Raw genomic sequence first — 57671 nt, forward strand, 5'->3', positions numbered from 1 at the left:
GATCTCAGCATATACTGAGATCTTATATAATAAAATTTTAAATTGAACCTTCTCTGTTCCAAAATCTTTGCTTACTTAGATTTTCAACAAATTTATCTATATCTTTACTATCTTTTGTAACCATAACTCCATCTGCTTTTTCTTGTTTTTTATCTAGAATACCAGAAGTATCTCCAATAATCCATAAAGGTTTGTAATGATTGAAAGTTTCATTTACAAATTCATTTACATTTTTACTAAATTCTTTGGATGGTTTTTTAGGTACAACTACTATTAGTGCATCTTCAAGAACTGGATGAATTGTCGCATATCTGTGACTTACCTTTTGTCCATCTTTTGTATTTTTTAAATCAGCTTGAATAATTTCAGATTTAGCTTTATTCTCTTCGATTTTTTCAACTAAAGATTTAAAATCAAAATCATCATCACTATCAGAATAAATACCTACTTTTAAAGTATCAACCTTAAATATGGTATTTTCTTGAGAAAATTCAGGCATTCTAACTTTTAAAGCTTCTTTTTTTGCTTTTAATCCAGAAGGATCAAATCCACGTTCAGCATCAGGTTTTTCGCATCCTACATTTTCTGCTATCTCTTCTGCCATTTTTTTATCAACATTTGCAAACATATCTACGACATTTTGTCTTATTTCTTCTCTTTTAACTTTAGAAAGTTCAAATGAAAAGGCATTTATAATATGTTCTTGCTCAACTTCACTAATTGATTTATAAAATGCTGTGGCTTGGCTAAAATGATCTCTAAAACTATCATCTCTTGCCTTTATAACTTCTGCATCTATTTTTTCTTGGTAATGTTCGTAGCCGCCATTTTCTGGACTTTCATAGAAAGGTGATTGGTCATCAATAGATGATTTCATATATGAAACCGGTCCCTTATTTATCATATGTTGATGCCATCCATCTCTTTGATTATTGTGAACTTCAGAAATCGGTCTATTGATAGGTATTTGAGCAAAATTTGGTCCACCAAGTCTTAGAAGTTGAGTGTCTGTGTAGGAGAAAAGTCTTCCTTGAAGTAGAGGATCATTTGAAAAATCAATTCCTGGAATTACATTTCCTGGATTGAAAGCCACTTGCTCAGTTTCTGCAAAATAATTATCTACATTTCTATTAAAAATCATTTCTCCAATTTTAATCTTTGGTATATCTTCTTCAGGCCAAACTTTTGTTGGATCTAGAATATCAAAAGTAAAGTCATGTTCTTTTTCTTCTGGTAAAAGTTGAACACAAAAATCCCAAACTGGATAATTTCCTTCATCAATAGCTTCGTATAAATCTTTTCTTTGACTATCAGGATCATTTCCAGAAACTTTAAGTGTTTCATCCCAAACTCTTGAGTGAACACCTAATTGAGGATTCCATTGATATCTTACAAAAGTTGCTTTTCCTTCATCATTTATCCACCTAAAAGTATGAACACCAAAACCATCTATCATACGTAAATTTAGAGGAATTGCTCTATCACTCATTTGCCACATTACCATGTGAGCTGATTCTTGATTACGAGTTACAAAATCCCAAAAAGTATCGTGAGCTGATTGAGCTTGTGGAACTTCTGTGTCAGGCTCAGGCTTTACTGCATGAACAAAATCCGGAAACTTCATCGCATCTTGAATAACAAATACTGGCATATTATTTCCAGCTATATCGTAATTTCCTTCTTCTGTATAAAATTTTATAGCAAAACCACGAACATCACGAGGAGTATCAGTTGAACCTCTTGATCCTGCTACTGTAGATATTCTTGAAAATAAAGGAGTTTCTTTACCTTTTTTAGTAAATAAACAAGCTTTAGTATATTTGCTCATATCTTTTGTACATTTAAAAATACCATGAGCCCCAACACCACGAGCGTGAACTATTCTTTCAGGAATTCTTTCATGATCAAAGTGCATTATTTTTTCTCTTAAATGAAAATCTTCAAGTAAAGTTGGGCCTCTTCTTCCAGCCTTAAGAGAAAACTCTTCTTCAGCCATCTTTAAACCCTTGTTAGTTGTAAATGCCTTTTTCTTATTGTCAACCTTATTTTTTTCTAAATCTTTAATTTTATCATTATCCTTAACAGGGTCAATCTTTTTAACTCCCTTTGGTGTCAATGGAGCCTTAATAAAACTATCTTTGCTTTTATCTTTTTCATTTACCATATTTTCCTCCTGATAAATTTCTGTTTCATTCTATTAATACCCTTTTTAAAATAATTCAAATATTATTAGATTTTTCTAATATAAATAATCCGTCTTTATTTGGAATATCACTTTGATATTTTCTCTTATAGCCCAATTTTAAATAAAAAGATTTTGCAGTAATAGAAGAAGGAACCATAATTTTTTTTGACTTTCTAGCATATTCATCCCTTTCAAGACTTTCAACGATTAACCTTCCTAATCCCTCTCCTTGATATTCTGGTGTAACAAAAATAGTATAAAAACAAGACTCTTCCTTATCTCCATCGTATCCGATAGATCCACATCCAATAATTTTTTCACCAAGACAAACCACATAAAAATGTCTAGTGCAAGCTTTTTCTATTATATTTTTAGCATTTAAAATCCTTACACCTTTTTCAATATAGGCTTTTGAATAATCTTTTATATTAGTAGTTCTTAAAGTTTTTATAATAAGTTTGGAAACTTCTTTAGCATCCTTTTTTTCAAATCTTCTAACAAGCATACTTTCTCCATTTCTAGTTTATATTTTTATTATATAACTTAGCTAATTATATTAACAATTTATAACTCATAGAAATGAATTTTTTTAAATTGTCCTAATCAAATCAATGGTTGGTCTGTCTAAAATTCTCTTTAAGGAGAAGTGATAGATTAGTAAGTTTATACAATATACTATTAAAGAAAATCCCAGAAAAATTTTGTAATCATAATAATTAAGTAAACTTAAAAAAGTTAACCTCGATGAGAATATAGAAATTATAAACATTATACCTATGCTAGTTAATATAACTATAAGCAATGATTTTATCTGTTCATTTAAATATTCTTTTTCATAAACCTTCTTAAGTTCATCCAAATCCATTCCACAAGAATATAGACTGCCTATTTCTTTTTTTCTGCTCATGAGACTTAAATTAATGGATGAGTAGCCATTGATGATATTTAGTACAAAGATGATTGATGCAATTCCTATTGTAATTTTCATTAAACTTTTTAAATCTTTATATCTATTTTCTCTCTGCTCTTCACCTGTCATAATATTAAATCTGTCTTCAGGGGAAAGTTTTCCTCTAATCATTGCTTCTACATATTCTTTTATATCTTCAGTATCAGAATCATTTATTCTCATATCTAATGTAAAAGGATAGTTTTTATATTTTTCATCATCTGCTTTTTGCATTAGATTATAAAATGTATCAAAATCTGTGTAAATTTTTACATCAAATGGCATTGTTCTAGATTTAAGTTCCCCTAAATCTTCTATTGCTTTAGAAATTTTAATACTTGTTTCGTAATCATCTCCAATACTTATATCAAGACTTGTTGGATTTTCAAAATATGGTATCTTCTTCGCTTTAGATATCGGTATAGATGAATCCTCTTGGATCATATTATAAAGTAGAAATTCTCCCTTATTTCCTCCAAGCTCTTTTAAATCATCTTCTTCTAATGCAATTAAAAATCCGTCCATTCCTTCTGAGTTATATTTTTCTATATCTTTCTCAGCTTCTTTATCTAGACCCGCATTTTTAGCTTCTTGTAAAAAGTTTAGATTATTTTTAACTATCACATATTTCTCTTTAAATATATAAGATTTTTCATTAGGTGTCTTCTCTCTAATTTCGCTAAGTGCCATCGGGACTTCATCTTTTTCACTATAATACTCTACAGAAAAGTTATATCCAGTATCATAGTATGAATAATCTCTAAAATAACCTGAAATACCAATAATAATTATAAAAACTGAAATAATGAGTATACCTAATGCAGAAATATATCGTTGAGACTTTATTGAAGCTAGGTTATTAAGTCTAAGTTCCTTCCAAAAATCATTGGCTCTTTTCTTTTTAGATTTTGAAAAATCTATATTTCCTCTTATTCCATCTATAATATTGATTTTAGAAATCTTTTTTGCAGGAGATTTTATAGCCAAGGCAACAATTATAAAAGAAACAAATAGTATAGCTAAACTTAATAATGGATTAAATCTTACTGCTTCAAAGGCACTTACTCTCTCACCTTTTTGTATATTTCTATACAAATAATATATAAAGAAAAAACCAGCTATATGACCTAAAAGTATTGGAATTGCTGATATAATTAAACCTTCCTTTAAAAGCATCAAATAAATTTGACCATTAGTTGACCCTATAGATTTATATATAGACAGCTCTCTAATTTTTCGAAGACCCCAAACCCAAAAGATGTTTTTTATAAAAAACACAAAGATTGCTACACATCCAAGAACTGATAGAACAAGAACAGCCTGGCTCATTATATTTTGTGAGGGTTCGTTTTCCACTCCATAATAGTTTATAAGACCTTTAGAAAATTCTAAATGAACATCTTTACCAAGTATCTTGTTTATTTCATTTTGAATCTTATCTTTATTTTTGTAAGCTTCTTCAAATGAATGAAATTTTATGAAGGTTCTGAAAGTGGTCATTTTATCTTGTCGCCCTAGAGCAAAATTCAGTTTACTATACTTGTTGTAGACATCTCCGTAAACACCGACTAAAGTAAAGCTTTTAGAACCTTTAATCTCAAATTTTTCCCTGTCAGTATTTGCACTTGTGGGACCTACCTTTTCGCCATTTAGAAACCTTTTGCCCAACTCAAGCTCTACCTTGTCGCCTATTTTAAGATTATTTTTCTTTACGAGGCTTTCAGATAGTACAATTTCGTCTTCCTTTGTAGCAAATCTTCCTTCCATAAGTCTTGAATACTCTCTCATCTTATTGATTGCTTGGTCTTGGTAGTTTATAACGACTAAATCGTCAGCAAGTTTTCCATTATCAGGATTAAGAGACATTTTTCCGACCAAATCTATATCTTCAATGGACTTTAACTTTTTAACATCTTCACTTGAGAGTTCTTCTTTAATCTCCCCATGATAAAAGCTTGAAGCCATATAATAACCATAGTTAGCCTTCATATTTGTATATCCGTAATAAAAAACCACAGTAAAAAACAGACTTACAATAAATAAAGAGATGAAAATAGGAAAATTCTTTTTATTCATGTTTCTCATCTCCTACAATTTTTCCATCTACTATTGTAATAATACGATTTGCTTGTAAGGCTATTTCTTCGTCATGGGTGATTAGGATAATCGTCTGTTTCATGGTTCTATTGAAGTATTTAAAGATTTCTATAATTTCCTTAGAATTTTTCCTGTCCAAATTACCTGTTGGTTCATCCGCTAATATGATAGATGGATTATAGATAAGACTTCTGGCTATGGCAACTCTCTGCTGCTGACCTCCTGAAAGCTCACTTGGGAAAGAATCAAGTTTACTTTCTATACCAAGTTTTTTTATTATATCTGAAAATTCATCTTGATTGATTTTCCTTTTATCAAGTTTTAATGGAAGTTCTATATTGTGACGAACTGTTAAGTTGGGAATCAAATTATAAAATTGATAAATTAGTCCGACTTTCCTTCTCCTAAAAAGTGCTAATTCTTTTGATGTATATTTTGAAATGTCATTGCCGTCTATAAATATTTTTCCAGAACTTGGATTGTCAACTCCACCCAACAAGTGAAGTAGAGTTGACTTGCCTGATCCACTTGGTCCAACAATTGCAATAAATTCTCCTTTTTCTATTTTTAAATTAACATCATCAATTGCCCTTACAACATTTTCTCCACTTCCATAAGTTTTTGATAAGTTTTCAGTTCTAACAATTTCCATATGTACCTCCCTCTTTTTGTCTCAATAATAAAGGGTTAAAATGACTTTTAAGTGACATTGTAAAATTTAATTTTAAAAATCGCACCATCTTTTCCATTTTTTACAGATATATCTCCATTGTTTGCCTCAACAATTGATTTTGCCATGGCAAGTCCTATGCCAAAGCCCTTAGAGTCAGGACTTTTGTAAAATCTTACTAATATTCTTACTCATAAGTCCCTCCTAGTCAAATCCTCTTATCAAATCAATGGGATCGATCTTTAAAATATTTTGTAAAGTTGTCTTGTAAATTAAAATATTTATACCATAAATCAAAATTCCAAAAGCAAGGAAATATTTATATTCAAAATAAGACAACAAAATTTTCATATCCAATGTTGGAGATATTTTTGCAATTACAAATAAAGCAGCAAAACTTACTATTAAAACTATTGCCAGTGATTTAATTTCTTCTAATATAAAATCTCTTGTATATATATGTTTTAGTTCTTCCTCATCTATTCCACAAGAAATTAAAGATCCAATTTCTTTTTTCCTTGCCATTAAACTCAAATTAATGGAAGAATATCCATTAGTTATATTTAAAATGAAAATTATACTTGCAATAGAAATTATCATAAGGCCAAAAGTTTTTACATCTTTCATGCGATTTGCCTCTACATCTTTGCTTGTAGTTAAATTATAAGTTTCATTGTAGGCAATGGAAGAATCTAATCTCTCTTTAACTTCATTCTTTATATCGTCTAACTTATTTTCATCAACTTGCATTGATAGTTCATAGGTGTTTCTTCTCAATTCATTGTTGTTTTTTAAATAATATTTATTCCATTCATCTAATAATTTAAAATATGTTTCAAAATCAACGTATAAATTCACATAAAAAGGTAGTCTTCTTTGCCTAAAGTCCTTTGTGTCATCGATTAATTTATCTACTTTGATTGAATAATTGTAATCTTTTTTCTCTTCTGTTATAGAGTAATTTAAACTATTTATGTTTTTAAAATATTTTGTTGTTTCTGATCCATCAATAGGTGCATTTGGATTGACTTGGACCCTATTTAATAGCAAAGCCTCTCCCTTTTTGCCACCTATTTTTTCAAAAGTTTGATCATCTAAGGCCGTAATAATTCCATCGAGATAAAAATCTTCGCCATTATCATAATATTTGCGGATTGTTTCATCTAAATCAAGAGACCTAAACTCATCTGAATAATTTTGATCCTTACTAAGGGAAATATATTTTTCAGTTGAAAGGAAGGCTCTGTGATTTTCTGTAGTCTTCATTATATCCTTTAAGACATTTGGAACTTCAGCTTCATTTGAATGAATTAGTATATTAATATTCGTATTGTAAGTGTAAGTATTCTTCACCCTATTGTACTCTGCCATAGAGAAAACTATCAAAAAAATTGATACAATTATCATTCCAATTGCAGAAATATATCTCTGAGAAGAAATAGTTTTTAAATTATTTATCTTTAATTCCTTCCAAATATCTTTATTCCTTTTTAGTTTTATATTTTTGTCACTAAAGTTGCCCTTTATACCATCAATTATATTTATCTTTGCGATTTTTTTAGCTGGAGCAAATATTGATATGAAAATTATAAAAAAGCAAATTAATAGAACTACAAGTGAAAGGCTTAGCGAAAATTCTATATACTTGTACTTTTCCTCTACCTCTACAATCCTTTGAATTCCAAGATTGAGGAGGTTGATTCCTCCATATCCGAAAATATGTCCCAAAACTATTGGTAAAAATGAAATTTTTAATCCATCTTTTAAAAGCAATTTATAAATTTGATAATCTGTTGAACCAATTGATTTGTACATTGAAATTTCTCTTATCTTTCTTAGACCCCAAACTGTAAAAATATTTTTTACAAAAAATATAAAAATGAGGATTGTAGCAAATATTAAAATAGAGTCTACAATCACCTGCCTATTTTGTTGTAAAAGACTTCCATCAACATTATAGTAATCTTTCATTATCTCGCTAAATGCAAGTTCTACTTTATCTTTATTCAAGGCAGATGCTATTTCTTTTTCTAAATTATCTTTATTACTATAGGCTTTTCTAAAATTATCAAATCTTACAAAGCTATTGGTTTTTTGACCCTTTCCTATGACAGTAGAAGCATAAAAAACCTTCATATTTTCATTGTAAAGATTTCTTGTGAGACCACTTATTACATATTCTTTGCTATCTTTTCTTATAAATTCTTCATCCTTAGTAACACTTGAAACTGCTTTTATTTGTTTTCCATCAACCAATCTATTTCCAAATTCTACTTTTATCTTATCGCCAATTTTTAAATTTTCTTTTTTTGCAAGACTTTTTGGTATGGTAATTTCATTATCTTTTGTAGCAAAACTCCCCTCTTTTAACATACTATCTTCTAACATCTTGTTAAAACCCTGGTCTATGTAATTTACCACTAAGACATTTTGAGATAGCTTGGCAGAATTATTTTCTACTGCAACTTCTCCTACTTCTTTAATATTATTTATTTCTTTTAATTTACTTGATTCACCAAAAACTGTATCAGAAATAATTTTAGCATCATAAATTGATCTATTCCTAAAATGTTCATAATCAAACTTATTATTTACATATCCAAAGTAAACACAAAATGTAAAGAAAATTGCAGTTATAAAAAGTGAAAGTGAGATTGAGAGATTCTTCTTATTCATTATTCTCATCTCCCACTATTTTCCCATCGACAATTGTTATTACCCTTTCTGCCTCTAGGGCTATAGACTCATCATGGGTGATTACTATAATTGTCTGTTTTAAAGTCCTGTTAAAATATTTTAAAATTTCAATTATTTCTCTTGAATTCTCCCTGTCTAGGTTTCCCGTTGGTTCATCAGCGAGTACAAGAAACGGAGAATAGATAAGACTCCTTGCTATGGCAATCCTTTGTTGCTGGCCTCCTGATAGTTCACTTGGAAAAGAGTTAAGTTTACTTTCTATACCCAATTTTTTAACTATATCTGAAAATTCATCTTGATTTGTTTTTCTTTTATCTAGTTTTAGTGGAAGTTCTATGTTATGACGAACTGTTAAGTTGGGAATCAAATTATAAAATTGATAAATTAGTCCGACTTTTCTTCTTCTAAAATAGGCTAGTTCCTTTGAGGAATACTTTGAGATATCGTTACCATCTATATAAACCTTACCATCATCTGGGCTATCTACTCCTCCTATGATATGTAGGAGTGTTGATTTACCAGATCCACTTGGTCCTACAATGGCAACAAATTCTCCTCTTTCAATTTCAAGGCTAACACCGTCTAAGGCAATGACCTTAGAATTACCCTCGCCGTATTCTTTTCTTAAATTTTCAACTTTTAATATTTCCATACTTGCCTCCTTTTTCTTATGTCAAGGTAAGCATATAAAAGTAAAGTGATTTTTAGGTGACATTGTAAAATTTAATTTCAAATCTTGCTCCAGCATCAATATTTGAAACAGAAATTTCTCCCTTGTTTTTTTCGACAATTGTCTTCGCCATAGCAAGACCAATTCCAAAACCATTTGAGTCGGGAGTTTTATAAAAGCGTTTAAAGATTTTTTTCATATTCTCTTTTTCTATTCCTCCGCCATTGTCTTCAATGATTAAGCTTGTATAGAGGGGATTTTTATATGATGAAAGCACAATTTTGTAACAAGTCGGTCTATTATAAGCATTTTTCATAATATTAATCAGAGCTTCTGCCAGCCAATAAAAATCTCCAATGATACTATTTTCTTTTAAATCCGTTCTCTTTTCTACATTTATAGATTTCTTTAAATTCAAACTATCTAAGGAATAATCTACTAATTCATCCAAACGAATTTGTTCTTCTTTCATTAAATCTTTGTTTGCATCAAGGCTTGATAATTTGAGCAAAATATCTGATAGAGAGTTTAATCTTAAGAGTTGTCTTTTTAATATCTCTATATCTTCATTAGCTGGAAAGTCCATCTCCAAATTTTCTATGGAAAAAAGCATAGATGTGATGGGAGTTTTAATTTGGTGGGCGATATCTTCTAGGTATTCGATTTGCTTTTCACTATTTCTAGTACTTGCCTCTTTGGCTTCCACTATTTCTATAAAAAGTTTGTAAATCTTATCTTCTAAAATCGAAAAATCGTCTTGCTTCATAGGAATTTTATAGTCTTGATTCTTCATGTTTTCTATTAAATCTATGAGATCATTTATTCTATTCTTCTTTCTTTTTTCTAAAAAATAATATAGAAGTAAAAGACTTATTATCCAAAATAAATATAGCATCTCAATCCATCCTATAACCAATTCCTCTAACAGTAGTGATAATTTCCTTGTCAAGCTTTTCTCTGATTCTCTTAATAGTTGATGTGAGAGTATTGTCATTTACAAACCTATCCCTATCTTCCCAGAACATTTCTAAAAGTTGGCTTCTTGTGAAAACCCTGTGGGGATTTTTGATAAATAACAGTAATATTTCATATTCAAGTGGAGTTAGGTCTATTTGATTAGCCTTAAAATAAACTTTTGAATCATTAAAATCTATTTTGATATCCTTGTAAGTAATTATTTTGTCTTGACTTAGAGGGATTGTCCTTAAAACCGCATCGATTCTAGCCCTTAATATTGCAAGGGAAAATGGCTTAGTTAAATAGTCGTCTGCTCCTTGATCTAGGGCAGCAATTATAAAATCTTCATCGTTTTTAACTGTTGTTACAATTACTCTTATGTCCTTATCTTTTAATTTTTCTATCAAATGTTGACCTTCTTTATCTGGTAGATTTATATCAAGTAGTGCCACATCCATGTCTACATTCATCATATAGTTTGCTTCGTAAAAAGATGATGCAATCTCTACTTCATAACCATTATTAATTAAATACTTTTCCATTTGTAAAGCAATTTCTTTATTATCCTCTATAATCAAAACACTCTTCATTCTAACCCTCTCATGTATCAACTTTGATATCTATTAAATTATTATCTTTTATAGCTTGCATCCATAAGCAAATTTAGTCTATAGTGAAATAATCATATTTATAGTATACCATTATCACTTATATTAAAAACAGACCCTATACGGATCTGCTTGCTTTTAAATATTTATTTTATTTTCTCAAGAAGAGAAACTGATTCCACATGCATTGTCTTTTGCTTGGGAACATAATTTTTTATCCTCGTTATTCTTGTAGGAGCACAATTTATTAATGTCATTGTCTTTGGCATTTTTTCTTTTATCTTTGAATTTATTAGAATTTTGACTATCTTTAACTCCTGTTTTGAAATAGAATGTTAAGTCATATGGATGAACTGTTCTGTTAAATTCCTCTATAATTTTTTTATTTTCTAATACTTTTTTAAATTGCTTTAATCTTTCTTTATTAGAGTCTTCATTTTTTATTGTTAGTTCCAGTGTTTTCTTTTCATCAAGTAATTCTTCTTTTTGTTGTAGGGTCATAGTCGTATTCAAGGCAAGCTTGAAAACCAATAAGACAAACAATTTCTAGCTTAAAACGGATATTTATAGTATGCATAACTGTTAAGCCTTTTATGAATAAAACTAATATCAATCTGATAGTATTTGGATTAAATGGAGCATTATAAGAAAAAGTAGTCATTATGCAATGCCTGCTTTTTCAAAGTGTTTCTTGAATAGAGCCTTGCCTATATATGCTCCAATTATTGCCTCTAGTAAATAAATTCTTCTGCCATTTTTGTCTTTTCTATTAAGTTCCTATAAACTTTTGATTTTTGTAAAAGCTCTTCATGTTTGCCTTGGCTTTCTACTTTTCCATTTTCAAGAACTACTATCTTGTCAGCATTTTCTATGGATTTCATTCTGTGTGAAATGATTACAACCGTCTTATCTTTAATCAAATTATTTAAAGACTCTTGAATCTTTTTCTCATTGTCAACATCAAGGCTTGCTGCTATTTCATCTAAGATTAGTATTGGTGCATCTTTTAAGAAGGCTCTTGCTATTGATAATCTCTGTCTTTCTCCCCCTGATAGCTCAGCACCGTTCTCACCAATAAGTGTATCGAAACCCTTATCCATTTTTTCTATAAAATCTGTACAATTTGCAAGTTTTGCTGCTCTTTTAACTTCTTCGTCACTTGCATTTTGATTTCCCATTCTAATATTTTCCATAACGCTTTGATTAAAAAGAACTACATCTTGGAAAACTATTGAAACCTTATCAAAAAGAGATTCTGTCGATATTTCTTTTATATCTTTGCCGTCAATTAAGATTTGTCCCTTGTCATAGTCATATAGTCTTGATATGAGTTTCAAGATAGTTGTTTTACCCTACAATGTCAAGCAATTGTTACATAAAATTAGACGATATTTCTATCGCCTAATTTATAAACAAAACTTTTATTTTAACTTTTTTATACGTTCACTTTCTGTTAGAATCCTCATTTGCTCAATAGCAATTGCATTTAATTTTTCTATCCTTTCAGTTGCATCCATTCCCTCATTTATAAAAACAGCATTTAAGTTCTCAAGATTTGATAAACACACTAATTGTGATATATCAGCATAGTCTCTCATATTTCCTTTTAACTCTGGATTATTTTCACGCCATTCTTTTGCTGTCATTCCAAACAAAGCTACATTTAATATATCTGCTTCACTTGCATAGATATAGTTTATTCTTTCCTTTGATAATTTCTCAGGGACAAGTTTATTCTTAATTGCATCTGTTTGAATTTTGTAATTTATCTTAGCTAAATTCCTCTTGATATCCCAACCTAATTGTTTTTGTTCTTCTTCTTTTAAGCGCTCAAACTCTTTAATAAGATAGAGCTTAAAATAAGGTGATACCCACGACGCAAATTCAAAAGCTATGTCTTTATGTGCATATGTTCCACCATATCTTCCTGCTTTGGCAACAATTCCGATAGAATTCGTTTTATTGACCCATTGTTTAACCGATAAAATAAAACGATTAAAACCTGCTTCATTTTTAATTCCCTCGAATTCGGTGGAATTAAAATTCGCATTATACATTTCTTCCCATATTCCTAAAAATTCAATTGTATTTTTATTCCTTAGCCATTTTTCTATTAGTGCCACACCATTTTCAACATTTCTAACCATGTCGGTTAAAGAAATATAATCTCTATTATCTATGGCAATAATGCTAATTTCTGATCCTTCTACATTTATTTTAGACACAAAAATCACCTCATAATATCTCATTTTAACTATAATTATATCATTTTTTTATTTATTCCTAAATATTTACCCTATCAACTCATAGTAAACAGTACTATTTATTTCTGCGAATTTTCTCGCCATTATTTTCATTTTGGCGTATTAAAATTAAAGTTGGTGAGATTATGAGTTGCTTTTAATACCATCCATCTATATTTCTACAATTTCTATTTCTCCACTTCTTGATACAATTATTTTATCAATTTTATTGTCTACATAAGCCTTCAATAAACTATCTTCGTCTAAGACTGTAATATCCGTTTCTTTCCTTGAATCAATCTTCTCTGACTTCAATTCTTCCAATTTACTCTCCAATAATATCTTTTTATCTTGGATAAAAGTTTTTTCCTTTAAATAGTCATCTTTTGAAATATTTTTCTTTTTATAGTTTTCATAGATGATTTGTAAATTACTGTTTAATATGGATATTTCCTTTAGAATCTCGTCTTTCACATTCTTGTGTTCTATGACTTTCTCTTCATTTAATGTGTTTTGTATCTTAAAATCTTTTAATTTGGGTTTTATAAGTTCAATAATATCTTTCTCTTTGATATTGTTTGGTGTTTTCTCAGCTTTACATAAATTACAATAATAACTTTTATACTTGTATATTTTATCAGAATTCTTCTTTTGTCTACTGTCACATCGAAAACTCATATGTCTACCACATTCTTTACAAAAAATCTTATCAGAAAAAATAGAACGATTTTTATTTCCTGTATATCCCCCAAAACTTCTTTTTTCTTTTATTTTCTTAACCTTATCAAACACTTCTCTGGAAATAATAGCTTTATGGGTATTTGGAAGTATTTTCCACTCCTCTTCAGGAAGTAAAATTCTTTTTCTTCCACCTATTTTTGTTTCTTTGAATTTATTATATACATAATCTCCTGTATATAGTTCGTTCCTTGTAATCTGTGAGATAGCTGCGTTTGTCCAAACTCTTTTCTTTACTTCACTTCCAGTAATTAAATTTCCAGTATAATCAGAAAGTTTCAGTTCTTCTTTTCGTTCAGAGCGTGTAATATAACCTTTTTCATTAAATATATTAGCTACTTGAATACAGGAATATCCTTTTAGCAATAAATCAAAAGCTTCTTTAACTATAAAAGCTGTTTTTTCATCAATGATGATACTATGTTTATCTTTAGGATCTTTAATATATCCAAAAGGCGCTGCCCAATTTATATTTTTCCCCTGCGATTTAATTTGCCTAATAGAACTTCTTACCTTTTCAGATAATTCCTTACTGAATAAATCATAATACAATGTCTTAAACTGTGTATCTGTGTCTAAGCCATTACCTTGTTCTTTTAAAGAATCATAGTTGTCATTAATAGCAATAAATCGTATTTTTAGAAATGGTAATATATTGCTTAAGTAATCCCCAAGCAAAATATAATCTCTTGAAAACCTAGACATATCTTTTACAATTATAGTTCCTACTTTACCACTCTTTATATCCTCAATAAGCCTTAAAAATGAAGGTCTATTTGTATTAGTGGCAGAATATCCATCATCTACATATTCTTCTATTTCACAACTTTTTAAAGATGTTTCATTTTCAATGTAGCTTTTTATATAATCTCTTTGATTTACTATACTTACACTTTCATCTACTTTGTGATAATCTTCTTCAGAAAGTCTTAAATATATAGCTATCTTATTCATGCTCTACCTCCAACTGCTTTCCCATATCTTTATCAAGATTAAACTTAAAATATATGGTAACCTGCTTATACTCTGATATTTCTATATGGCTAATTAATGTATCGACCAATTCTTTATCAACTTCTATGCTTTTAGCATCCAAGCAGCAAAATAGTACATCTATAAATTCTATAATTTCTCTTTTTATCTTTTTTATATTTCTTATTCTTTCATCAAAAACTTTTAACTCATTTTTTAAGGTTTTTATTTGATTATTTATTTTTTTACTTTCTATTTTAAAATCACTTAAAAGAATATCTCCTTTAACATATTTTTCATATTGTTCTTGTAGATTGATCCTAAGAGAAGCAATCTTTTTATTATTTACATCTGTTTTTATAGAAACTTGATTTATCTTTTCAGCACTTATATTTTCTAAATATATTTTTAGTTGTAATCTTTTATCCTTTTTATAAAAGCTTGAAACCAGTCTTTTTAAGGTATCTACTAAAATTTTGTCGAGGTCTGTCTCATATATTCTGACATGAGATTTTTCTAATTTTAATCTGTCTCCACCTTTACAATAATAACAATAGCAAATCTCATCATGATATTTCAGTCCTCGTGGTCCATATTGTTTTTTCAAATTTCTACCACAAACACTGCATTGTATGAGGTCGTCATACTTTCCTTCTTTTTTATGATCTCTTTTAATTTTTACTCCAACATTTTCTTTTCCGTCTTTTATTATGTTTTTCAGTGAATGGTAAGGTAGATAGTTTTGTTTTTTCTCCTTTATCTCTCTGATATTTTCAAATGTAGTTTTGTCTATTAACCCTTCGTGGGTGTTCTCTGTTATAATCCACTCTTCTTTATCACGAAACTTACTTTTCCTACTTGGATCATGTCTATTTGAGTATACTCTTTGAATCAAATTCCCAATATATACTTCATCAGAAAGCATTTTTGATATATAAGAAATATCCCATTGTTTTGTATCTTCTTTATCCTTAAAAATTTTACCTGTTCTTTTATATTCATCAGGTGTCGTATATGTTTTAGTCAATTCTCTTGCTATTTGCATATTGGATTTACCTTGACCTGCCATATAAAAGATAAGTCTTACTACATCTGCTGCCTTTTCGTCCATCACCAGAACTCTTTTTCCATCAATTTTATCAACCTTATAGCCATACGGAGCCATCGCTCCTATAAAAGACCCTTGTTTCATTTTTATTTCTTTGGAGGCTTTTATTTTCTTTGAAATATCTTTTGCGTATAAATCATTGAAGATATTTTTTATTGCTATTTCATAACTCTGATCTGATTTTATACCGTCTTTAGTATCTAGATTATCATTTACGGAAATAAATCGAACTCCCAAAAATGGAAATACTTTTTCGATATAGTTTGCGATTTCTAAATACTCTCTACCAAACCTTGACATATCTTTTACTATAATACAATTTATCCTGCCTGTTCGAATATCTTCCATCATTTCAATAAATGCAGGTCTTTTAAAATTTGTTCCAGAATATTCATAGTCCTTGTATACTCTTAAAATCTTTATATCTTTTTCTTTTGCAGCATTTATACAAAGTTCTTCCTGCATTTCAAGTGAATTACTTTTATCCCTGTAAGCTTCCTTTCTTTCCTGTGATAATCTAGCATAAATACCGGCAATGTATATTTTTTCAATCACTTTTCCAACTTCTGTTTCTGATTGTGATATATGCCTATTTTTTGTTCTAGCCACAGCATACCTCACTTTCAGCACTTACAAGACTTTTATTCATAACAGTGGGGATAGTTTTTGACTTCCTGCTTATATCGATACTTTTCTTTTTTATGGTGTTAGATTTAATGTCAGACTTATCCATTTTTGTCATTTCTTCAAGTAAAGACAATTCTTCGGTATGATTAAACCTAACATCTATCGTTTTATCTTCAGAAATAAAAATTTTATCAATGAGCATCACAACAGACAATCTATCTATTTCCGATAAATTTTTATACTTGTTAATGTCGATGATCCAACTCTTATTTTTGTCAATCTTCTCCTTAGTATATTCCTGTTTTTTCAATCTATACTCGATACTTTCATCTAATTTAGTCAGTTTCTCTGTATAGTTTTTTCTAAAAAGTTGATATTCTTCTTTACTAATAACATCTTCTTTTAGGTCAAGGTATAGAGAAGATAAGAGTTCTTCTGTCATCGCTTTTTCTCGTTTTAGTATAGGAATTTGATTGTCTTTCAAATTTTTATCTATATCTATACGCTGAACTTTAGAATATAGATTTTCATTAAATTCAATGTAGGACTTCATTATTTTAGATACTGCTTTTATCAAGGTTTCTTCTTTTATGCTGTGTCTTGTACAAGATTTTTCCTTGTTATACTTTGAGCATATATAGAAAACCTCTTCTCTTTTTTTATACTTTACAGTCCTTCTAATCAAAGAACTTCCACATTCTTTACAAAAAAGCATTCCTGTAAAAATATCAATTTTGTCCTTTCCACGAGAATTATTCAAATCTCTTTTTAACATAGTATTTGCAATAGTAAAAACTTCTTTACTTATAATTGCTTCATGGGTATTTTCTACTCTTATCCATTCTTCTTTCTCTTTTTCTATCTGCTTTTTATTTTTGTAACTTAAAGTAACACTCTTTCCTTGTAAGGTATTTCCAATATATACTTCATTTTCTATAATTCTATTTACTGTCTTTGCTGACCAATTTCCACCATTTATATTTTGAAATCCATTACACTTAAATCCTTGACTTTCTTTATATTTTCTTGGAGTTAAAACTCCTAAATGATTTAGTTCATCTGCAATTGCCTTTGAGGAATATCCCAAGAGTTTCATATCAAATATATTTTTGATAATATCCGATATATCTTTATCAATCACTAACTTGTTTTTATTCTCCTCAGACTTTTTATAACCATAAGGTGCAAAAGCACTGATAAAGTCTCCTTTTTCTCTTTTTATCTTCTGAGAGCTTTTTACCTTATTGGAAATATCTCGGCAATAACTGTCATTAATGAAATTTTTTATAGGAAGTATAAGATGTGTATCGTTTATATCTGCACTTTTACTATCGTAATTGTCATTTACTGATATAAATCTTATACCATTTTCCGGAAATATTCTTTGAATATATTTTCCAGCTTCTATATAATCTCTTCCGAATCTTGATAAGTCCTTTACAATAATTGTATTGAACTTTCTATCATAGGCAGCCTTTATCATTTCTTTAAAATTGGGACGATCAAAATTTGCACCTGAATATCCATCATCTACATACTCTTTTACTATTGGAATTTGATTTTTTCTTGCATAAGAGTTTATAATTTCTCTTTGATTGGATATAGAGTTACTTTCTGTTTTTTCGCCATCTTCTTTTGATAATCTTAAATACATAACTGCCAAATTTTCTTTTGCTAAATTGTTTTTAAACATAAAAAAGCCTCCTTTAATTCAATTTACATACAATAAATCGAACCAAGGTTAGGCTTCCACAAAAATATTATAACGCTCCTTATATTTTTTGTCAGCCCCTAATAGACAGAAAATTTTTCTTTGATGTATTCCTCTACTAAATTTTCTAAACTAAATCCATTTTCATTAAATTTAACTTCTATATTCCAACCATCAATTTGATTTATCATCTGTTTATCTTTTTTATCTGTTTTCATTTCTGTATTTATATTATGTTCATCACACATAATACCTTCTCCTTATCTTCAATATTTTTAAGTTTTTTGACATTAACAGGCGTGTAGGTCACGACATTGGAATTTCACCACCGCCCCTTTTCAAGATGAGCCGGCAACAACTGTAGAAGTATCATTATCCCCATTTGCTTCAACGCATCAGTTTCCTAGGCTGAATATATAATTTCTTTTTGTCGCTCGTTTTCTTTTATCCTTCTTTTAACTAGAGTATTTATTTAAACCGAAATCCTTATCAGCAGAAAAGTTATGGCGAAGAAATTATAAAGCTCCACAAATGGTTAATGTCCTGTCTTGGTCTATTCAGTTGTCAAGGTTCAAATCTATATATAACGAGGTTTTAAAAGTCCCTCTATATATAAACCTTACTTTCAGGACAATTTTTAACACTTTTTTGAATATTTTTTTGAAATTTTTTAAAAAATAGAGGACAGAGAGATTTTCCCCTGCCCTCTATTTGATTTACCTATCCAAAAGTTTTCTCAGTTTCTCTAAAATCTTATTTCTTAATCTACTGATTTTCATTGGATTTGTATCTTCTTTCTTTGCAACTTCTGTGAGAGTTTTATCCTCAAAATACAGTGATTTAATTAGGTTTCTCTCTTCGTCATTTAGACTGTCTAATGCACGATACAAATCTTCTATACGCATTTTGGTTTCAATGATTTTTTCAACATCAACTGTATTATCTGCAATATCTACAACACTTGTATTAAAATCTCCAAAATGAAATACACCATGCTTTATATCCAGTCGATTCAAATGAGCTTCATGATTAATCTCTTTTTTATATGCTCTATACACTTCATCAGGTACATATATTTTTTTACCCTTAATATAAATGTATTTTTCTTTATCATTATCTGACATCCTTTGGTCCTCCTTTTTTTACTCGTTTTTCGATTTTTGAGCATAAAAAAGGAGGACTACGGCATTTAGGCATGTCGAGTCCTCTGAAAAATAGGAGTTTTAAAACTAAAAACTGTTTTCTGTTAAACCTAAAAAGTTAACATAAACATGATATTAAAATAGATAGGTATTCTTATCGTGGTTTTATTTATAGTTTTATTCATTGATATATCTACCTCCATCACATTTATATATATCACTAAAAGTAGATATATTTGCATTAATTCTGCTTCATATCTAAAAATTCTACAGAAAGTGTTAATAGCTCTAGATTCTCATAAAATTTATTTCCTTCCAAGCATATGAACTTATCCAAGTTTTTCTTGTTAAAATAATCTATAAACCTTAGTTTTATTTGTTTATTCAATTTTGATTAGCTTCAGATTCAACTAAAAATATGGCATATATAAACCTAAATTCATGACATTTGAACATATTATCTATAATTTTTTTCTAATGTTTGTATTAAAAACTCTATCTACCTCATTCAATGTCAATTCTAGAAAATTTATAAGACTAAATCTTTCAAAAATCAATTCAGATAAAATATAATTCTTATTTTTCAATAGTTATACAAACATCCTGCGCTTATTCCTGCTTGTTTATATGTCTGTCTTTGTTGTCTATGCAAAACCTTTAGAAATAAATACTTCTACACTAGTTTCTTGTATTTGTAATTTTCTTTTATTAGCAGGTAATCTTTCAATTTTCTTTACTGATATATTATTTTTCCCATAAAAATATTATAAAAATCAAATCTTTAATTATTTACATTCATATTTGAAAGAGCCTTGGCTTGCATTACTAAACCTACCATTATCATAGTAAAATCTACAACCGGTTCTGTCCACCAAACAGCCCCTGCTCCAAATATTCTTGGCAATATAAGTAAGGCTGGAACAAGTAGTATTAACTGTCTTAGCATTACAATCATTCCAGCTTTTTTTCCATCCCCTATCGCTTGGAAAAAAGTTATTGTCATAATCATAATTCCATAAAGAATAAATACTGAATAGAATATTCTGAAATTATTAACTCCACTTGAAATTATATCCTGACTTACTTTAAATAAACCAAGTAACTGTTTTGAAAATACTTGTGCTGGTAACCAAAAAATTGCTGCAAGTACTGTTCCTCCTATAGAAAATATCTTCATAGTTTCCTTTACTCTATCGTATTGTTTTGCTCCAAAGTTTGTACCAATAATCGGCTGTAACCCCTGACTCATTCCCCAAATTGGTATAAATGAAAATCCATAAAATCTCAAAGTTGCTGACATTAATATTGCATTTGGATCTCCTCCATATCTAAAAGCTTGTCTATAAAGCAATGTTTGCTGAACCATGAAAAATACTTGCATGATCATAGCTGATACTCCTACTCCAAACATTTCCTTTGATATATCTTTTTCTTTTTTTATTTTCCCTATTTTTACATTTTCACTTTTATTCTTAAAATAATAAAGAGTAATAACAGCTTGAATTATTTGTGCTGTTACAGTTGCTATAGCTGCTCCCTCAATGGCATAATCACCCATTAATTTCATTAGTATTGGATCAAGAACTATATTGATAAAGGCACCTAGTCCCATGATACTCATTGCTCTTTTCATAAGCCCTTCACCACGCATAACCATATTGGCTGACTGGGTAAAGTTTACAAAAATTGAGCCTAGAAATATTATTCTTAAATATCTTATACCTAATGCCTTTATTTCTCCTGTTGCTCCAATTAAATCTAAAAAATATGGTCCTAGAAGTATTCCTCCTATTGTTATAATCGTTGAAAAAAAGATAACCCAATAGATAAGATTTCCCATAAGTTTGTCTATAGTATCTTTATCACCTTTTCCCATGGCTCTTGATAAAATCGATGCCGAACCTATCCCTATAAGCGTTGCAATCCCATTATTAAAAAATGTAAGTGGCATGGCTATTGAACAAGCTGCCATGGCATTTTCCCCTATTATCTGTCCTGCAAATATTCCATCCATAAGTGGATATAGGCCTATAACTACCATCCCAATTACTGCTGGTATAGATAATTGAAACATTAAAGACAATGGCTTCTTGGTCAACAACTGTTCTTTCATGTTTTGTTTCATTTTTAATCCCCTCAATATATAAATTCTTCTGCTAATTTCGTTTTTTCTAATAAATTGTTATACAATTTTGATTCTTCTATCAGTTCTTTGTGATTGCCTTGGCTTTCCACATGTCCATTTTCTATGACTATGATTTTATCTACATTTTCAATAGATTTTAATCTATGGGAAATAATAATAACTGTTTTATCCTTTATTAATTTATTCAAACTTTCTTGAATTTTCTTTTCATTGTCCACATCAAGACTTGCTGATATTTCATCTAATATAAGAATTGGTGCATCCTTTAAAAAAGCTCTTGCAATAGAAAGCCTTTGTCTTTCACCACCAGAAAGCTCTGACCCATTTTCCCCTATAACTGTATCTAATCCATTAGGAAGTTTATTAATAAAATCCATACAATTTGCAAGGGTAGCTGCCTTGATAACTTCTTCATCGCTGGCATCTTTTTTACCTATACGAATATTTTCTAATATAGATGAGTTAAATAAAGTAACATCTTGAAAAACAATAGATATTTTCTTAAATAAAGAATCTGTGGAAATGTTTTTTATATCCTTTCCATCTATTAAAATTTGACCTTTATCATAATCATATAATCTTGATATTAATCTTAATATACTTGTCTTTCCAGAGCCAGAAGCTCCAACTAGAGCCGTTACCTCTCCCTGTTTCGCAGTAAAGCTAATGTCCTTTAAAACCTGATTATCATCATAAGAAAAAGCTACATTTTTAAAGACTATATCAAACATATTCAGTTCTACATCTTTACCCTCTTGAATTTTTGTTTCCTTAATCTCCCTAATCCTTTCAACACTTGGATCTATAGAGAACACTTCTAATAATCCTTCTTTTGATAAATCGAAAATATCTTTTATCTTTATGGCAGCCATTAAATAACCTAAGAGATATAAAATGTCAATCTCCCCAGATAGAATAAGGCTAATACCAACATAACTAACTACTGCTATACTTACGAAAGAAAACATAGTAGATAAACCTAATGTTATAATAGAACTCTCTTCCACTTTTAAATGTATTTTTTCACTTTCATCCATCTGTTTATAAAGTGATGTCTTCACTTCATCAGATAAGTTGAAACTATTTATTTCTTGTTGAAGTTCAATAGTTTCTTGGAATTTTTCTGAGTTTTCTCTAAGTACCTTGTGATATTTCTCGTTTCCTTTTACCTGCGACTTTTTAGCAATAGGTATTAGTATAAAACTTAAAATAGTTGGGATCATTACTGCTAGCCCCATCTTAAAATTGCCTATCATTAGCATAATTCCAATTAGTGGGAAAAATAAGACCATTCCTCCTACTTTAGGTATTGAATGACTCATAGCATGTTCTACTTTTTCCACATCAGCCATAATCGTTTGAGATATATCTGATAAATTATGTTTTGAAAAGTAGGATAGGGGAAGTTTTGATAGAGTTTCAGCAATATCTATTCTTAAATTAGCACTCTCTTCATAAGTTGTAGTATAAAGATCATCATATTCTTTGGCTAACAAAACATACATTATTACTAATGTAACAACAGAAACGCCAAAATATAAATAAGGGCTTTTAACATTTTTCAAAAGAAGCTGATCTGTTAACATCATTAAAATAAAGGCAGGAACCATATTAATACAGTAGACCAAGAAACTTGATATAGTAGATTTAGTAAGAGCTTTAGCCCCTTTATCAGTCAGACAAAAGCGTTTTTTATAAAATTTCCTCATCTTTAACCCTCCATTGATTTGCACTATCATAAAGCTCTAATAATTCCTTATATTTTCCACCTTTTGAAATAAGTTCTTGATCACTGCCTCTTTCAATTATTTCTCCATTCTCTAAAACTAAAATTTCATCAACAGAACGAATACTACTCATCCTATGGGCAATCATAATAACTGTTTTATCTTTCATAAGGTTTTTAAAGGCCTTTTGAAGTTCATACTCATTGTCTGGATCAATAGAAGCACTAGCTTCATCCATAATTACAATTTTAGATTTTTTGAGCAAGGCTCTTGCAATAGCAATTCTCTGTTTTTCTCCTCCTGATAAATAGACTCCTTTTGAGCCAATCATGGTATTCTCCCTTTCAGGAAACTTATTTAAAATAACATTACAACCTGCAAGTTCCATGGCCTTCATTACTTCTTCCCTACTTGCCTTTCTATTAGCAAGAGCAACATTTTCGTAAATAGATTTCTTAAAAAGTTTGCTATCCTGAAAAACAAAAGAAATTGTATTTATTAGAGCATCTTTACTATAAGATTCTAAGGGTCTCTCTCCAATCTTTATACTACCACTATCTACTTTGTAAAAACCAGATAATAGCTTTACAATAGTCGATTTACCTGACCCTGAATGACCCACCAAAGCATATTTTTTTCCCTCTTGTAATTTAAATGATAAGTTTTCTAATACTTTATTTCCATTGTAGCCGAATGTTACATTATCAAACTCTATATTATAATTTTTGAAATCACTATTCTCTCCATAAGACAATTTATCTTCACTCATTTTTTTATATAAATCTTCCAAAGTATCTACAGCATACCTAGCATTAAAAATATTCATGTTAGCCCATATGATTTTCATAAATGAAACCATCATTACCCCACTTAAAAATAAAATCATGAATAGTTCAACAACAAGCAAATTAGCATTATTTACTTTATTTATAGTAAAAACTAATGGAATAGATAAAATTGCAATAATGCCAAAAAATATCCACTGATATAAAACATAAGGTTTTTTAGAACTAATAGAGTAATCAAGAGCATACTTAGAGTAATCCTTAATCGCCTTATAAAGATTTTTAAAAGACGCTACAGTAGCTCCAAATATTTTAACAACCTGCATTCCTCTAACATATTCTACTGTTTCACCACTTAAAGCTTCTAGAGAATCCTGATAAAGTTTCATAAACTCTCCTCCACCCATCATGTTTTTTAAGATAGTAGCACCCACTATTGTTAATATGAGAATAACTATTCCCACTCTACTACTAATAGAAAAGGCAAGTATTAAAGATAAGACTGGAATTAAAAAAGCTTGTGAATTATCTGGTATCATATGTGCTACTGCCGTATGAGTTTTAGCTGCATTATCATCAATAGTTTTTCTTATAATTCCAGATGGATTTAAGTCATAAAAACGAAAACTTGCTCCTGTAAGTCCATCTATCCCTTTCTTTCTCAAATTAGTTTCTAAACGAAATCCGAGCTTATGGGAAAATAAACCTGATAGTAAATATACCAAAGCTCCCAACGTCAAACACAAAACAGTTTGAATAGACATTGCTTTAGCAACTAATAAATCCTCCTCAACAATTGAACTTCTTAAAAATTTATACAACAATGAATATCCGTACACCATCAGAAACGCAGATAGTACTGATAAGAAAACTGCTATATATCCATTATGTTTTCCCTCAGGCACATAGGAAAAAAGCCTTTTGTAAATTTTCATATTTACCCCCTTAATAATATTTTGATAAATTTCAAATAAAAAATACGAATTACTTGATAACTTTTATCATAAATATATTGTAAAATATTTTCGTTTGTTTTACAATATATATAGGTTTATATGTCTAAACGTGTTATTGGAGGTTTGTATGGAAAATTTTGAAAGTTTAATAAATGCTTATGTTTCATCGGAATTAAAAGACGAGAATTATTTTCATCCTCTAGGGAGGTATTATATAGCTAATACGAAATTATATAATGGTTATTACTGGTATTACGAAAGTAGCGACTTTATAATAGACATTCATAATCTTTTCATAAAAGAAGATTTTGTAGAAGATGCCCTTGAATCAATGCAAAATTATGTTGCATTAATTTCCAATTTTGTAATATCTGGAAACGGAGAATGGTTTAATCACTATCAGTCAATTGAACCTTTTTCTATGTTTGTTATGGATCCAAGAGACAAAAAGAATAGATATCTTATACATAAAAATTCTAGATTGTTTCTTGTAGGTGTAAAATTTAAAAAAAGTTTTTTAGAAAAATACTATCCACCATATTCTTACTCAAATAATATAGATGATTTAAAAGATATATTTTTTCAATCTAAAAATTCAATTGTTAATCCAATAAGTAGGATTGTTAAAGATATTTTGACTTGTAAACTTGAAAATATTGAAGCTAAACTTTTCTTTGAGGAAAAGGTAAAAGAGTGGTTTCATATAACTGTTGAGACTAGTGAAGATTTAAAAAATTTTAAGCCTCTTTCGACAGAAGATGAAAAACTTATTGAGAATGTAGAAAGATATATTAGCGATCATTATTCTAGCAACATACCTCAATCACTTCTAGAAAAAATCGCTTGTATGAGTGGAACAAAGTTAAAGGAAAGTTTTAAGAAAAAAACCAATTTGAGTATTACAGAATTTACCCAAAGAAAAAGAATGAATATAGCAGAACAGCTATTGTTAAATACGGACCTAGAAATTAGATATATTTCAAAAACAGTAGGCTATACTTCACCTAGCCGATTTAGTAAGCTTTACAAAAGATATAAAGGTGTATATCCCATAGAAGTTAAACAAATGATTAACCTAAACAAATGATTATTATATATAATATGAGAAGGATGGTAAAATTTTTTTACTATCCTTCTCATTCCTATTTTCAAACCATTTTATATATCCCATCTGCTACATTGTTTAAAAACTCATAATCATGCGAAACAACAATTACAACTTTATTGGATTTTTTCGCCAAATCTTTTATAGCTTCTGATACAATTATCATATTTTTGAAATCTAAGCCACTTGTAGGCTCATCAAAGATTATGATTTCTTTATCTGAAAGTAGAGCTAAGGCAATTGTTAACCTTTGTTTTTGTCCTCCTGAAAGCGACATTGGATGCTTATCTTTATATTTATCTAATCCAAGCCTGTTAAGAACTATATCTACCTGATTTAATCTATACTCAGGCAAATTTAATTCACACTCTTCTTTTACACTTCGAGTGAATAATTGTGAATTAATGTCTTGTGTTACAAGGTATGTATTTTTTAATCTATCTTTATTATTTAAAAGTTTATTGTTTAAAAAAACACTTCCTGTATTTTTCTTCATAAGTCCTGAAATACACTTTAACAGACTTGTTTTTCCTATACCATTTTTCCCAACTATACCTAATACTTCACCTCTATTCAAAGAAATATTAATATCTTTAAATATGAAATTTCCATTTATTGTATACGATAAATCTTCACATACATACTCATCATTTTTATTAAATTCTTTTTCAAGAACTTTCAACTTCGGAGTAGATAAAGTTCTAATTTTGAGATTATTTTCTTTTTTTGAGTTAAATAATTTTATCTCTTCTTGTGTAAAACAATCCTTAATTATACCTTCGTCTATATAATATGCTTTATCAATTATATCTTTTAAATAATATAATCGATGTTCTGCAACTATAATTGTCTTGCCTTCTTTTTTAAATATTTCAATATTATTTTTTATCGTTTCAATTGTATCCATATCAAGATTTGAAGATGGTTCATCCAATACGACAATATCTGTGTTTAATGCAAAAATAGATGCAAAAGCTAAAATTTGTTTTTCTCCACTTGACAATGAGATGACATTTTTCCCCAGTAATCTATCTATGTTTAATCTATTAATAGTTTTTTTCAAGCTTTTTTTTATTAACTCTGGATCAGCTCCCATGTTTTCAGGGCCAAATACAATTTCTCCCTCAACATCAGAATTAAAAAATTGAGATTTTGGATTTTGAAATATTGAACCAACTTTTTCTGAAATTTTATATTGTGATATATTTCTAGTAGATTCTCCATCTATTAAAACTTCTCCAACAAAGTCAGTTTGTTCTTCAAAATGTGGTATAATTCCATTTATTAATTTAGTCAATGAGGTTTTGCCTGAACCACTTAGTCCCATAAGTAGTATACATTCCCCTTTTTCAACATTCAAATTGATGTCTTTTAATATTTTATATCCCGTTTTAGATGTACAAGTTACATCATTTATATTAATATAATCCATTACAACTCACCTAAAATATAGCCATAATTAAAACAACAGATAAAATCACTAATACATCATAAACAGTAAATTTAAAATCAATTATTGTTGTTTTTCTACCTGGATTCTCAACTCCTCGTGTTACAGCTGCCTTAGATAACTCTTCAGACATATCAATCGCAGAATTTATTATAGGTACAACAAATATATCCATGTTTTTAATCATACTAATCCCCCTTATTTTCATTGATTCTCTAACACAATGTATATCTTGTCTTAATGTGGGAAAATATCTATAAGTTATCATAAATGCTAAAATAAAATTTTCTGAGAATTTAAATTTTCTAAAAACTCCTGCAATTCCTCTTACAGTCACCGTTTTGTATAACAATGTTCCTGCCATTATGCAAGGAAAAATCTTCCTTGCATAAGAAACAGGTACAATAAATGTCGTTACAATCCACTTGGGTGAATGGGGAAAAACAAAATAATTTATTATTAAAAAAGTAATAAAAGTTAAATATACTTTTAATCCCGATTTAAAATTTCCGCAAACCGTCAATATAATCAACAAATAGCTCATTAAAACTAATTCACTTGCCACCGTTCTACTTTTAAAGAAAAATATATTTACCAATAAAAGCAGTATTATTGAGGTTCTAGGATCTAATTTTAATCGCCTGAACATTTTAATTTCTCGCCTCAAAATTTTTATATAGAAATGATTTTAAAATCCCACAAGATAATAATCCAAAAACAAATGGTGTTACAATTAACACAATTAACATTGGTGTATTAATAAAGCTTTTTAATGTATTAACATAATCTACTGGCATTCCATTTTCAAGCATTTTTGATATGAATTCATCTTTTAAAATCCATACTTGTGCTGGAGAACCTATCATACCTAGTGAAAAAAAAGCATATGAAAGTGAATCCCCTTTATAACTATCATACTTTGATAGGTATCTTATTAGCTCTGCCAATATACTGGCAATTGCTAATGATGCAATTATTATTAAACTAAATTGACCAGTTAAATAGTATATTATAGCAACAATAACCCCCATTATTATGACTGCTCCTGTTTTTTTAACTTTTTGAACCATAATCATATATGGGATAGAACCAACTAAAGCTATAAAACCAGGCATAAGCACCCACATTAATGGATGAAGACCTCCTAAAAGCATAAAACCAAAATTGATTGCAAAATATATTGCAGTAAATATACCTATCGTAATAACATCTTTTCCTCTTAAATTTTTCATTTTTTCCTCCTTATTTTATTGTTAACATATTAGCTAACTCTAATACTTGCTTATCATCTTGAATAATACTATAATGATTTCCTTCTATATATTTCTTGTTTACCTTACCTACTAAAATAGAATCCCAAATTTTTAGAAGTTCTTCAAAATCTCCAAAAGCTCCTTCATGATTCGTTGTAATATAATAATCAATATCGCCAAAGTAAATGTTTGGCATATAATGCTGAGCCTCATATGATTTTTTAAAAGTTAAAAATGCTTCCTTAAATAATTCATGCGGTATATAAGAGTTTTTTGATTTATCTAGCATATTTGAATAAATATTTAATCTTTCTTCCTCACTTTTTGAATTCAAATCACTAATAATCTTTTTATCGTTTGGTTTTTCTAAACAATCAATAATGCTTTGAATAGAAAAATCATTAACTCCTTGATTTCTCATGTCTTGAATAACTGTACTTTGTTGTATTCCGAAATCTTGTAAAGTAATTCCAAACGCATTCAAAAAATTCAAATCTGTTATTATACTACAAATATCTATATCGGGAAAACTACTACCCTCTATTATAGATAAGTTTTCTACTGCAATACCATTTTCCAAAAGCATTGAACCTAACTCCAAAGCAACATTCCCACTAAAACTATAACCTATAATCTGGATTTCTCTAAATTTAATTTTACTTATTTCCTCAAAAAATTCTTTAGCTAACTCCCTTACTAATATTTTTGAATCAATTCGCAAAAATTTATTTACATCCGAAACAGCCATCAAGTAAACATCTCCTTGCCCTTGACTAACCAATTCATCTATCAATTTATCTAGTAAGCGTGTTCCCCCAAATGCTCCATGTAAAACAACCCTTATTTTTGAATTACATTTATTCTCATTTTCTTTAAAGGATTTTACCGTAATCATTTTATCTAATTTAGAATGATCTTTCATCCCTTCATTAGTATAATTATCTTCATTTAAGACTATTTCTCTAATAGTACTTATAGATGGAGACATTAATAGTTTTCTTAATACTTGTTCAAATCTTAATTTTAAGTTAAATTTTTCTATAAGCTGTGTTGAGATCTTAGTTATTATTAATGAATTTACCCCTAGTGAATATAAATCTTCCTCAGAATCTATGTTTGTAACATCAATGACTTCTGAAAGTAATTCTTGTATTTTTTTTGTTAACTCAACATCTGACTCGGAAATATAGTTTATGTTTTTTTCGTTCAATTTTACTTCTTCTAATTTCTCTAATAAATCATTACTGATAAACTCTACATTCTCCATATGATAACCAACGATATACTGCAGTTCGAAATATCTATCTATAAAGTCTAAAAAATCTTTTGGTATAAAATTTGAATTCTCCAAAACATAGTTTCTTTCTTCTGTACTTAAATTTTTAGCATCATTTAATTTACCTAATTCTACATTGTAAAAATCATATTTAATTGGATTACAATCTGAACTGACTAGCAACCATTTATTGTCCATAAATTTGTTTTTATAAATAATAGATTTTAATGACATAAACCTTACTTTTAAATAAATAGCTATTTTAGGCTTCTTTAGGTTTCTATTTTCAAAATCAATTTTCACATTGAAAACTTCATCCAGCGATAGAAGATATGTTTCTATTTCACTTAATATATAAGAATAATATAGGCTTTTTTCATCTATGCTATCACTACAAATTATTTCTCCAGAAAAATTTTCCCATCCATACTTTCCTGTAAATTCATCAAAAGTATTATCGTGTCTCTCAATTTTACCTACACATAATCTAGGGCAATAATTCCCATCCAATCCAAGAATATCATATTTTGTCAATCTGGTGTTATAATTAACGAGTGCTTTTTCATCTTTGTGCCAATTCTCAGTGTTCTGTGATAATTTAACTACTAAAGACTTAAAATCATAAAACATTTCTTCTATTAATCTTTCATCAAATACGCCTTCACGTATGTCCCAATTAATTTGCAAGCCATCACCGAACTCACTACATTGACAATCTATAAATACCTGAGGACTCTGAGATATACCATAATCAAATTTTCCAATAAAGTCTATTTTAGGCAACCCTATAGCACTTGTAAAAACATATGGCATTAAGATTTCTTTATGCTTCATATTTGAAAGATCCCTTATTACATCAACACCAGAATAACTTTTATTATCCAATGCCTCAAAAAGTATATTATTCAAATTTCTTGTATAATTAATAAACCCATCTTTCATATTATCTTTAATAGATATTAATAGAGTATTAGTGAAATCTCCTATAAGTTTTTTAGTATATTCGTTGTAGTTAGTCTTGCTAAAGTTTGTCATATTTATAGTCATGTTTTTATTTATACTATATTTTTTTAGTGTTACAGCATATGCCGCCATTATTGTAGCAGTTGGTGTGACTCCAACATTTTGGGATATTTTTCTAATTGAATTCCATTGAGTTTTGCTAAGCATGAAATGTAATCTTTTAAATCTATTTAATTCGTGTTTTTTTAAATAGTAATCACTTTTTGTTGGTAAAATTGGTGATTCATAAATTTTATTCAGTTTTCTTTGCCAAAACAATTGACTTTTTTTTGAATCCACTCTTAAAGCATTCTTTATTTCATCAATTCTGTAATTTCTAAAAGTATACTTTTCTTCAGAATATTCTTCTAAGGCTTTATTAAAATAATAATCTTCAAATTCTGAAAGCAACTGCATAATCCCTGACCAATCTGAGATAATGAAATCTATTGATATGTGTAAAACTGAATTATTACCATCGCTAGATAAGCCTATATCAAACATTGGCCAAGAACCTAGTTCATACTGTTTGCATTCAAGACTATTCCTTATATAATCCCTTGAACCGACAATAATATTATAATCACTAACTTTTTCCAATATTTGTTGAAAACCAGATTGAAAAATCACAGCTCTTAACATTCCATGTTTTTTTATAAGTAAATTCCATATTTTTTCGACTCTATCTTTATTTAATCTTGAATATTCTATCTCCTGATATATATGACAAGATACACCTCCATACTGATAAATGTCACTTCTTCCAATTAGATATGCAGATTGAATTGGAGACAACGGAAAAGGCTGTTCCTTATTTTTTATATGCTCTTCTACATTTCTAAGATATTCTTTTATACCTTCCTTATGTTTACTTATTTTCTGTATTTCATCTAAACTAGGTTTCCCTCTTAAGGATTTATACTTGAGTTTATCGTCTTCTAAGTATAACTCAATTCCTAAACCTAGTAATTCATCAACTATTGATTGATAATTATCCATAAAACCTCCTTTTCCTTTACTCAATAACTCCTGAATCTTTAAAATCTATATTTTCTAATATGCCATCATATATTTTGAAAAATAGTGATTTGTCAATAGTTTTCATGATATCAAACATTTCCATTAACATGTTAGTTTCATACATCTTAAAGACTCCTGTTCTGTTTTCTTTTAACGAAAAAATACTCATCGCTATCGCTGCTGTTGCAGTTAATTTGCTAGCTGAAGTGCTTTTTAATAAAACAGTATATTGCTTATTTGTCTTTGTTGTCACATAAACAACAAATTCCTCCTTGACAGGCAAAATCTCTGTGTCAAGCATAGATGCTATAACTAAATTTTTAGACAATTCATTAATATCAATATCTATATTTTTGATGGACTTCAACAATTGGTATACTTGTCCATTAATAAAACATATAGAAAACTCCGCATTTTGTATGTTTAGTATAGAACATATTCTTTTGACAGTGTCATCAGTATAAATAAGTTTTTTATAGCTTTCATCTCCCATAGTTATATTAGTATCTAGACATTTATTGGGAACTACTGTACAATTTTTTATTGATGTCATTGGTGATATTTCATTTCCAAAAGTGTATTCTAAATATTCTTTTGCACCTTCATACGAAAATTTATCATTTACAATATGCATTAATTTTAAACGTTCTATTTCTCCAAATTTCATTTTACAAAATGCAGGTATTGCTTCAGTCAGTCCAGGAGAAACACCAACATTTGTATAAACTATATTTTCTTTACTATAATATATTTTATCGTCACGATGGACATCAATAACATTAGTATGCGTTTTTTTCGCAATAGATAATAGTGTTCCCATCTCTCTTACAGATGTACAATTAATTACACACCTACAATCTTTTAGGAATTTTATACAAGATTCCTCATTATTTATATCAACTTGTTCACTCATATAAAACCTATCTGAATCTAGGTCTGGAGACCTATTGCCTACTTTAAATGGCATTTTTTCATATTTTTTTAAAAGATTCACACATTCATTTCCTATATTTCCTTTACTTCCTATCACTCCTATCATATTTCACCATAAATTACACTTTCCTGGCTGTCTGCCAATCTATTAATTAATTCCAACATATCTTCAAATATCAAGTTCTCAAAAATATCTTTCATACTTATGTTACAATTAAATGCATCATTAATTTCTATTAATAACTTGGTGGCAGATAAACTATCTCCTCCCAATTCAAAATAATTTTTATTGTATAAATCAAGATTTGTATTTTTTAAATTTAGCTCCCATATCTCCTTTAACTTTTTTTCATGATCATAAGCAGTTAAAAATTCTTCATCTTTATTAATCAACTCATTTTTTTTAAGTTGTGCAGAGCAAGAACAAATATGCATTATTTGTTCTACATCAATGTCATTACATAATATTGATATATCTTCCATCTCTAAATTTATGTCTTTTGATATATCTGTTATTATTTTCTTATAATCATAGTTACAGAATCCTTCTAGTAAATACGAGTGATGTTCCCCTATTACATTAAGTTTAGTTTCTGTAAATATTTTTTGAAATATTGTCAAAATATGTTCTCTCTTATAAAAAAATTCATTTCTAACATCATTCTTAATATCAAGATTGTTTAAATTATAGAAAATCCCAAATAACAATGCCATAGAATTCATTTTATCAAAATCAGAAGTAATTAATTTTCCGCCTTTTTTTAAAAGTTTTTCTAAAAAACATATCACAGTCTCTGGCTCTTCATAATTATGAATATTGTTTAACATTATTATATAATCATACTTTGATACCTTATCCCCACTTATTGAAGTTATATTTATATATTTATCCTCCAAGTTATATTTCGTATCATTTAATACTTCGCTTAATCTAACATAATAACACTCAAATTCATTTGGTAGCCTTTCCGAAAGAATTTTAAACAGTTCATGAGAGTCAATTATTGCGATACTTGCACCATTCTTTTCTTGCAATATAATATCTTCTATATGCTTTAATATTAACTCACTTTCTTTGCTATGAAGGCTTATAGCATTTGGAGATAATTTCTCATCTTCTAATAATAAATATCTATTGTTATAATCTTGAAGCATTTTGATAAATGTACCTTTGTTAGATATTAAAAACTTGTATAACTCATTCGTTTCCACGCTTTCTTTCCCATAGTCTTTAAAATCTTTAATGTATTCAGTCCACTTATTAATTATAGGTCTATTGTTTTTATCTATTATTAATTTTTCATCTTTCAAATCTGTTAAAATCTCTAAAATAAAGCTTTTTACCGCTTTCATCCTTTCGTGTTCAATGGTATCAAAATTATATTCTAAATTATCATTTAAAATTGAACTCTTTATAACTTTGTTATTAAAGCTATTAATACTAAATGAGATTCCAAGTTTATATTTTTCATTGCTTTTAAATTCTAATATAGAACAATTCATTTCTTCATTTATTGGTATGTTTGTTACATTATTTTTGTTTACCATATTCCCCCCTAGATTAATCCTTCTAACATTAATTTATACTCTTCCAATAATCTATGAATTTGAGAATCGCTAAATAATTCGACTACATAGTCAAACGAGATAGCTAAACAACCATCTATTTCTCTTATGTGATGATCTAAAATTACTTGAGGAGTTTGACTTATGCAATAAACTTCAGCGAATCCTTTATAAATTGATTGATAATCTACTCCTAGCATACTTGTCACAACCACAGGATAGTATTCTACTCCATTTTTCAGTTTCCTTATTATATTAATGCCATCATATAGTCTATAATTCAAAGCTTGAATAACTTGCTCTTGAATATTTTTTGAAGATTTTATTATATCTTTTTCTTTCGAATCATATTCTATTAAAGCAATATTGCTAAATTCACCTATTAAATTTAATGCTTTTTTATTGTTTATGTTTTTCCCAAACATCGTTAAATTTACCGCTATATCTTTGTTAGAACTGTATTTTGATAATACACACATGTAAACACCAATTATTAGATTTGAAAAACTGACAGAGTTATGCATTGCGATACTTTTGAATTTTTTTGTTGTCTCCTTGTCAAAAACATAACTGACTGTTTTGAAAGTCATACTTTTAACAGTGCTTATATCTTGTTTAGTTTTTAACTCAGGTGGTTTAAACAAGTTCTCAGATTTAACAGTCCAATATCTATCAGCTTCTTCTATTAAGTTTTTATTAGCTATTAAATGTTTATTAAAATCTCTTAAATAATCTGTATAATTATAATCTTGGACTTCTATATTTTCTCCTGAATATTTTTTAAATAACATCTTGGTTAAAATATCTATACTCCATGCATCAAGTATAGAGCAATCATATATCATATGAAGTATGTCTTTGTCTTCAAAAGATTTTCCTACACAAACGTCAAACATAGGCCATGTTCCATAATTATAAGTTTTGTGAGACATCTCTTCCCTATACTTTATCCTCTGTTCATAGGTTTCTAATTTATAGGACTTAATATTATAGTTAGGTATGTTTTCAGAGATAATACCTTTTCCTTCCCTAAAAATAACCATCCTAAGAGCTTCGTTTTGGTTGATAATCCAATTAAGTGATTCCTCTAATTTTTTAACATCTATATTTTCTTTTTCAAATTCTTGATAATACGTTGCATTTACTGTGTTTAGTGCTATTTCCTTTTCTTTTCCCATAAGATACGCTTTTTGCATATATGTTAGATCAAAAAACCTTTTTTGATACTTTCTGTAAAAATTTAATATGGGTTCTTTTACTTCCTTTATTTCTTTTATAACACTCGGTTCTAATGCTTTTCTCGTTTTAGAATATAACTTATCTTCACTGTAAACAAGTTGTATGCCATTTTTATTCAATTCAAATAAGTACTCTAAAATATCAGCATCATTTTTTAAAACATTCATGCCTATCCATCTCCTTGCTCTTTTAATAAATCAATTATATTAAAATGTTTTAACTCATAATTGATACTTTTAGGGAATCCAGATATTTTTGTACATTCTGACCATTTATCTGAAACCAAAAAATCTTTTTGTGCATTAATTGAGTTGTCTTTGCTGTTAATACAATCTATAAAAGAAATAATATCTTCTGCTATAGCAATAGGATAATTTATATTCATAAGTTCAGAGTAATCTATTTCTTTTTCATCACATACCACATAGCAAACATCGGAGTTTTTAGAGTCATCAAGAGTATCGTTGAAATTTAGAATATTCATTCTTGATCTCCATATTACAGATCCAAAAGTATCATTTAGTTCCAGCCTCCCACTTTCATAAAAGAAAATAACTCTATGAAGAATATGCATGTTATCATTTGGATGCTTATCATCGACCTCATTATGAATTTGAATGTGTACTGTAGTATTATTGATTTTACCAATAATATTAGCAAAGGGATATTTATTTGCTTCGCCTTTATTTGAAATCTGAAAATCCCCAAAATCATTCACAGCCTTAGCTAAAATGGATATTAATGAATACAATCCTTGACTTGATGTTAATACGCTAATATGCTCAATATTTTCTAAGTTATTTAATAGATTAGCTGTTTTTATAAATGTTTTTACTGAATCTAATCTACTATATAAATCCCCTATCTTATATTTCACTCCATTTTGTAGCGATAATTTATAACACTCAATTATTTCTCCACTACTTAAAGGATGTTCTTGAATTACATTGATTTTTTTATTTAAAAGTGATTTTGCAATCTCAGTACCATGACCGCCTAGTATCGATGATTTTATTGCAACAATTCCAATACTTATATCATCAGGTATCTGATCTACTTTAGTGAAAATTTTAATATTTTCTTTGATTGCTAACTGCTTTGAACGGTTACTGCCAGTAGATAAAATTCCGATTAATTCAATATTTGGTATATGTTTAATCGCTTCTACATACATTGACCCAAATGTACTTCCGCATATCACTACTTTATAATTCATGATGTTCCCCCTATTTAATATTTAATCATCATCCTTTTCTTTGCTATTTCTTCGTTTAATTACTTTTGCTAATGATTCTATCGTTGGATAATCAAATATATCTTTTACAGAAATTTCCACACTAAGTTCATTTTCTATTCTTGCTATGAGATTAATTGCAGATAAGGAATCTCCGCCTACTACAAAGTAATTATCATCTGTTTTAATTGAATGTAAATCTAAAACATCTTCCCATATTTCTTTAAGCAGTTTTTCAATATTTAAAATCTGACCCTTAGATTCTTTTTCTATCTTTTTGTGATTATTCTTTATTGAATATAAATAATTTTCAACTAACTTTTTCTTATCTACTTTGTTATTTTTGCTTACCGGAAAACTAGATAATTCTATAAAGGTATTGGGAATCATGTATGCCGGTATTTTTGATTTTAAATATGTTGAAATTTCATCAATATTTATCTGTTGTTTTCTTATTATAAAAGCCACTATCATATTTGGATTTCTAACGTTTAAAACAACAACATTCTCTATGCCTTTGTATGACTGTATAGCCTTTTCTATTTCCCCTAGCTCTATTCTATGTCCTTTAACTTTAACTTGAGTGTCTTTTCTGCCGAGAAATTCTATAGTACCATCATTCCATATTCTTCCGTTATCACCTGTTCTATACCACCTTATATCATCTTCTACAATGAATTTTTTATCAGTTAACTCAGTATCTCCTCTGTACCCTTTAGCGACACCTACTCCTCCAATTAATAACTCACCTTTGCAATAATTAGGACAAGTTCTACCAAAGTCATCTACCACCTTATATACTTGATTCTCTAGAGGTTTCCCATACGGTATCGAAGCCCAATTGTTTGGAATTTCTTTAGGTACATTTAGATAGTTTGACCATATAGATGCCTCCGTAGCCCCACCCATGGCCACAACAACAGAGTTATTACTCATATTATAAAATCTTCCTGGTAGATTTAAAGCAATCCAATCTCCTGATAGCATAACAACTCTAAAAGGTAATTTCCTCTTTTTACCTTCAGCCATTGTAACTAACATATCAAACAGTATCGGAACTGAGTCCCAAACAGTAACGTTATATCTATCAATTAATTTAAGCCAATCATCTGGAATTCTGTAATTGTCTTCACTTGTGGTAATAAATGTACCACCAGCATGTAAAAGTCCAAATATATCAAACACAGAAAGGTCAAAATCTATAGAAGACACCATTAAGACAGTATCATTAGTATTAATGTTATATTTCTTATTCAGGTCTATGCAGGTGTTGATAGCACTAGTGTGCATTATTTCAACGCCTTTTGGCACTCCTGTTGTCCCTGATGTCATAATAATGTATGCACTGTCATATGGACTAACTTGAACAGGCATTTCTAATTTCTTATCGCTATTCATTCCTTTATCTAAATCAATAATCTTAACTTCTTCGTTATCCAAAGAACAACTAATTATTGTTTCTTCATCACTTATTATGTGATTTATACCAATTTGATTATATATTTTACTTCTTCTTTCATTAGGCTGTGTAATTCCTATAGGTACATATGCTGCACCGCTAAATAAAATTCCAAAGATAGCAAAAATTTGTCTACTTCCTCTTGGAAGTGTTATTCCTATATAATCACCCTTTTTTATGCCCTCTGATTGTAAATAAAAAGCAATTTTTAAAGCATTATCATAAAGTTCCCCATAGCTTATCTCTTCACCTGTAGAAGAGTCTATAATTGCCACTTTATTTGGATTTGATTTAACATTTTTAATAAATCCATCGTAAATTCTTTCATCTGGATATTTCAGTGGAATAATAGCTTCAATTTCCTGCCTTCTAATTTCCTTTTGTCTTTGAGATAAAACATCTGTTTTCTTTCCCCAATTTTCTTTTTTAGTTAAGGAAATAAGGAGTTCATAAAAAGCATCAAACATATCATTTAATAATTCTTCTGGGTAAAGTTCTTCCACAGCATCCCAACATAAAATTAACTTTTCATCTGTTACATAAGTCTGAAAATCCAACCAAACACCTGGTGTTTGAGAAATCATATATGAAATTCCCCCAAGTGCTTCTCTTGACTTTTGCGTTTCTAAAGGATAATCAATATTACAAGCAAACACAATAGGAGCCACGTTATTATTGTTACCTATTTCTTTATACATATCTCTTTGAACTTGGACGCCAGAATATGAGCTATGGGCAACATTCTCTAAAAATACTTCACTAACCCTCTCTATAGTTTGTATCAATGTTTCCCCTAGTCTTCTCTCATAATCTACCAATAATAAATTAGTAAAATCTGCAATCATATTACTTAAATTACTGTTTTCAGTATCCCTATTAAATAAAGGCATATTTATTAAAAACTTTTCTTGATTAGTCCATCGTTCTATTACAAGACCATAGCAGGCCAATAAAACCATTGATGGTGTTACTTTATGCAAAGAGGCTAGTCTTTTTATTTCACTCCAACTTTCTTCATCTACCACTTTCTTTCTTCTAATAAACTTAGTTTCTTTAACCATTTCAGGCCTAATTTTTAGTGGTAAATTAGGTGTTTCCATAGGAAAGTCATTTTCAATTTTTGTCTTCCAAAAGTCCTTATCCTCTTCTAATTGTAATTGATTGTCTTTATTATCTCCAATATAATCTTTGAAGGTATAGTCTATAGAATGTTTTTCACCTTCTCCTACATAATTTCTTGTTAATTCTTTAATCATAATGCTTAGACTCATAACATCTGCAACCAACAAATCAATATCTAAAAAGATTTTTGTCTTTCCCTCAGGTAATAAAGCAATTCCAAGACCTGCTACTTCACCTTCTTCGACCTTTAATTTCCTATGAGATATTTTTTCTCTAATTTCATTTAAAGAATCCTTAATTTCTTTATTATCTAGATTCTCTAAGTTGTATACACTAATTTCGTCTGTGTAAGGAGACTCCATGATTTCCTGAGTGCCATCACTGTTAAATTTTGCTCTCAACATTGGATGATCTTTTTGTAATTTTATCCACGCTTCATTTAATTTTTTAACATTTATATCTTTACCATCAATTTCTAGATAGGCATGACACCCTACGCCTCCCAAAACCTGATCATCTTCTCTACCAACCCAGTAAGCATATTGCACATCTGTTAACGGAAATTTAATACCAACATATTCTTTGTTCTTAACTATTTCTGCTTCTTTTGATATAAATTTATCGTTAATTTTTGCACTCTTAATTAACATTTCCCATTCATTAAAAGTTGGTTTTTCCATTAATTTAGAGAATGATATCCTAATACCTGATTTTCTTAACTTATTAGATATTTTCATTATCATAATAGAACTTAATCCTCTTTCTATAAGATTATCGCCCTTCTCAAAATCATCGTTAATTTCCATGCGAATATGTTCTTTAATGGACTGTATCACTTTGTTTTTTATATCATTTATCTCCATTGCTAATTCCTCCTATAAGGCAGATTTTCTAAGTGTTTCTTTACTTATCTTACCAACGCTTGTCAATGGCCAAGCATCAACCTTTTTAACTAAATCTGGTAATTTGAAATGGGCTACTCCATGCTCTTTTAGAAATGTTCTGATTTCATTTAGAGTAATCTCGTTATCTCCTGAAAGGACAAAAACTCCTATTTTTTCTCCTAAAATTTGATCTGGAATTCCTACAACTTGTACTTCTACAATTTTATCGTGAGTTAATAGAATTTCTTCTAGCTCTGTAGGGGTTATTTTTTCTCCAGCTCTATTGATCATTTCTTTTAGCCTTCCTACAATTTGAAAATTACCATCTTTAAGCTTTCTAGCTTTATCACCTGTTTTGAAGTAACAATCTTCAGTTATACAGTTCTTATTAATTTCATCTAAATTATAATAACCATAAATTGTATATGGGCCTCTAACTATAAGTTCTCCATACTCCTCTACAGGTAATTCTTTCCCTTCTTCATCAACAATCAATACCTCATCATATTCACTTATTGGTTTACCTTGTGTATTGTATATAGTTTCACTATCATCATCTAAACTTGTAGTTGATATTAAACCTTCAGCAATTCCAAAAATTTGCTGAAGCTTACAAGAAAAACCTCTCTCGATTTTCTTGGCTGTAATTTGGTCTAAAACAGAACCACCAATCTGAATCAATTTTAAAGAGGATATATCATATTCATCCATTTCTAAAAACTCTATACACATATTAGCCATGGCAGGAACTAATCCAGTAATTGTAACTCTCTCTTCTTCAATTAACGGTATTATCTCATCAGGGCTTGTAGTAGGGCAAATCACTATTTTCCCTCCATAAAACAATGTTCCCATTATTCCAGGGCATCCTAAAGGAAAGTTATGAGACATCGGTAAAGCAGCTAAATATACACTTTCTTCAGTTAACCCACACCTTCGTCCCGAATACTCTGCTACATATAAGTAATCACAGTGTCTCCTTGGGATTAATTTCGGTATTCCTGTTGTTCCTCCAGATAACAATAGTAAACCTATGTCTTTATAATCAACATTCACATTTTCTTCAATAGGCGTATTTGCTTTGATTTCTGTTAGAGATCTGAACTCTTCATTATCTCCCTGAATAAAAACTTTTATATCTGTTCTATTTTCTTTAATAACTTCTCTAATCATTTCCGTATAAGAAAATCCTAAATACCTATCTTGTGCGATATATGCCTTTGCTTCTGATAATTCAATTATTCCACTAATCTCCGTCTTTCTATGAGCTGGTAAAGACATAATTGGAATTACTCCTATTTTAAAAAGAGCAAAAGCCACAAAAATCAATTCAGCACTGTTTGGTAGTTGTAATACAACTTTATCACCCTTTTTAAAGCCTTCTTTTAAAAATCCCTTTGCATATCTATTAGAGATACTTTCAATCTCTTTATAAGAATACTCGTTTCCATTTTCATTGATGGCTATTTTTTCACTATATTTATTGGAAACTTTAGTTAAAAAATCACCTAGAGATAAATGATTCCAAACCTCTTTGTCATAGAAGTCTTCTAATTTTTCTTTAATTTTTATATTCATTTTTCCTCCGTTGTGCAAATTGCCCCTATATACCCTGAATTATCTCTAATCATTCTAAGTTGTTTATTGTAGCCTTTACTATCTCTTAACTCAGCCCAATTCTTGCTAATATTTATAACTTCTATCTCCTTAGTATCTCTGATTAGACCAATACCATCACATTTTAAGTAAGCTTCCTTAATCGTCCATAATTCATAAAATTTGCAGAAATCCTTATCTATATATTCAATTTCTGAATCTGTAAAACAATTATTTACTATATCTTTGTACTCAAATCTCTTATTTATCCATTCTATATCTACGCCTATTTCTTCTTGAGAGAATCCAACTATTACAAGACCATCTGTATGGGAAATGTTGAACTTTATTCCTTTATTGTTTTTAACAAATGGTTTTTTGTACTTTCCATTTAATACCTCTATTTTTTCAACATCTTTTCTTAATATAAAGGAAAAAACTTTATTTACTACGCTTCGAGATACAATATAATTTATCCTTGCTACCTCTGATTTAAATCCTTGAGCATGTTTAATTTCTTCCTTTTTTAAAAATTTTTCTGTATAATATTTATCCTTAAATTCAGATGTGTTAATTGTTAATAAAGCTACTTCATTATCAAAAAACCTATCAACAATACAGTCGATTTCATCAAATTTAAACACTTGTAAAATTTTTGTATCCATTCTAATCGTTGATATATTTTCTCAATTCTTTAATTACATCTTCTTCAGAAGTGTTTATAAACATATGTTCTCCTTCGATGTACTCATATGTGAAATTCTTTGTCGTATATTCACTCCACTTAGTCATTTCTTCTAAACTCATTTCCTTATCAATTGTTCCCATCAAGCCTAGTATATCACTATCAACTTTTTTATATTCTTCATCTTGATAGTCCTCATCTATGATAAAATCTGCTCTTAAAGTAGGTAAAAAGATACCAATTAAATCCTTGTTAGCTAATATTTCATCAGGAGTTCCACCATATCTTCTCAATCCTTCTATAAATCCATCATCATCTAAATGGTAGATAGGATTTGGCTCTTTATAGCATGGCGCCCTCCCCGCTGAAATAATTAAGCCTTCAGGGTTTGGAAGCCCACTCTCTTTTATTTTCAATGCTAATTCATAAACTATCTTAGTCCCCATGCTGTGTCCAAATAAATAATATGGTGATGTAAAGTCAAAAACTGTTTTCATAGCTTTAAATAGTTCTTCAACTAATTCTCTGATATCCTTAATAGCTTTTTCAGAAAACCTATTTTCTCTACCTGGATATTGAGCAAAATACACACCGCTATTTTTAAAATGTCTTCCCCAATTTTTAAAAGAAGAAGCTCCTCCTCCAGCATAGGGAAATATAAAAATGGTATTCCTACTCTCTTGTATTCCTATTTCATTGCCATGTACAAACCACTTACTCAAATTATTACCTCCTGAAAAATATTAAATATTAGCATTTGTTAGTTTAAGCTAACTTAATAATAGCATATATTGATAGCATTTTTCAATATCTATTGATATTTTTTATAAAAATATATTTTACTATTTACAAAATCTAATTATAGTTTTCAAACTAGATATATCTATTGTTTGTTTTCCATCGCTCCAAGCATTTTCTGGATTTAAGTGAGATTCTATTATGATTCCGTCAGCACCTGCTGAAATTGAAGCTTTAGATAAGGGACCTATTAGTTCCCTCTTTCCTGTTGCATGACTTGGATCTGCGATTATTGGTAAATGTGTAATATTTTTCAAGAAAGATATGGCAGCTATATCCATTGTGTTTCTTGTATAATTTTCGTAAGTCCTAATTCCTCTCTCACATAAAATAACTTTTCCATTGCCACCAAGCATAATATACTCAGCACTTAATAAAAATTCTTTTATCGTTGCACTTAATCCTCTTTTAAGTAAAATAGGCTTATCTAGCTTCCCTAATTCTTTTAATAGTGAGTAATTGTACATATTCCTAGCACCTACTTGTAAAATATCAACCTTATCTATCATATAGTCCAGTTCTCTGATATCCATTATTTCCGTTACTACAGGTATCTCAAGCTCTTTACCAATCTTATTAAGAATGTCTATTCCCTTTCTACCTAAGCCCTGAAATTCATAAGGAGATGTTCTTGGTTTAAACGCTCCTCCTCTTAATATATCTGCTCCTGCTTTTTTTATACCTATTGCTATATTTCTTACAATTTCTTCTGACTCAACAGAACAAGGTCCTGAAATAACAACAGGTTCTTCTCCTCCAATTTCGATCCCTTTTACATCAATTATGGTTTTCTCTTTATATCTTTTTGTTACTAAATATCCATTCTCAATAGAAATATCTTTTGTATTTAGAAAAGCTTCTTCCTCATTTTCTATCTTTGAACATAAAGTATTATCAAAAACATTGATGATATAATAATCTTTAATATCATAATCTTGAAATAGAATATCTTCTTTTTTTAAGTATTCCACACATGCTTTAAAGTCTTTTTTTCCCTTCAGAATGTATTGCATTTTATCACCCCTTTTCTACTTTTTAATTAGGGATTCAATGGCTTGTAAATAACCTTCAAACCCCTTACCGTAGATTGTCATCTCAGCATGTTCTGAAATAAATGACTTTTTCCTATAATCCTCTCTATCCATTATGTCTGTTAAATGAACTTCTACCGTTCTTATTCCTACAGCTTTTAAGGCATCTAAAATAGCTATGCTGGTATGAGTATAGGCGCCTGGATTAATCACTATTCCATAATATCTACCATAAGATTTTTGAATTATGTCTATTATCTCTCCTTCATGATTAGATTGGAAAGTATCCACTTCAATATTTATCTTATTTGCATATTCTTTGATCTCCCTACACAAATCCTCATATGTTTTTACTCCATAGATTTCCGGCTCTCTAATTCCCAACATATTAAGGTTTGGACCATTAATAACTAAAATTTTTTTCATAAACTTTTACTATCTCCTCTACTGTTTCTAGAAGACTTTTATTATTTTTAACCCTATAATCTGAAAGTTTTTTATAAATAGGATTTCTTTTCTCATAGATATTATTCAATCTATCTATTCCTCCTTGCGAAAGAGGACGTCCCCTGGTGTCAAGTTGATCTAAATCTCTCTCTATATAAATAACTTGTGAATTGTATTTTAGATATCTCCAGTTTTCTCTATCCTCAATGACCCCTCCACCAGTAGAAAACACTTTTGAAAAAGATAATAGCTCTTCCCTTACTACTTCCTTTTCAAGTTCTCGAAAAAAACGTATCCCATTTTTTTCAATTATTTTTTGAATAGTCATTTTATGAAGATTTTCAATACAATTGTCAATATCAACGAATTCCCTGTTGATTCTATGTGCTAACTCTCTTCCTATTACAGTTTTTCCACTACCTGGCATGCCAATCAATACGATATTTAATAATCTTTTTCTTATCTTTCTTTCTACCTCATCTATTAAGCTATCATCTATTTTCTTACTCAAGAATATTTCCGCAGCTTTTTTCCCTTGAGCAACTAGCATTGAAAGACCTGAGTTTGCCTTACACCCTAGTTCATTTGCTTCTATCATCAGCCTCGTGTTTAAAGGATTATAATTTAAATCAATGACATGCTTTAATTTAATCAGTTTTTTTATTTCTACAGGAAAGCTTTCATCAACAAGTGGATAAACTCCTATTGGTGTACAATTTATAAGTATCTCTGTGTCTTTAATAAGTTCTTCAATATTATGGTTTTTTATATCTTCTCTAGAAATTATTTTTATTGATTGACATTCTAAATCTTCTAGGACTACCTTACTCATCCTTGCTGTAGCTCCTGATCCAATGATAGAAAACGGACTTTCTTTCTTTATGGATTTTATCTTCTTAATCATGTGTAAAAAACCATAATAATCTGTATTATATCCATACAAACTGCCATTTTTATTTACTATCGTATTTACACAACCTGTCTTTCTTGCACTTTCATCTAACTTATCACAATATTCTTTTGCCATTATCTTATATGGATTTGTAATGTTTAAGCCTTTAAATTTCTTTCCACTTAAAATTAATCTTATATCTTCTTCACTACATTCTACTAATTCATATTCATAGTCCCCAAAATACTTGTGTATCATTGGAGAAAAACTATAAATTAGTTTTTTCCCTAGTAATCCATATTCCATACTTGCTCCTCTAACTTGCTATCTATAATAAATAGTCTAATACTACTAAAGACACTATCGCCTCAACTACTACAACACCTCTTATTGCTATACAAGGATCATGCCTTCCTTTTATTTTTATCCTAGTATTGCTCATTGTTTGTATATTCACTGTTTCTTGTTCCTTCCCAATAGATGGAGTTGGTTTAAAGGCTACCTTTAAATTTATAGGCATTCCACTGCTTATTCCACCAATTATTCCACCAGCATGGTTAGTCTTGGTCTTTATTTCTTTTCTTTCATCAATATAGAAATTATCATTGTTCTCTGAACCTAATTTCAAAGCACCCTCAAATCCAGATCCGAATTCTATTCCTTTAACTCCCGGTATGGCAAAAGACATCTTAGCAATATTATTTTCTAAACCATCAAATACAGGGTTTCCTACCCCAGGTGGTAAGCCAAATACAGAACACTCTACTATACCTCCTGTAGAATCCTTTTCTTTTACTAACTCCTGTAGGACCTTATCAATTTTTTCAATATTTTCCTCATTAATTATGGAATATCTATTATTCTCAGACTTCTCTACAGCCTTCTGTATGTTTTCTATATCATTATGTCTTGTGTCTTGAATTTCTCTAATTCTATATAGGTGAGCAGATACGAGAATATTCTTGCTTTCAAGGATTTGCTTAGCGATACCTCCAAAAGCAGTTAAAATTGCTGTTAGCCTTGCCGAGAAATGCCCACCACCAATTAAATCTATATGCTCTCCAAATTTTTTCTTAGCTGAAAAATCAATATGTGAAGGTCTTGGAGTATACGCTAAAGCTTTATAATCCTCCGGTCTAATATTATTATTTTCAATAATAACTGCCAGTGGATCTCCCATAATAATAGAATCCTTTATCCCTGATAAAAATTTTATTTCATCTCTTTCTTTTCTTTGAGTTACATATTTCCCAGAACCTGGTTTTCTTCTTGCCATAAATTTGTCTAGTTTTTCCATATCAACTTTTTGTCCATGAGGTAATCCATCTATTACTCCTCCAATAGCAAAACCATGAGATTCTCCAAAAAGGCTTATTTTTATGTTTTCTCCTATACTAACTGATGACATCAAAGATCCCTCCTACTTTTTTAAAGTCGTCAAAAAAATTAGGATATGATTTTTTTACCGCTCCTGCATTTACTATCGAGACAGGTTCTTTACATTTAATAGATGCCATGGTTGCTGACATAACAATTCTATGGTCATTAAAAGAATTCACAATTCCACCATCTAAAATTTCCTTCCCTTGAATAATCAGTCCATCATCTCTTTTTTTTACGTCTGCCCCTAAACTTTTTAACATCTGAAATGTACTTTCTATTCGATTGCTTTCTTTAAGTTTTAGTCTTTCTCCACCTTTTAAAATACTTTGTCCTTTTGATAATGCAGCCACTACTGATAAAATTGGAAATAAATCAGGTGTTTCGGAAAAATCTACTTCAAAGGAGTTTAAATGGCTTCTATTAGAACTTATAAAATCATCAGAACAGGTGAGAATTGCTCCAGCCTTTTTAAGAATTTGAACTATCTTTTTATCCCCTTGACTAGATTCTAAATTTAAACCAGACATCTTTATTGAGTCTCCTAAACAACCTCCTACAAGAAAGAATGCTGCATTAGACCAATCCCCTTCGATTTGATATTCTTTAGGTGGGAGTATCTTGTCTCTCCCCCCATATATTTCAAATACACCCTCTTCTAACTCATTAACTATTATTCCAAAATCTCTTAATACTTTTATTGTTATATTTACATAAGCCCTAGATTCTAATTTAGTAGTAAGATATATTGAACTTCTTTGATCTAGTAGTGAAGAAAGCAAAAGCAAGCCACTGACATATTGAGAACTAATATCACCACTAATTTTAAAAAAATCAGTGGTCACATTTCCTGAGATGTTAATTGGAAATCCCTTTTCCTTGAAATATAACCCTGATTCTTCTAACGTTTCGATTAATTCTCTAATCGGTCTTTTTCTAAGACCCTCAGAACAATCTACTGTTGCCTCTTTTGAAAATGTACTTACAAGTGGTAAAAGTAATCTAAGTGTTGTTCCACTCTCTTTACAGTGTAATTCAACTTTAGATTTCTTTATGTTTCCAAGGCTTGTAATTCTAATTGAATCTCCTTCCACCTTAGTTTTAGCTCCTAATTTTTCAATACAAGTAAGTGTAGCTTCTATATCTTCTGATATTGTATTTACCTGTTCTAATATGATTTCTCTGTCTTTTGCTATTCCACTTAATATAATTGCTCGATGTAACAGCGACTTTGATGGTATCGACTTCATCTTTCCCTTAATTTCATTCGGCTTAATTTTTACATTCATTCGACAACCACCTTTCATAAGCAATGTTTTAACACTTCTAATAGGTTAGACTTATCTACAATATCAATTCTGCAATCACCTATTAATTTTGGATATATAATATTTATCTTGTCTCCATTGCTTTTCTTGTCTTTTAAAATTTCGCTGTAAAGTTCCTCTGCACTATAACTACAATGTGTTGGTAGATGATATTTTCTAAGTATTTCTTCTACTCTTTTATAGGTTCTCTCATCTGTTTTTCCCATATTGTAATATCCTCTAGTTATCATTGCCATTCCAATTGCAACACCATAGCCATGTGGTAAGGTATAGTCGCTTAGTTTTTCTAAGGCATGACCTATTGTATGACCAAAATTTAAAAGTTGTCTTTCTTTTGTTTCTTTTAAATCCCTCTCGACAATTTCCTTTTTAATTTCAATGCTTCTTTTTACAATCTTCTTTATTATTTCTTCATTGTTTAAATCGCTTTCTATAATTAATTCGAATAGTTTTCTATCTTTTATAATCGAAGCTTTAATTGTTTCAGACAGTCCATTTAGAAATTCTTTTTGAGGAAGGTTTTTTAAGTAAGTAAAATCTATAAACACAGCTCTAGGATTATAAAAACTTCCGATTAAATTTTTCCCGTCTTCTGTATTGATTGCCGTTTTTGATCCAATGGATGAATCAACCATAGCTAAAAGACTAGTAGGTATTTGAATATAATCTATGCCCCTCATATAAGTAGAGGCCACAAATCCAGCTAAATCACCAACTACCCCACCACCTAATGCAATAATTAAATCATGCCTATCCGCTTTTATTGAGGTCAAATATCTTATTATTTTTTTTATAGTATGTTTCTATATTTTTGGACTTTTCCCCTGCTTCTATAACATACTTATAAAGCTTATAATTTTTTAAATTAAAACTGTTGCCTATAAAATGGTCCACATTGCTATCTGTTATTACTATAATGTTCTTGTACTGTTTTTTGCTTGAAATAAATTCATTTAAGTTTTTTAAAGCAACGCAATCTAAATATATTTTGTATTTAGATTGCGTAGTGTTAATAAATATATCCATCTCTTAATCTTCTATATAAACTAACTTGTCTAAAATGCTTCCTGCTTTTTCTTTAGTTTCTTCTAATTCTCTTTCTGCTTTTGATAATTTTACAATTCCAGCACCTACTCGAATCCATGTTTCTTTGTCTGTTTGAAATGCAGTTCTTAAAGCTAATGCCACATCCATTGTTCCATTTTGATCATAAGTTAGTACGCCTCCGCTATATAATCCTCTTTCGTCTTTTTCTAACCTATCTATAGCATCTATACACTCTGCTTTGGGTATTCCAGATGCGGTAACTGCCGGGAAAAGAGCAGTAAATGCATGCCATTCATTGAATTCTTCTTTAAGCGTCCCTTTCAACCTTGATGCTAGATGCTGAACTGAACCCCTCTCCAAAACCTCCATGAATTTAACTACCGATATACTATCCTTTATACAAACTTTTTCTAATTCTTCAAAAGCTAACTTAACAGAAACAGCATGTTCAGCAATCTCTTTAGGATCTTTTAATAATTCACACTTTAATTCCTTATTCTTTATAGGATCATCTGTTAATGCTCTGGTTCCAGCTAGAGGAAATGTGTATACTTTTTTTTCTTCATCCACCTCGACAACAGTTTCTGGACTAAAACCTATAACTTCAACATCACCAATTTTCAGACAATATGAACGTGCAGGGGTATTGTATTTTCTCCCTAATAAAAAACTATCTTTTAGCAAGATTTTTTTCTCTAACTTAATTTTTCTGGACAAAATAACCTTATCATACTTACCATTATTAATTTCTTCTATTCCTTTAGAAACAATCTCTTTGTAGTATTCACTATCTATTGATTTTAGCTTTTCTAAAGCAACTGGCGAAGTATTTTTTTTCAACTCTTCTTTAGTAGAATTTATTGCACATTTCTCCACTGCTGAAATTATTTCGTCGATATTATCAACAGATTTTATTTCTATTGAGCTATCTAAAATTCTAATGTCAGTTCTTGGAATAAACATCTTTAACAAAACTTCCTTATCACTCACATTTTTCAAAAATGTATGCTTTGCATAATTAAAATCAGCGATTCCATACATTCTCCAGTCAGTAAAGTTTATATTTTCGAAAACCTTCTTCATGTCTTCACTTAGATCGCTTACCTTATGTTCTACAGTATCGCCATTTTCAGTTATTAGGATTTTGTCTGTATACACTTCAATTCCAATATATTCTCCTATAGCAACTGATATTTCATTGAGATTTTCATACACCACATAAGGTTGAATTTCATTAGCTATATCTTCTATTATTTTTATCGCTAACACAAATGAATTCAGATTGTCATTATCTGAAGTATCTATAGTGGCCTTACCATAAGTTTCTCTGTTTATTTTAGGCATATTATCCTCCTTTATCAAGTTAGTCTTAACTAACTTGATTTTAACATATTTATTTATAAAAATCAATATGTCACTTCAAATAATTTTAAAATTTGTAAGGAGGTATAAATTTCTACATAAAAAAAGCAATTATAATTAAATCAACTTAGATTTACCTAATAATTTAATTAAAACTGCCTAACTGAAAATATTTGCTTATTTTTTACTGCTTTCTTCTAAAAATGCTTTAATCTTTTTAAATGTTTCATTTGATATTACATGTTCAACACTACATGCTTCTTCATTTGCTTGTTTAGGTTCAACACCTAAATCTAAAAATAGATTATAAAAATAAATATGTTTATTATATAATTCTTTACCTATTTTTTCTCCTTTTTCCGTTAGCTTTATTGACATTGATTTCCTGTACACATACCCCTCATCTATTAAATTATTTATAGCCACACTAACTGATGGTTTGCTTAACTTCGTATAGTTAACAATATCTTTATTATAAACATCCTCTTTTTCTCTCAATAAAACATAAATTACTTCAATATAGTGTTCCTTAGAAAAAACTTTTCTGTGAAGCTTAACGCCCAAAATCATACCCCTTTTCTTTTTTATATTTTAATGTATACCCCATTAAGGTAATTATAAAATATATTCTCTAACATTACAAATATATTAAAACCCCTTAACACTTATTCAGCAAGCACAGTAAGTGCATATGCACTTACTAAAAATGAAATAAGAATACTACGATTATATCACTTATTTTTTCCCATTTTACTTGTTGGGGAATATCCCCAAACCCCTAAATTTATAATAATTAAATTCAGCAACAAACGCTTATAATAGCCCCAAAGTAAACTTGAATATTATATCAAAAAATGATAAAATATAAGCAATAAAAAATTAAATCAGGAGATTTCCAGACGAAATATATAGAATAAATTAAACCTGTAAGTCAAGTTATCCTACTTGAATTTACAGGTTTTTCTTTTTTATTTCGATTAATAAATTTATTAGAAAGAGAACTTCAAGGAAGCTTACTACGAGCTCTATCTATATAATTATTATCCCATAAGAAAGAGGGATTGAGAACAAAATGTAGTATTTATTATTACAACTACAATATACGAGGAGGTTAAATTATGACAAGTAGATTTAGAAATAACGGAATCTATTTAATGTTATCTGATGAGGAGTTAGAATTGCTAAATGAAAAATATAAAGCATCTAAGTGTAAAACTCTTAGGCAATTTATTATGAAATGTATTTTAGAAAAAGATATTTATGTATTAGATATGGATGTCTTTCGTGAAATGTCAACAAATATAAGTCGTACTTCAAATAATATAAATCAAATTGCTAAAAGGGTAAATACTACATCAATTATATATAAAGATGATGTAGAAGATTTAAAAATCTTATTAGAAAATCAAGCAAAAGATATTTTCTCTATGCGTAAAAAAATATACTCTCTTACTAATTCTAATAGCATAAATACTGAGAAAGAATAATGGCAATTACTAAAATTCATCCTATAAAATCCACTTTAAAAGCGGCACTTGATTATATTATGAATAGTGATAAAACAGATGAAAAAATTCTAATTTCCTCCCTAAACTGTAACCCTATAACTGCTCATTTAGAATTTGAACAAACAAAAATAGAATGTAATTCTAAAGCAAAAGTTTTGGCAAGACATTTAATTCAATCTTTTTTCCCCGGAGAAACTACTGCTGAAGAGGCTCATCAAATAGGAATAGAACTATGCGATAAAATCTTAAAAGGAAAATATGAATATGTTCTTACTACCCATATAGATAAGGGGCATATTCACAACCATATACTATTTAATAATGTTTCTTTTGAAACTGGTAAAGCATATCAAAGTAACAAAAAAACTTACCACCAAATTAGAAATCATAGTGATGATTTATGTAGAAAATATAAGCTCTCTGTTATAGATGAAGATTATGTAAAATTTAAAGAAAAGTATAAAACCAATGGTAAATCCTACAAAGAATATATTGAATTTAATAAAGGAAAATCTTGGAAACATAAACTTCAAATTTCTATTGATCATGCTATTAATAAAGCAAATAGCTATGAGAATTTCTTAAAGCTTATGGAAGAATATGGCTATGAAATTAAACTTGGAAAATATCTTTCTTTCAGACATAAAAAACAAGGAGAAAAAGGGCGATTCATTCGTGCGAGGGAAACTACTCTTGGAAAAGATTATACAAAAGAGAAAATAAAAGAAAGAATTGAAAATAAGGTAAATGAAAATTACAAAAATAACAAAATTTGTTATGATAAAAAATCTTATAAGAAATTTGATAATATAATAGACACAGAAAGTAATGAAAAGGTTAAATCTTCTAAAGGTTATGAAATATGGGCAAGAAAGCATAACATGAATACTATGGCGAAGACCTTAAATCAGCTTAGAAAATACGGTCTATCATCTAGTATGGATTTGGAAACTAAACTCCAAGAAGAGGCTGTTAATAGGCAAGAAATCCTAAATAAAATTAAAGATGTTGAAAAAGTTATGAGCGAAATTTACGTAGCTATTGAAGACATTAACACAATAAAAATAAATAAGGTTATCTATAAAACCTATAAAGAAAATCCAAATGATAAAGATTTTTATAGTGAATATAAGCCTCAAATTATCGCATATGAAAAAGCAATAAATGCTTTAGAAAAGTGTCAATATAAAAATCTAAGTATAAAAGAGTTGTCAAAATTATATGATGAATACAAAAATAAAAAAGATATTCTTATGGATGACTACGCCAACGAGAATATATTGATAAATGAATTGACTCAATTAAGAAAGAATACTGATAAGTATATTTATAATGAATTGTATAAGTAAGGATCTGGTGTATCAGCTTCTTCGGATAGATTTTGAGCTGATATTTTTTCAATATAACCCATCATTTTTCCTTAAAGACAACCAATAAAAAAATATAGGAGGCAGACTAAAACCTGCCCCCTATAATCTTTTACCTTTCTATGCTATTATCCTTTTTCTTATTTTCATCCACTTTCATATCCCCTTTAGTCTTAAATTCCTTTAATTTCCCTATTGTTGATGCTTTTGCTTTTGTATGCTCTTTAGCTTTTAATAACTTTGCAGAGTATACTTTTAGACTTGTGTATTCCTTATTATCCTTTCCCATACTTTTCTTTTCTTTTCCAAATAGGTGTACAAAATCTCCTTTTTTCAAATTTTTTACTTGATTGATTTTGTCATTATAGGCGTAGCAGCTGATGAATTTTGCATTTCCTTCCTTGTCATTTTCAGCAATAGAAAAGGAGGCTACTTTAAAGTCCCTCCCATCTTTCGATTTTAAATCTTTAATTTCTATATCAGTTGCTATATTTCCATCTATATTTACTGTATCCTTTTCTTTATTATCTATATCTTTCATCTCTTTATCTCCTTGTTCTTGATTAGCTTCTAAATTTTCTTTTAACTCTTCTTCGTCTATATATTCAATAAACTTTTCATCAATAAGACCCATAACTGAATCGTTCATATAATTATCATAGGCATTATTAAGAACATTTTCATTTTCTACTCCTGTTTCAAGAGATATAATACCTTTTACAAATTCTTTATGATTATATTCTGCTAAAAAATCTATTGTATTTTTCATGCTTTCAAAATTTGTATTTTCCATATTTGCTATTGTTTTTATATCACTTGCGTATCTAACAGAATTCCATTCATACTTTCCACTTTCTTTATTAAACTCTACTCCTGTGGCTAAAATAAATTGATTTCCGTCAAATAAGGTAGCTTGATTATCTTTCACATCCAATACCATAGTGTCTCCAAATTCAGTTTCAATTACATTTCCCTTTTTTATATTCATTTTTATTCCTCCATTTCTATTTTTCTCTCTCTTATCTGTTAAATCTTTTATTTCTTCTTCCTTTCCATCACTAATAATAAATTGTTTTATTTCTTCAACTGTTGGATCATCGATTGTAGTCTGAATAAGTTCAACTAATTTATCTTCTGAAGTGGCAAAATTTTTAATTCCATATTCAACTATATTGTTAATTATTCTCTGAGTAGCACCATCAAAAGAAAAATTTTCTCGAATAAATTCATTAAAGCTATATCTATCAAATTCCATATTCTTTTTCCTCTAATAATCTCATTTAAAGCTTTATCTGCCACATGGTTCACTATTATTTATTTCTTTTATATTATTATTTACTGCTAAATTCCCCTTATATTCCTTTAATTTATCCATAATAGATGTTTTTTCTTTCCTTTCAAAATCCCCTATTTCCTGAACTTTACTATCTCTAAAGTCAGCATCATTTCTATCTATTATTCCATCTAAATCCATATCTTTAGATAATGGGTCATAGAAGTTGCCATCATCATCTATTTCAAATCCCATTACTTCTCTCAGTTTTTCTTCATTTACTGATACAAGCTCACTAAAATTCCAAAAGCCAATAGATGTCTTTATCTGTACTAGCTCTTTTAAATCACTTGCATCTAAGGGATCATAGGTGTATTGAAAGCTGTCAATTAGGTTCTTATCTACATAGGTGTTCATCTTGTAATTTATTAAATCTAAACTTACCTGTATTTCATGTTTTTCATCTGGTGTAGTTGTATAAGCTATTCCTATATCTGTTAAGTCAGGAAATATAGTATCAAAGTCCTCTAACCTGTTTTCTTCATCATATTCTCTGTTAAGGAAGTCTATCAATTCTTCCTTTACTTCTTCTAGTAATGGATTATCTTGGCTTATATCTTCACTTTTTCCCATATCTAGTAAATTATTTACTTCTGCAAGTCTTAGTGTCTTATCCTTTAAAAGATCAGCTTGTGGAAATGTCTTTTGTATTTCAATTTTAGCTGTTTGAAATTGCTCTTCTGTATCTTTTAGTTTTGAAATTGTATTTTCTAATCTTTCTGGTAATTTATCTAATACATTATCCATTCTTGTTATATTACCTATTTCATCTGTTCCAAACTCTCCTCTATATTCTCCCTTACCTTTTAATATAAAGTTATATTTATTGAAAAAAGAATCATATTTTATGGATAAATCAAAATTTCTATATTCACCTATTTTTTCTCCATCTTTATCCATTTCCCTATATATTTTAACTCCCTTAATTTTGTTCAACAAAAACTCTCCAGCTATTTTCTTATCTATATACTTCTTTCCGTCAATAATTAGAGAGGTAAATTTATTATCTTCTTTTAAATTTTTATCTACTTCTCTATAAGGCTCAACATTTTTAATATCTTCCTTTAAGTTCTCTATCCTTTCTTTTAATCTTTCTATTTCCTTTGGATAAAATTTAACTACTTTATCTTCCAGCTTATAAAGATTTGATTTAAAATTGGACTCTAGCATTTTAAGTTTAGAAACTTCAACATCAAGGTCCATCTTCTCCTTTATTAATGGATTTCCTGTTGCAAGAGCTTTTATTTCGGCATAGTTTAATGTGGCTTCGTCTACATCTTCTGCAACTCTTACAGGAGTCTTTGACGTCATAATTTGGGAAATATATTTTTGTTTATTCTCTAAGGTTTGGAATAGGTAGGCATCAAAAGTATTTTCTGTTACATATCTAAATATATGGACTTCATTATTCTCATTTCCCTGCCTCACAATCCTGCCTGCCCTTTGAGAAAGATCAGCAGGTCTCCATGGTATATCAAGATCGTGAATTGCAATTAGTTTGTCTTGGGCATTAGTACCTGCTCCCATTTTCTGTGTTGAACCAAGTAAGACTCTTATTTCTCCCTTTCTTACCTTATCAAAGATAGCGTCTTTTTCCATATTGTTTTTCGCCTTATGAATAAATTCTATTTCATTTTCAGGTACTCCCATATCTATAAGTTTTGTTTTAATATCATCATAGATATTAAAATCACTACTTGGTGTAGACATATCACAAAATATTAATTGAGCAGATTTTTTATCTTTATATTTATCCCAAATGCTAAATACATTTTTTATACAGGTATTTACCTTACTATTAGGATTATCAGGAAGTAAAGGATTGATTAATCTTTGATCTAATGCCATCTTCTTCCCATCATTTGTTATTAATAGCATATTATCAACACTTGAATCTACCTGCTTATCACGAACCTTATCTGCTCTCTCGGAAAAAGTTTCAAGAATTTCTTTTTGTTCTTCGGTAGGCTTTGTTTTTATAGTTTCATAATGGGCAATTGGTGTAGGAAGATTTAAAACATCAGCTGTTTTAATATCCATAAATCCTTTTACAGTATTCATAAGTTCAGGAAGATTATAAAATTTTGCAAATCTGGTTTTACTCCTATAACCATTACCCTCAGGATTTAATTCTATTGCCGTTATTGTTTCTCCAAAAGTAGACGCCCAAGAATCGAAATGTTGCAATTTCATCTTTTTTAATTCATCATACTGTAAATATCTCTGCATGGTATAAAGTTCAGCCATACTGTTGCTTACTGGTGTACCTGTGGCAAATACTAATCCTTTATTATTAGTAATTTCATCCATATAGCGGCATTTCATAAGCATATCTGATGATTTTTGTGAATCTGTAGAAGTAATTC

The 57671-nt window shown here is 29.1% G+C and carries 44 protein-coding genes and 3 pseudogenes (1 of these 47 running past the window's edge); 3 read left to right on the plus strand and 44 right to left on the minus strand.

The window, feature by feature from the left end:
- Positions 1 to 37 precede the first annotated feature (37 nt).
- The 21 genes and pseudogenes from ASHG_RS02835 to ASHG_RS02925 all read right to left on the minus strand — a co-directional run bounded on the left by ASHG_RS02835 (position 38) and on the right by ASHG_RS02925 (position 24967).
- Positions 38 to 2164 (minus strand): catalase, encoded by a 2127-nt coding sequence (locus ASHG_RS02835; RefSeq protein WP_084689274.1) that lies wholly within the window; start codon positions 2162 to 2164, stop codon positions 38 to 40.
- A gap of 55 nt (positions 2165 to 2219) precedes the next feature.
- Positions 2220 to 2690, minus strand: coding sequence for a GNAT family N-acetyltransferase (locus tag ASHG_RS02840; RefSeq protein WP_040397410.1), 471 nt, complete (start codon positions 2688 to 2690; stop codon positions 2220 to 2222).
- Positions 2691 to 2774: 84 nt separating this feature from the next.
- Positions 2775 to 5210, minus strand: a complete 2436-nt coding sequence (locus ASHG_RS02845; RefSeq protein WP_040397412.1) for an ABC transporter permease — start codon at positions 5208 to 5210, stop codon at positions 2775 to 2777.
- Positions 5203 to 5883, minus strand: coding sequence for an ABC transporter ATP-binding protein (locus tag ASHG_RS02850; protein WP_040397414.1), 681 nt, complete (start codon positions 5881 to 5883; stop codon positions 5203 to 5205). Before ASHG_RS02850 ends, ASHG_RS02845 begins: the two co-directional genes overlap by 8 nt.
- Positions 5884 to 5930: 47 nt before the next feature.
- Positions 5931 to 6089, minus strand: a pseudogene (locus ASHG_RS08965) (sensor histidine kinase); the annotation flags it as partial.
- A gap of 16 nt (positions 6090 to 6105) precedes the next feature.
- Complete coding sequence (locus ASHG_RS02855) at positions 6106 to 8577, minus strand: ABC transporter permease (RefSeq protein WP_040397415.1); 2472 nt, start codon at positions 8575 to 8577, stop codon at positions 6106 to 6108.
- On the minus strand, positions 8570 to 9250 hold the full coding sequence (locus tag ASHG_RS02860) for an ABC transporter ATP-binding protein (protein WP_040397416.1): 681 nt from the start codon (positions 9248 to 9250) through the stop codon (positions 8570 to 8572). Before ASHG_RS02860 ends, ASHG_RS02855 begins: the two co-directional genes overlap by 8 nt.
- Before the next feature lie 52 nt (positions 9251 to 9302).
- Positions 9303 to 10163 carry a sensor histidine kinase gene (locus ASHG_RS02865; protein ID WP_040397417.1) on the minus strand — a complete coding sequence of 287 codons (861 nt, stop codon included), beginning with the start codon at positions 10161 to 10163 and terminating at the stop codon, positions 9303 to 9305.
- A 1-nt stretch (position 10164) separates the two neighbouring features.
- Positions 10165 to 10815, minus strand: coding sequence for a response regulator transcription factor (locus ASHG_RS02870; protein WP_040397418.1), 651 nt, complete (start codon positions 10813 to 10815; stop codon positions 10165 to 10167).
- 177 nt (positions 10816 to 10992) lie between these two features.
- Positions 10993 to 11334, minus strand: a complete 342-nt coding sequence (locus ASHG_RS02875) for a hypothetical protein (RefSeq protein WP_244264241.1) — start codon at positions 11332 to 11334, stop codon at positions 10993 to 10995.
- Positions 11335 to 11359: 25 nt separating this feature from the next.
- Positions 11360 to 11494, minus strand: a pseudogene (locus tag ASHG_RS08850) (energy-coupling factor transporter transmembrane component T family protein); the annotation flags it as partial.
- A gap of 70 nt (positions 11495 to 11564) precedes the next feature.
- Positions 11565 to 12185, minus strand: a pseudogene (locus ASHG_RS02880) (ABC transporter ATP-binding protein); the annotation flags it as partial.
- A 69-nt stretch (positions 12186 to 12254) separates the two neighbouring features.
- Complete coding sequence (locus tag ASHG_RS02885) at positions 12255 to 13058, minus strand: KilA-N domain-containing protein (RefSeq protein ID WP_040397419.1); 804 nt, start codon at positions 13056 to 13058, stop codon at positions 12255 to 12257.
- Between the two features lie 189 nt (positions 13059 to 13247).
- On the minus strand, positions 13248 to 14768 hold the full coding sequence (locus tag ASHG_RS02890) for a recombinase family protein (RefSeq protein ID WP_040397420.1): 1521 nt from the start codon (positions 14766 to 14768) through the stop codon (positions 13248 to 13250).
- Entirely contained in the window at positions 14761 to 16503 is a 1743-nt protein-coding gene (locus tag ASHG_RS02895) for a recombinase family protein (protein ID WP_040397422.1), read from the minus strand. Before ASHG_RS02895 ends, ASHG_RS02890 begins: the two co-directional genes overlap by 8 nt.
- Positions 16496 to 18214, minus strand: a complete 1719-nt coding sequence (locus ASHG_RS02900; RefSeq protein WP_040397423.1) for a recombinase family protein — start codon at positions 18212 to 18214, stop codon at positions 16496 to 16498. The genes ASHG_RS02895 and ASHG_RS02900 overlap by 8 nt, the downstream gene beginning before the upstream one ends.
- Positions 18215 to 18312: 98 nt before the next feature.
- A complete protein-coding gene (locus tag ASHG_RS02905; protein ID WP_000332792.1) occupies positions 18313 to 18480 on the minus strand; it encodes a hypothetical protein in 168 nt (55 codons plus the stop codon).
- Between the two features lie 468 nt (positions 18481 to 18948).
- Positions 18949 to 19356 carry a sigma-70 family RNA polymerase sigma factor gene (locus ASHG_RS02910; protein ID WP_040397425.1) on the minus strand — a complete coding sequence of 136 codons (408 nt, stop codon included), beginning with the start codon at positions 19354 to 19356 and terminating at the stop codon, positions 18949 to 18951.
- Positions 19357 to 20155: 799 nt separating this feature from the next.
- Positions 20156 to 21499 carry an MATE family efflux transporter gene (locus ASHG_RS02915; protein ID WP_036746758.1) on the minus strand — a complete coding sequence of 448 codons (1344 nt, stop codon included), beginning with the start codon at positions 21497 to 21499 and terminating at the stop codon, positions 20156 to 20158.
- A gap of 11 nt (positions 21500 to 21510) precedes the next feature.
- Entirely contained in the window at positions 21511 to 23229 is a 1719-nt protein-coding gene (locus tag ASHG_RS02920) for an ABC transporter ATP-binding protein (protein WP_202898853.1), read from the minus strand.
- Positions 23213 to 24967, minus strand: a complete 1755-nt coding sequence (locus tag ASHG_RS02925; protein WP_002839670.1) for an ABC transporter ATP-binding protein — start codon at positions 24965 to 24967, stop codon at positions 23213 to 23215. The genes ASHG_RS02920 and ASHG_RS02925 overlap by 17 nt, the downstream gene beginning before the upstream one ends.
- Positions 24968 to 25115: 148 nt before the next feature.
- Between ASHG_RS02925 and ASHG_RS02930 the strand changes: the two genes are divergently transcribed.
- Positions 25116 to 26075, plus strand: a complete 960-nt coding sequence (locus ASHG_RS02930; RefSeq protein WP_002839666.1) for a helix-turn-helix domain-containing protein — start codon at positions 25116 to 25118, stop codon at positions 26073 to 26075.
- Positions 26076 to 26136: 61 nt separating this feature from the next.
- On the opposite strand, the gene ASHG_RS02935 is transcribed toward ASHG_RS02930, so the two are convergent.
- From ASHG_RS02935 to ASHG_RS03035, 21 genes are all read right to left on the minus strand, one after another.
- Positions 26137 to 27525 carry an ABC transporter ATP-binding protein gene (locus ASHG_RS02935; RefSeq protein ID WP_040397429.1) on the minus strand — a complete coding sequence of 463 codons (1389 nt, stop codon included), beginning with the start codon at positions 27523 to 27525 and terminating at the stop codon, positions 26137 to 26139.
- 10 nt (positions 27526 to 27535) lie between these two features.
- Positions 27536 to 28192, minus strand: coding sequence for an energy-coupling factor transporter transmembrane component T (locus tag ASHG_RS02940; protein ID WP_002839659.1), 657 nt, complete (start codon positions 28190 to 28192; stop codon positions 27536 to 27538).
- Position 28193: 1 nt separating this feature from the next.
- Positions 28194 to 28775, minus strand: coding sequence for an MptD family putative ECF transporter S component (locus ASHG_RS02945; protein ID WP_040397431.1), 582 nt, complete (start codon positions 28773 to 28775; stop codon positions 28194 to 28196).
- A gap of 10 nt (positions 28776 to 28785) precedes the next feature.
- A complete protein-coding gene (locus tag ASHG_RS08715) occupies positions 28786 to 32073 on the minus strand; it encodes a condensation domain-containing protein (RefSeq protein WP_051145867.1) in 3288 nt (1095 codons plus the stop codon).
- A gap of 16 nt (positions 32074 to 32089) precedes the next feature.
- Positions 32090 to 33133 (minus strand): hypothetical protein, encoded by a 1044-nt coding sequence (locus ASHG_RS02960; RefSeq protein ID WP_040397434.1) that lies wholly within the window; start codon positions 33131 to 33133, stop codon positions 32090 to 32092.
- Positions 33130 to 34575 (minus strand): acyl carrier protein, encoded by a 1446-nt coding sequence (locus tag ASHG_RS02965; protein WP_040397435.1) that lies wholly within the window; start codon positions 34573 to 34575, stop codon positions 33130 to 33132. The genes ASHG_RS02960 and ASHG_RS02965 overlap by 4 nt, the downstream gene beginning before the upstream one ends.
- Positions 34576 to 34583: 8 nt before the next feature.
- Positions 34584 to 35999 (minus strand): condensation domain-containing protein, encoded by a 1416-nt coding sequence (locus tag ASHG_RS02970; protein WP_040397437.1) that lies wholly within the window; start codon positions 35997 to 35999, stop codon positions 34584 to 34586.
- Between the two features lie 2 nt (positions 36000 to 36001).
- The gene (locus tag ASHG_RS02975) at positions 36002 to 37048 is read right to left on the minus strand and encodes a Gfo/Idh/MocA family oxidoreductase (protein ID WP_040397439.1); all 1047 of its coding nucleotides are present in this window, start codon (positions 37046 to 37048) and stop codon (positions 36002 to 36004) included.
- A 21-nt stretch (positions 37049 to 37069) separates the two neighbouring features.
- Positions 37070 to 40510, minus strand: a complete 3441-nt coding sequence (locus ASHG_RS02980) for a non-ribosomal peptide synthetase (protein WP_082705783.1) — start codon at positions 40508 to 40510, stop codon at positions 37070 to 37072.
- 12 nt (positions 40511 to 40522) lie between these two features.
- Complete coding sequence (locus tag ASHG_RS02985) at positions 40523 to 42109, minus strand: (2,3-dihydroxybenzoyl)adenylate synthase (RefSeq protein WP_002842342.1); 1587 nt, start codon at positions 42107 to 42109, stop codon at positions 40523 to 40525.
- Positions 42106 to 42792 carry a 4'-phosphopantetheinyl transferase family protein gene (locus ASHG_RS02990; protein WP_002842315.1) on the minus strand — a complete coding sequence of 229 codons (687 nt, stop codon included), beginning with the start codon at positions 42790 to 42792 and terminating at the stop codon, positions 42106 to 42108. Before ASHG_RS02990 ends, ASHG_RS02985 begins: the two co-directional genes overlap by 4 nt.
- A 1-nt stretch (position 42793) precedes the next feature.
- Positions 42794 to 43534 carry a thioesterase II family protein gene (locus tag ASHG_RS02995; protein WP_051145868.1) on the minus strand — a complete coding sequence of 247 codons (741 nt, stop codon included), beginning with the start codon at positions 43532 to 43534 and terminating at the stop codon, positions 42794 to 42796.
- Between the two features lie 120 nt (positions 43535 to 43654).
- Entirely contained in the window at positions 43655 to 44623 is a 969-nt protein-coding gene (gene aroF, locus ASHG_RS03000) for a 3-deoxy-7-phosphoheptulonate synthase (RefSeq protein ID WP_004837825.1), read from the minus strand.
- 15 nt (positions 44624 to 44638) lie between these two features.
- On the minus strand, positions 44639 to 45067 hold the full coding sequence (gene aroQ / locus ASHG_RS03005) for a type II 3-dehydroquinate dehydratase (protein ID WP_004837826.1): 429 nt from the start codon (positions 45065 to 45067) through the stop codon (positions 44639 to 44641).
- Positions 45045 to 46286: a shikimate kinase gene (locus ASHG_RS03010; protein ID WP_040397441.1), complete on the minus strand. Its 1242-nt coding sequence runs from the start codon at positions 46284 to 46286 to the stop codon at positions 45045 to 45047. The genes aroQ and ASHG_RS03010 overlap by 23 nt, the downstream gene beginning before the upstream one ends.
- 22 nt (positions 46287 to 46308) lie before the next feature.
- Complete coding sequence (gene aroC / locus ASHG_RS03015; RefSeq protein ID WP_040397442.1) at positions 46309 to 47388, minus strand: chorismate synthase; 1080 nt, start codon at positions 47386 to 47388, stop codon at positions 46309 to 46311.
- Positions 47375 to 48649 carry a 3-phosphoshikimate 1-carboxyvinyltransferase gene (gene aroA / locus ASHG_RS03020; RefSeq protein ID WP_040397444.1) on the minus strand — a complete coding sequence of 425 codons (1275 nt, stop codon included), beginning with the start codon at positions 48647 to 48649 and terminating at the stop codon, positions 47375 to 47377. Before aroA ends, aroC begins: the two co-directional genes overlap by 14 nt.
- A gap of 14 nt (positions 48650 to 48663) precedes the next feature.
- The gene (gene aroB / locus ASHG_RS03025; protein WP_244264242.1) at positions 48664 to 49461 is read right to left on the minus strand and encodes a 3-dehydroquinate synthase; all 798 of its coding nucleotides are present in this window, start codon (positions 49459 to 49461) and stop codon (positions 48664 to 48666) included.
- Positions 49439 to 49714 (minus strand): hypothetical protein, encoded by a 276-nt coding sequence (locus ASHG_RS09315; RefSeq protein WP_244264243.1) that lies wholly within the window; start codon positions 49712 to 49714, stop codon positions 49439 to 49441. The genes aroB and ASHG_RS09315 overlap by 23 nt, the downstream gene beginning before the upstream one ends.
- Positions 49715 to 49717: 3 nt before the next feature.
- A complete protein-coding gene (locus tag ASHG_RS09320) occupies positions 49718 to 51079 on the minus strand; it encodes a salicylate synthase (RefSeq protein WP_040397446.1) in 1362 nt (453 codons plus the stop codon).
- Positions 51080 to 51274: 195 nt separating this feature from the next.
- On the minus strand, positions 51275 to 51667 hold the full coding sequence (locus ASHG_RS03035; protein WP_040397448.1) for a metal-dependent transcriptional regulator: 393 nt from the start codon (positions 51665 to 51667) through the stop codon (positions 51275 to 51277).
- Between the two features lie 548 nt (positions 51668 to 52215).
- Here ASHG_RS03035 and ASHG_RS03040 point away from each other — a divergent pair.
- Together ASHG_RS03040 and ASHG_RS03045 are read left to right on the plus strand one after the other, a co-directional pair.
- Positions 52216 to 52584, plus strand: coding sequence for a plasmid mobilization protein (locus ASHG_RS03040; protein WP_040397449.1), 369 nt, complete (start codon positions 52216 to 52218; stop codon positions 52582 to 52584).
- The gene (locus ASHG_RS03045) at positions 52584 to 53954 is read left to right on the plus strand and encodes a relaxase/mobilization nuclease domain-containing protein (protein ID WP_040397450.1); all 1371 of its coding nucleotides are present in this window, start codon (positions 52584 to 52586) and stop codon (positions 53952 to 53954) included. The genes ASHG_RS03040 and ASHG_RS03045 overlap by 1 nt, the downstream gene beginning before the upstream one ends.
- 130 nt (positions 53955 to 54084) lie before the next feature.
- On the opposite strand, the gene ASHG_RS03050 is transcribed toward ASHG_RS03045, so the two are convergent.
- Positions 54085 to 55227 (minus strand): single-stranded DNA-binding protein, encoded by a 1143-nt coding sequence (locus ASHG_RS03050; RefSeq protein ID WP_040397451.1) that lies wholly within the window; start codon positions 55225 to 55227, stop codon positions 54085 to 54087.
- Positions 55228 to 55260: 33 nt separating this feature from the next.
- Positions 55261 to 57671, minus strand: partial view of an SNF2-related protein gene (locus tag ASHG_RS03055; RefSeq protein WP_392389269.1) — the 3' end only. 6835 nt of this gene lie beyond the right edge of the window; the window shows 2411 of its 9246 coding nt (coding positions 6836–9246); its start codon lies beyond the right edge, outside the window; it ends in the stop codon at positions 55261 to 55263.

Origin of the sequence: Anaerococcus senegalensis JC48, assembly GCF_000321005.1 — a bacterium.
In the GTDB taxonomy this organism is placed as follows: domain Bacteria; phylum Bacillota; class Clostridia; order Tissierellales; family Peptoniphilaceae; genus Anaerococcus; species Anaerococcus senegalensis.

Coding starts and splice junctions, on each gene's coding strand:
- ASHG_RS02835 (WP_084689274.1), bottom strand. CDS start 2,164: ATGGTAAATGAAAAAGATAAAAGCAAAGATAGTTTTATTAAGGCTCCA.
- ASHG_RS02840 (WP_040397410.1), bottom strand. CDS start 2,690: ATGCTTGTTAGAAGATTTGAAAAAAAGGATGCTAAAGAAGTTTCCAAA.
- ASHG_RS02845 (WP_040397412.1), bottom strand. CDS start 5,210: ATGAATAAAAAGAATTTTCCTATTTTCATCTCTTTATTTATTGTAAGT.
- ASHG_RS02850 (WP_040397414.1), bottom strand. CDS start 5,883: ATGGAAATTGTTAGAACTGAAAACTTATCAAAAACTTATGGAAGTGGA.
- ASHG_RS02855 (WP_040397415.1), bottom strand. CDS start 8,577: ATGAATAAGAAGAATCTCTCAATCTCACTTTCACTTTTTATAACTGCA.
- ASHG_RS02860 (WP_040397416.1), bottom strand. CDS start 9,250: ATGGAAATATTAAAAGTTGAAAATTTAAGAAAAGAATACGGCGAGGGT.
- ASHG_RS02865 (WP_040397417.1), bottom strand. CDS start 10,163: ATGCTATATTTATTTTGGATAATAAGTCTTTTACTTCTATATTATTTT.
- ASHG_RS02870 (WP_040397418.1), bottom strand. CDS start 10,815: ATGAAGAGTGTTTTGATTATAGAGGATAATAAAGAAATTGCTTTACAA.
- ASHG_RS02875 (WP_244264241.1), bottom strand. CDS start 11,334: ATGACCCTACAACAAAAAGAAGAATTACTTGATGAAAAGAAAACACTG.
- ASHG_RS02890 (WP_040397420.1), bottom strand. CDS start 14,768: ATGAATAAGATAGCTATATATTTAAGACTTTCTGAAGAAGATTATCAC.
- ASHG_RS02900 (WP_040397423.1), bottom strand. CDS start 18,214: ATGTTTAAAAACAATTTAGCAAAAGAAAATTTGGCAGTTATGTATTTA.
- ASHG_RS02905 (WP_000332792.1), bottom strand. CDS start 18,480: ATGTGTGATGAACATAATATAAATACAGAAATGAAAACAGATAAAAAA.
- ASHG_RS02910 (WP_040397425.1), bottom strand. CDS start 19,356: ATGTCAGATAATGATAAAGAAAAATACATTTATATTAAGGGTAAAAAA.
- ASHG_RS02915 (WP_036746758.1), bottom strand. CDS start 21,499: ATGAAACAAAACATGAAAGAACAGTTGTTGACCAAGAAGCCATTGTCT.
- ASHG_RS02920 (WP_202898853.1), bottom strand. CDS start 23,229: ATGAGGAAATTTTATAAAAAACGCTTTTGTCTGACTGATAAAGGGGCT.
- ASHG_RS02925 (WP_002839670.1), bottom strand. CDS start 24,967: ATGAAAATTTACAAAAGGCTTTTTTCCTATGTGCCTGAGGGAAAACAT.
- ASHG_RS02930 (WP_002839666.1), top strand. CDS start 25,116: ATGGAAAATTTTGAAAGTTTAATAAATGCTTATGTTTCATCGGAATTA.
- ASHG_RS02935 (WP_040397429.1), bottom strand. CDS start 27,525: ATGGATTATATTAATATAAATGATGTAACTTGTACATCTAAAACGGGA.
- ASHG_RS02940 (WP_002839659.1), bottom strand. CDS start 28,192: ATGTTCAGGCGATTAAAATTAGATCCTAGAACCTCAATAATACTGCTT.
- ASHG_RS02945 (WP_040397431.1), bottom strand. CDS start 28,775: ATGAAAAATTTAAGAGGAAAAGATGTTATTACGATAGGTATATTTACT.
- ASHG_RS08715 (WP_051145867.1), bottom strand. CDS start 32,073: ATGGATAATTATCAATCAATAGTTGATGAATTACTAGGTTTAGGAATT.
- ASHG_RS02960 (WP_040397434.1), bottom strand. CDS start 33,133: ATGATAGGAGTGATAGGAAGTAAAGGAAATATAGGAAATGAATGTGTG.
- ASHG_RS02965 (WP_040397435.1), bottom strand. CDS start 34,575: ATGGTAAACAAAAATAATGTAACAAACATACCAATAAATGAAGAAATG.
- ASHG_RS02970 (WP_040397437.1), bottom strand. CDS start 35,999: ATGAATGTTTTAAAAAATGATGCTGATATTTTAGAGTACTTATTTGAA.
- ASHG_RS02975 (WP_040397439.1), bottom strand. CDS start 37,048: ATGAATTATAAAGTAGTGATATGCGGAAGTACATTTGGGTCAATGTAT.
- ASHG_RS02980 (WP_082705783.1), bottom strand. CDS start 40,510: ATGGAGATAAATGATATAAAAAACAAAGTGATACAGTCCATTAAAGAA.
- ASHG_RS02985 (WP_002842342.1), bottom strand. CDS start 42,109: ATGAATATAAAAATTAAAGAAAAATTAGAAGACTTCTATGACAAAGAG.
- ASHG_RS02990 (WP_002842315.1), bottom strand. CDS start 42,792: ATGGATACAAAAATTTTACAAGTGTTTAAATTTGATGAAATCGACTGT.
- aroF (WP_004837825.1), bottom strand. CDS start 44,623: ATGCAATACATTCTGAAGGGAAAAAAAGACTTTAAAGCATGTGTGGAA.
- aroQ (WP_004837826.1), bottom strand. CDS start 45,067: ATGAAAAAAATTTTAGTTATTAATGGTCCAAACCTTAATATGTTGGGA.
- ASHG_RS03010 (WP_040397441.1), bottom strand. CDS start 46,286: ATGGAATATGGATTACTAGGGAAAAAACTAATTTATAGTTTTTCTCCA.
- aroC (WP_040397442.1), bottom strand. CDS start 47,388: ATGTCATCAGTTAGTATAGGAGAAAACATAAAAATAAGCCTTTTTGGA.
- aroA (WP_040397444.1), bottom strand. CDS start 48,649: ATGAATGTAAAAATTAAGCCGAATGAAATTAAGGGAAAGATGAAGTCG.
- ASHG_RS09315 (WP_244264243.1), bottom strand. CDS start 49,714: ATGGATATATTTATTAACACTACGCAATCTAAATACAAAATATATTTA.
- ASHG_RS09320 (WP_040397446.1), bottom strand. CDS start 51,079: ATGCCTAAAATAAACAGAGAAACTTATGGTAAGGCCACTATAGATACT.
- ASHG_RS03035 (WP_040397448.1), bottom strand. CDS start 51,667: ATGATTTTGGGCGTTAAGCTTCACAGAAAAGTTTTTTCTAAGGAACAC.
- ASHG_RS03040 (WP_040397449.1), top strand. CDS start 52,216: ATGACAAGTAGATTTAGAAATAACGGAATCTATTTAATGTTATCTGAT.
- ASHG_RS03045 (WP_040397450.1), top strand. CDS start 52,584: ATGGCAATTACTAAAATTCATCCTATAAAATCCACTTTAAAAGCGGCA.
- ASHG_RS03050 (WP_040397451.1), bottom strand. CDS start 55,227: ATGGAATTTGATAGATATAGCTTTAATGAATTTATTCGAGAAAATTTT.